Source organism: Nocardioides terrigena (assembly GCF_003047265.1).
Taxonomy (GTDB): domain Bacteria; phylum Actinomycetota; class Actinomycetes; order Propionibacteriales; family Nocardioidaceae; genus Nocardioides; species Nocardioides terrigena.
The window spans coordinates 56,429-112,102 of record NZ_PZYY01000008.1; the positions used below are offsets into that span (position 1 = coordinate 56,429).

The following is a 55,674-nucleotide window of genomic DNA, read 5'->3' on the forward strand; positions in this document are numbered from 1 at the left end:
GGTCCGAGGCGGAGCACGCGCACCTGGCCGCCCACCCGGAGCCCGAGATCGCCACCGCCGACCTGACGGCCTTTGCGCTGGAGGTGGCGTGCTGGGGCAGCCAGGACGTCGACGGCCTGGCGCTGCTCGACCAGCCACCGGCGCACGCACTGTCGGCGGCCACGGAGGTGCTGGTGGGGCTGGGGGCGTTGACCGAGGACGGGAGAGTCACCTCGCGGGGCCGGGTGATCGCCGGCGTGCCGGTCGATCCCAGGCTGGCGCGCGCCCTGATCGAGGGGGCTGGTCTCGTCGGGGCCAGGCGGGCCTCGGAGGTGGTCGCGATGCTGAGCGAGGACGTACGCGCTCCCGGCGGAGACCTGGTTGCTGCGCTCCGCTCACTGCGCGCTGACAGGCGTGCAGGATCGTGGCGCCACCAGGTCACCCGGCTGGAGGAGGTGGTGGCGAAGCAGCGCGCCGCCGGCGACCGGGGAGGGGCGTCGGGCGACGCCCGGGCACTCACCGATGACGTGGCGGTGGGTCTCGTGGTGGCCCTGGCGCACCCGGACCGGATCGCCCGCAAGCGAGCCGGTACGTCGAGCTACCTGATGGCGTCCGGGACAGGCGCGGCGCTCGACTCGCACGATCCGGGGCCGCTGGCCGGTCTGGAGTGGCTCGCGATCGGTGACGCGCAGCGACGGCCCGGGCAACGTGAGGCCCGGATCCGCGCGGCGGCCCCCCTCACCGAGGACCTCGCGCTGGAGGCAGCGGGATCGCTGTGGACCGAGGTGGACGAGGTCACCTGGACCCAGGGGCGGGTGCTGGCTCGGCGACGGACGTTGCTGGGCGCGATCGAGCTCACCTCGGCCCCGCTCGGCGACCCGCCCGCGCAGGCCGTGAGCGACGCGATCCGGGTGGCGGTCGCGAGCGAGGGGATCGCTCTCCTCGCCTGGACGGAGGCGGCGACGGCGCTGCGAGCCCGCCTCGACTTCCTGCACCGCGCGCTCGGTGACCCGTGGCCCGACGTGAGCGACGCTGCACTCACACAGGACCTCGACTCCTGGCTCGGACTGCGGCTGGCGCGGTTCCGCTCGGCGAAGGATCTTCGTCGGATCGACGTGACCGCCGCCCTGCGAGCGATGGTGCCGTGGCCGGAGGCGGGCAGGCTCGACGACCTGGCCCCCGAGCGCGTGGAGGTGCCCAGCGGGTCGAGCGTGCGGATCGACTACTCCCAGGACCAGCCGGTGCTCGCCGTGCGACTGCAGGAGGTCTTCGGCTGGACCGCAACACCCCTCCTGGCCGACGGCAGGGTCCCGCTCCTGCTGCACCTGCTCTCTCCCGCGCGACGCCCAGCGGCTGTCACCGCAGACCTGGAGTCCTTCTGGGACAACGGCTACCCGGGCGTGCGCGCTGACCTGCGCGGGCGCTATCCCAAGCACGCCTGGCCCGAGGATCCACGCAGCGCACCCGCCACCGCGCGGACGAACAGGGCTCGCCGCAGCTGAGTGGCGTGTCGACCGCCCGAGTGATTCTCCCGGCCGAGGGCCGGGCACTCGCGCGGACCGGACGGGGACCGGCGTACGTCGCTGCTGCGCCTGAGGTCAGTCGGGCGCTTTCACGTGGTAGTGCCTGAACAAGGCCTGAGCGGCGCAGGCGGGACGGTCGGCCCCGTCGATCTCGATGAGCAGATCCACGGTCAGCTGCTCGCCGCCTCCCAGGTCGACCACGTCCACGATGTCGACGCGCATCCGCACGGTGGACCCGACGAGGACCGCCGTGGGGAACCGGACCCGGTTGTATCCGTAGAACATCGCGTCCTCCCGATCGGCGAAGCCGACCAGGGATGCGAAGAGGTGCGGGATCAGGCTCAACGTCAGGTGGGCGTGAGCGATGGTCCCCCCGAAGGGCCCACGGGACGCCCGCTCGACGTCGTCGTGTGCCCAGTGCCAGTCGTCGGCCGCGCGGGCGAATGCGTCGACGCGGTCCTGCGTCACAGGGAGCCACGCGGACGGCCCCAGCGTGCGCCCCTTCAACGCGAGCACGTCTGTCGTCGTGAGGACGTGGACACGATCCGTCCGAGAGCTCACGCTGACCTCCTGTACTCGACCCAGGAACATCGTCTGTCCGGGACCCACGGTCATTCAAGGGTCAGGTGCAGCAAGTCCCGCGCTATTTGCGATCGTCCTGCGTGACCGCGCGGGCCGTGGCACGATCCCGGGATGAAGATGATCACGGGTGCCGTGATCGCGGCGGCGGCGATGCTCTTCTCGGGCTGCGGCGGTGGGGGCGAGACAGTGGACTCCGGCCAAGCGGTCGCCGACATGATCGGCTGCACCGGTTGGTCCGACACGTCGGAGGAGCGGTACGTCACCGAGGGCGGTGAGTGCGACCGCGATGGCTTGAAGCTCGGGGTCTACTACTTCGCCGCCGACGACGATCGGGACAAGTTCGTCGAGGCCGGCTCGGCGTCCGACGGCAACTACCTCATCGGGGAGGGCTGGGCGATCGACGGCCCGTCTGCCGTGCTCAGGGACCTCCAGGGCGAGCACGGCGGGGACTTGTCGGCCGACGGTTGAGGCGCGTCAGCCCGCCGCCTGCCGACCACCAGCGCGAGTGATGACTCAGCGAAGCCGCAGCGTCGACACCACTCCCGCGTGGTCCGAGGGCCAGATCGGGCGGGGCTGCTGCGGAGTCTGCTCCCTGAACGGGTCGTCGCCCACGAGGTGGGCCTCGACCGTGCCGACGGCCCCGTGGACGAGGACGAGGTCGATCCGCTGGTCGAGCGTCGACGTCGGGTTGGTAAGTGTCTGGTTCTGCCCGCTGCTGTAGCCGGGGTCCTGGGGGTTCACCGCCCAGGCGTCGCGGAACCGGTCGGTGAGGAGGGCGTAGGAGCTCGTGGTGCTGCCGTCGGCGGCCGAGTTGAAGTCGCCGAGGGCGATGTCGGCGCCCGGACCCTCGGCGGGTCCGTCGAGGAACTCCTGCGCCTGCGCCTCCTGCACCTCAGGGAAGCCGGACACCTCGAGGTGGGTGTTGGCGACGTGGAACCGCCGGCCCCGGTACTTGGCGTCGATCGTCACCCAACCGCGGCCGAAGGAGGCCGCGGGGCCACCGGGCAGCGGAATGCTCTGCTGGGCGTCGTAGGTGCCGGACTGCGGGTTGTCCCAGTGCAGCGCCGGGGTGTCGGCGTTGACGAGGATCACGTCCCGGTCCTGGAGCGTGACGACGCAGTCAGCGGGTGCCACGGCCACGCAGTCGAACTGCGGGCTGAAGAGCGGCGCCGGACCGATGTTCGCGTTCTGCGTGACCGCCGCGACCTCGTAGTCCAGGCCCCGGGCTGCGAGCGCGGCCATCAGGATCTCCAGGAAGTCATAGCTGGGTGGGTTCGCGGTCGAGTCCGCAGCGGTGGCCTGCGCGATCCACTTGGTGACCTCCTGCATCCCGATGACGTCCGGCTCCTCGTCCGCGATGATGTCGGCGACCGCTTCGGCCCGGGTCGGGAAGTCGGTGAAGACGGCGGTGCCGTAGATCGTCGCCACTGCAGCGACGAACGCGGCGGGCTGCTGGGGCGGCGGCAGCGAGGGGACCTCCAGCGCCGGATCGAGGCTCGACCCGAGGTAGAGGTTGTACGACATGAACGTGAGGTCGCGCTCCGGTGCTGCCTGGGCACCACCGCCCCACGGCGCCATCAGGGTGAGCCCCAGCAACGCGACGAGCAGACCCCGGATCGTTGTGCGTGCACGCATGGTGACCTCCCAGTCAGGCTTCACTCCGGACCTGTCACTGAAACACACCTGCGCCGGGCCCTGCTAGGGCCATCGGACCCCCCGGTTGACGTCAGTCGAATCCGGCTCGGGTCGATGAGCGAGTCCTCGAAGAACTCGATGGTCACTGTCCGTCGCCTGTGTGAGGGTGCAGGCATGGCCCATGACGAGGCACGGAACCGAGCGGCTGAGGTGAACGAACACTTCCGTCCCGTGGAGCTGTCGGCTGAGACCGTCACGCGACCAGCTGGGCCGCAGAGCCGCACGGTGCATTCGTTCCTGCGCCACCTTCGCGAGAAGGGTCTGGAGTGCGTTCCCGAACCGTTGTCGCTGGACGAGGAGACCGAGGTGCTCCGCTTCATCGACGGGGAGAGCGGCGGGGACGGATGGAAGAACCAGCACGACGAGCAGGGGCTCCGTTCAGCAGCGCACCTGCTGCGGCGCATCCACGACGCTTCGGCTGACTGGGATCCGCCCCAGGACGCCGTCTTCAACGCGCCTCCTGAGACCGAAGGCGGCGACATCTTCGCGCACGGCGACCCCGGACCGTGGAACTTCGTGTGGCGGGACGGACAGGCGATCGCCCTCATCGACTGGGACTTCCTGCGTCCTGCATCAAGGATCGCCGACGTGGCCTACGCCCTGCTGTGGTTCGCCCCGATGCGGGACGACGAGTCCTCTCTGGAGTGGCATCACTTCCCCGAGGTGCCCGACCGTCGTGCGCGCATCGACGCCTTCCTGGAGGCATACGGGATGCTGGCCGACCTCGACGTGGTCGAAGCTGTCATCCGCCGCCGTCACGCGACGATCGAGCACGTCCGTCTCCTCGCCGACCAGGGGCTGGAACCTCAGAAGACCTGGGTCGCTCAGGGCAGTCTGGAGGAAGAGGCGGCGGATATCAGGTGGATCGAGGAGAACAGACCGCTCTTCGCCCGTTGACAGACCTGCGCGGATCGGGGGCGTCTAGACCGACAGCCTCGTGACGGTCCTGGACACGTGATCGCCCGTCTTCTCGAGAAACACGATCTCCCCGAACTCGACGTGCGACCAGCCGTCCTCGTCCTCCGTCAGGGCCTCGGAGGCGAAGATGGCGGCCGATGCCTCGGTCTCGTCGCACGCCTCGAAGTCGTACGACGCGTCGTCGCCCGGGACGTGGCGACCCATCAGCATGTACATCGGCTCCAAGAGCATCGAGAGGGCGAAGTCGTCCGTGCCCGGACCGGACTCCCGCAGCTTCTTCCAGTCCCCGGCCGGGTTGGTCTCGCCCTGGTGCCCGAGGCCGACGTTGACCCCGATGATCCGGTTCGGCGACACCAGGGCCATCTTCATCTTGGTGAGGGCAGGGAGATCGAGGTCCTCCATCGCCTGCGAGATGAGTCCGACCATCTCCTCGATCGCGCGTTGCACGTCTTTGTCGCTGTCGCCCGCGAGCAGGGAGAGCAGCAGCACGTAGAGGAACTCCGTGTCGGTCGTGCCCCGCATCTGCTTCAGGTACCGGTCCTCGCAGTGCCTGAGCAGCTCCTTCTGCAGGAGCATCCAGTTCGGCAGGTCGCCGTTCTGGGCGATGATCCAGGGTGTCTCGTCGAAGGAGAAGGGGTGGCAGTTCTCGTCGACCATGACGACCTTCGAGTCGTAGCTCGCAGCCCGCACGTGGCCGAGCACCGTGCTCGCCTGGAGACTCGGAATCATCCGGGTCGCATTGTCGTCGTAGAAGGCGGCCGTGGGCCGGCGGTAGATGAAGGGATCCTCCGGCTTGAGCAGGTGCTCGCTCCAGGCACCGAATCCCCAGCCTGCGAGCTGCAGGTCCGGGTAGTGCTCAGGATCGAGCGCCTGGTTGACCAGGCTGTTCGAGGGCGTGAGCAGCAGGCTCTCGAGCGGGGCCTCTGGTCCGATGTAGGCGAGCACTCGGCACATACGATTCCTTCGCTGACGGGAGGACGTGCCGCGGTCGGCGTCCACGAGCGTCGCCACCCTACGGGGCCGAGCCGGGTCTGCTCGGGGAGAGGCCCGACCACGTGCCGAGGATCTGCGATCGCCCTGCGTGACCGCGCTGGCCGGGCACGACCTGCGCGCCGCGCTCGGGTCGCTCGTCTGCACCCCGTGCCCGCGCGCGTGCACCAAGAACGGCTCGACCCGACCGGCCGGACCTCAGGTCCTCGCAGCTCCTGACCCGCTCAGCGCCGAGACAGGTGTCCCTCCCCTTGCGGCCGTTCGCGAAGTCGCCGCGACCCTTGCCCAGGTCGAGGATGTCCCGCCCTGGTGTGGCGACGACGGAGTCGCGACCTCCGCGCATCACGGCCTCCAGGCTGCGTCCTCCCTGCATGAGCAGGTCCTCGCTCCGGTTGGTTCCGCGGAACTTCCAGCGTTCGTCCGCGCCGATGATCGCCATGACCTCGAGGGCGCGCACCCCACCGGCCCGCACCTTGGTCCGCAGAACTCCACTGCCCAGGTCCACAGTGATCGTCGAGCCCTTCCTGAAGCCCGCCTTGCGTACATCGAGAATGGCAAGGTCCCTGGAACCGCCTCCGTTCACCGACACCCCGCGGGACGAGGGGGCGAGCCTGAAGTAGATGTCGTCGCCGCCCCCACCGCCATCGACGTCGACGTCCTTCACGGCCGCGACCAGGATCTGGTCCGCTCCGCCCTCACCGCGCAGGACGGCCGGTCCAGTCGCCGGATGGACCTCGAGATGGTCCGTGTCCTCTCCGCCACGCGCCGTACCTCCAGCCTGCCCCAGGACGATCCAGTCGCCGCCGGACCCTCCGTCGATGTAGTCCGGGCCGTCGGATGCCGGGTCGATGTCGGTGTCCGGCAGGTCGGCGTAGAGGGAGTCGTTGCCGCCGGCGCCGTCGATCTGGTCGGCGCCGCCAAGACCCGTCAGCACGTCGACGTACGGCGATCCGAGCAGGACGTCCGCAGTACGCGTGCCCACGATGCCCAAGGCCTCGGTCACGACGATCTGGTCGGTGCCTGACGGCTCTGCCACGATGCCCAGTCCGCCGACCGGGGTGAGGTCGGCTCTGATCCCGCCCGGGACACCGGCGGCGAGGAGGTCCGCGTAGACCACGGTGTCGACGGGGACGGAGAAGTCGTCGCGCGTCAGTGGATCGAGGCCGGCGTCGACGTAGTCGTTGCCCGCTCCCGGCCAGATGACGTCGCCGGCGGCATCGCTGTCCAGCCCGCCCAGGATGCGGTCGTCACCCGCCAGACCCTCCAGACGGTCCGACCCCTCGTCGCCGCAGATGACGTCGTTGCCGAGCAACCCCGAGATCGTGTCGTCGCCGCCCAGGCCGACCATCACGTCGTCACCGTTGGTCCCACTGAGTGCGTCGTCTCCCGGCGTGCCGAGATGCGTCGCGGCCCTGCCCTCGCACGTCCCAGCGACGGCACTCGCCGAGACAGCGGGGAGCAGCGGCGCGACGAGCGCGAAGCCGGCGAGGATCAGGCGAGCTGTGCCTCGGCGTGTGTTCATGTCATCGACTCCTTCGATGTGTGGGCCGGCACCAACGGCGTCAGCCGCCGAGGAGGCGTGGGTGATGGGTAGGGCTGAAGTGCCTCTGCCCAGCCGGTCCTGATGGTTTCTCCCCGCATCCGATGCGATTCAGGATGGGCGCATCTCGAGCACCACACACGGGACGGGAGTCCCGAACGCCTCGGGAAAGATGGGAAGTCGTCAGCGCCAGTCATTCCACAAGGGGGCGTCGTCGACCGACCCAGGACGGTCACCCAGGGGTGCTGGACTCCTGCTCGAAGGACGCCTTGAGCGCGTCGACCGTGATGGTGCGCTCCTTGATGGCGAGCCGGCGCCAGATGGGCGTGCCCAGGCGCCACACCCCGTACGACACCAGCTTGCCGCGGTGGCGTACGAGCGTCTCGCCCTCGCCGGAGGGCTGCAGGCGATAGCTCGGCCACCCCTCGAACTTGAGCTTGCCCGACCTCGACTTCTCCCACCAGTGGAAGACGATCGTGTGCGGCGCCTCCAGCTCGACGATGTCCCCGGGCATGGTCCCTTGGCTCGTCTCGTCGACGAACGTCGTACCGACGGCGGGCGGCCCCGACGACGTCTGGCGGGTCTGCTTCAGCATGCTTCCCGTGCCGGCCATCCAGGCGTTGTGGCCGTCGATGTCGATGAGCCGAGCGAACACGTCCTCGACCGGCGCCCGGACCGTGCGCTCGATCTCGAACTCGATCGGCCTCATGCGACCAGCATCCTCGCCGACCTGCGGCACCTCAAGACCAGCCGACACCAGTTCCTGACCCGACCGACGTTGCTCACCCAGCAGGGCTGTCTCGATACCGTGCAATGCATGCCCATCAAACTCGAGAACGTCGGCATCGCCGTCCGCGACCTCGAAGCCACGATCGCCTTCTTCACCGACCTCGGGCTCACCGTCCTCGGCCGTGACACGGTCAGTGGGGACTGGACCGACACAGCCGTCGGTCTCGACGGCAACCGCGCCAACATCGCGATGCTCCAGACGCCGGACGGCCACGGTCGCCTCGAGCTCTTCGAGTACATCCACCCGGAGGCGATCGAGACGGATCCCACCCGTCCCAACGAGATCGGCATGCACCGCGTGGCGTTCTCGGTCGACGACATCGACGAAGCCCTCGAGATCGCCGCGAGGCACGATTGCCACCCGTTGCGGGGAGTAGCGACATACGGGGACCAGTACAGGCTCACCTATCTTCGCGGGCCGAGCGGCATCATCGTCATGCTTGCCCAAGAGCTGAACCAGAGCTGACCCGGTCGAGCCCCTCCGGGCCGTCAGCCTTCGGCGCTTCAGCCACACGCATACCGGCCGTGGAGCCTGTGCAGCTGCCACGGGTGTGGCCCGCTCGCGGGCGCCCCGGTGCGCTCCTGGACGAGCCGGTAGACCTCAGCCAAGGCCGGGTCGCGCCACCGCTCGTCCTCGCCCAGGTCGAGCACCTCGGGCATCGGTCCACCGCGTCGGTGTCGTCGCACTGCTGGGCGTGCGCGGCCTTCGAAGTGCTTGATGACGCCCAGGACCAGGTGTGCGTCGGCGAGGGGCGCTCCCGGCCACACCAGCTCCACCAGCTCCGGCTCAGCGCGGAGTTCCGCGAGCTCCGGGGCGAGGTCGGCGACCACGGATGGTGCCAGCTCGAGCGCCGCGGTCCACAGCTCGTCCTCGCCGTACCACCACAGGACCCGCGCCAAGGAGAGCGGGGACGTGATCACGTACTTGACCGCGGACGGGTACACCCAGCCATCTTTTCAGGCTCATCACTCCCGTGAGCTCACAGCGGCGACGCCCTGGGAGCTGCCCCGGCGACTGAACCCGGGCGGTGCCTCGCGGCGTTGAGCAGTCAGGAGTGTCTCTCGGCCAGCCTGAGCGAGGAGACGAGATGCAGGAGAGCGACGAGGAGCGGTTCACCGAGTTCGTTCGCGCTCACACGGCCTCGTTGTTCCGGACTGCCTACCTCATGACTGGCGACTACCAGCGAGCCGAGGACGTCCTCCAGGCTGCCTTCGTGCGTGTGTACCTGCACTGGTCGCGCGTAGACGCCATGGATCACCCCCTGGCGTATGCGCGCAAGGTGGTCGTGAACCAGTCGGCGTCGTGGTGGCGCAAGCGATCCTCGCGCGAGTCGCTGCTGACGTTGCGCGACGAACCAGCCTGGGACGGCCGGATGGACGAGGTCGCCGAGCACGAGCGCGTCTGGCGGGCGGTGCTGAGCCTGCCGCGGCGTCAGCGCGCGGTGACGGTGCTCAAGTACTACGAGGACATGGACCAGGCGCAGATCGCCGAGACGCTGGGCATGGCGCCGGGGACGGTCAAGAGCCACAATCACGCAGCCGTACGCCGCCTCGCCGAGCTGCTCGGCGAGCCGGAGGCAGCGCCCGTCCTGCCGACCAAGGAGGCGACGTCATGAGCCTGGACGAGCGACTGACCAGGGCGGCTCTCCAGGTCGCCGGGGGGCTCACCCCACCCGAGGTGGACCCCGTTGCCCTTCGCACACGAGCCCGCGACCACCGGCGTCGCAGGACGTCGCTGACGGCCGCGGCCACGCTGGTGGCTGTCGTCACGGTGGGCGCCGTGGTCGTGCGCGGCCTGGGCGCGGACGCCACGGACCCCGTGGACCCGGCGCCATCACCGGTCGAGACCATCACGTCGCTGCCTACACCCGAGGAGACCATGCCGTTCCCGAGGTCGATGACTCCTGAGGAAGTGGTGCACGACCCACGCGCCCTGCTGCGGACAGTCGCCGTGGCGCCGGGTGATCCGGACACGAGGATCTCGATGTGGGTGGTCTCGTGCACCAGGCCGTGCCCGGAACGTGGGCCGTTCGAGTTCACCGCCGCCGCTCTGACCACGAACGGCTACGAGACGACGACATACCTGCGTCCCTCGTTCGAGCTCGGGGTCGACCTGCAGGTGAGCACGCCCGAGGACGACGTCTTCCTCGTCTCCGACCAGAGCAACGGCGGTGAGTGGCTGGTCGACACGTCCGGGGACGCGCGCAGCGTGACGCGCGTCGACAGTCAGATGAGACCTTCTGACCCGCGGTTGTGGTTCCAGTGCCCCGGCCCCTGGCGCAGCACCTGGTGCGCCCTCGACCCGGACACCGCGACCGCCCATGCGTGGCCGAGGGCCTGGGACGGGTCCGCCGCCACGCCAGTCTCCGGGGACCGCCCCTGGGGCACGAATCCCGAGCCACGGGCAACGTCCGAGTCCGGCGTGCTCGAAGCCTGGTGGGACACCAGCGATGGCCGGCAGCTGCGGACGCTCACCGCCACCACCGAGGGCGACTACATCCTCGGTACCCCTCCCGGCGAGATGGCCCACTGGGCGCGGCCGACGGGCGGCACCAACGACATCGCCATCTTCACCTCCCGCAACGGCGGCCTGGACTGGGAGGACGACATCCGGACGGCGGAACCGGGGTTCAGCGGGTTCATGCAGATGAAGCGGTCGCCAGACGGGGCGTACCTCGCCTACAGCATCTGGCCGCGGCTGGTGGTGTGGCGGGCGGAGGCGGCCGGCGGGCAGTTCCGGAAGGTCTACGAGCAGCCCGCCGAAGACATCCCGGAGACGACCGGCTCAGGCCTGTGGACGCAAGACGACCTGGTCTATGCGAACGCGAACGCCACGGCCGCCGTGTCCGCCGACGACGGGCTGACCTGGACGACCGTCCGGACGTGGCGCTGAACGCAGCACGGCGTCGACAGACCGGGGCCGGCGACGTCAGGCCGTCGGCGGAGCACGTCGGGAGTCAGGTGCTCGAGAACCCCGACCTCCTCGACGTTGGGACTACCCAGGCAAGAGGCGGAGGCAGTGGCAAGCGTCGGGCCATCAACCCACCAGGGAGACCCGTTCTGGTCCTGGCAACGCCATTCCGGGGGCGAAGCCGGCATCGACAGCGTCCGAGCACCACCGTCGCGGCGGTGGATCAGGCGACCACCAGGACCGGTGCGGAGGCGGCTTCCCGGGCGGCCTCGAGCAACGGCTTGACGTCGTCGTGGCACTGCTCGCAGTAGGAGAAGGTCCGGAAGGAGCGTCGTACTGGCGAGCGGTGCTGGCGATGCTCCTGGCAGCACACGTCAGGTCCGTGGTCGCGATGGCAGACGAGCGCGCGCATGCGGCCGTTCCATCCCGCCCGCTGCATGGTCGCGCCGGGAGGAAACGGGTTGACCGTCTCGTTTCCGGACACGAAATCCATCTCTGCCTGTCGGACCCCCCGGTCGCAGGCCACCAACGCTTCAGCGTGAGCCCCCATGGTTCGACCTTAGGCAGCGACGGGGACAGGGAGCCCACGCGAGAGTCACGCTTACCCCAAAAACGGGACACGCTGCGACATGGTCGTCCAGACCACCCGGCCACCCGTACATGGGCAATGGCTGGGTGGGTACGTCAACGGGCCCTGGTCCTGCCTCATGTGGCCGCGAGGTGCCCGTCTCGCCGATGAGGCGCAGCAACCGGACCGCCTGCTCGTGCGGGGCCCCGGGTCGACGGCCACGTGACCAGTGCCGCGGACAGCAGGAGCGTGGCGCTCACCGCCTCCACCCACGGGGTGTAGTCGTGCGAGACGTAGCCGACGGCGGCGGAGCCGATGAAGAAGTCTGCGAGCGGATTGGCCAGCCCGAGCAGGAGCGCGGCGGCCACTCGCCACCGGGTGGTCCCCGGGGGCGCATCGTCCATGCGGACGGCGGCCGCAGCCAGGAGGACCGACGGCAACCCGAAGCACCAGAGGATGCCGGCGAGCGGCACCCACCCCTCGGCCCCCGACACGGGGCTGCCCGAAAGTCCCGCGCTCCACGTGGTCGCACCCATCAGTGCGATCGCCATCGCCGGCACACACGTCGCCAACGCGACGCCCGCGTGGCGCGGCGGCCACAGCCACGGCAGCGTTGCCACCGCCACCGCCAGGCAGACCAGCGCGATCCCGGCCAGCTGGGCGGCGTCGCCTACCGGGATCCACGGACCGGGGGGCACCAGGTAGCCGTAGTCGTCGTTCTGCACCCGCACGCAGGCCGGCTCCTCGAACCGGCCCAACCTGCACGCGGGCCACCACCGGTGGGCCGCAGCCATCAGGTACAGGACCCCGGACGTCGCGAGCAGACCGGAGACCATGACCCGCAGCAACAGCCTCATCACTCGCCCCTGTCCGTCGGCCGTCGCACGACGCTAGGGCGAGGCGGGCTGCGTACTCCTCCCGCTCGACCGACTACCCCAAAGTTCGGGAACGACGACCCAGTGGCGCGAGGTCTGGGAGCATGGCGCGCGCCGAGCTCGAGGTCCTCCCACACCGCTTCTCCCTCGTACTCGTCGAACTCCGGGCCGAGGACGTAGACGAGGCGCACCTTGCCGTGCTCGGCGACGACTCTCCTCCGTCAGCGGCGTCGAGCGCCATGGTCGTCGACCAGCGTGGGGAGCAGGTGCTCGAGGACCCCGACCTCCTCGACGTTGTGGACGACCCAGGCCCGTGCCATCCGCTCGGGGAACGCCCTGGTGCTCAGGTAGCGGTTCACGGGAGTCAGGAACGACGATCTCGCGCCCAGGTCCAGGACACTGACGTAGTGGGTCCCCTGCGCGCAGGCCGACCACGTGTGCTCCAGCTGGAACACGGGCGTGCCCGCCAGCCGACGTACCAGCCGGATGCCGGTGACGTCGAGCTTCTCCACGGTCTCGGTGGTGTCGACGTAGAACTCCGGCCGCCGGTCGAACGCCTCGACGATCCGGAAGCGGGCTCCCTCCCCGGCGCCCCCGCCAGGGGCGGCTCGGTCGAGCTCCCAGTGGATGTGATCCAGCGGGTGCCAGGCCAGGTAGCTCGAGATGTCGTGACCTGCGTACGTCATGTGGTCACCGATGTGCCGGAACCACCACAGCAGCATCTCCGGCGTGACGCCGGTAAGGGGCTGGTGGTCGATGGTGACCCGCATCCGGTGGTGCGGGAGGAGGTGGACCTCGCTGCGGGCGCTGTCGACTGCACGAAGCGGGTGGAGCAGCGGCCGAGGAGCTGGGAGCGGCAGACGTCGTGCCATCAACCCACCATGGAGACTCATCCCGGTCTTGGCAACGCTGTCCCGGGTGGGGGTCCTACGGCGTCCTCGACACCACCTCGGCGCTGACGAGGAGCAGGTCGTGGTCACTGAACCGCCATGGCCGCACCCGCGCGACCGGGTCCTCGAACGCGGGGCTTCCGTAGACGTGCTGGACCCCCGGCAACCGGTCGGACGTGGCGTCGGTGCGGCTCCAGGAGCCGAGGGGGGCACACGATCTGCGGCGGTTCAGGTCCCCGCCGAAGAGCACGAGCCGTGACGCCCGGCGCGTGAGGACCCGGCGCAGCTCCGCACACTGGGCGTCGTTGGCCGCGTCCGCGCGGCTCGAGTCCGGGTTCTCGAGGTGTGCGGTGCAGACGTCGACACCGTCGTCCGTGGACACGCACAGCCAGCGACGTTCCTCCAGCTCGGCCTGCGCCACGAAGGCCTTGCTCTCGGAGCGGACGATGGGTCTCCGCGTCAGCACGGCAAGCCCGAACAGGCCGCGGCCGCCCGGATCGACGCACGGGAGCGGCGCGCCGGCGTAGCGCACCGGCGCGAAGTGGACGTCGTAGTCCGTGCGCCGGGCGATCCGGATGGCGTCACGCCGGCAGGCCTCGTTCACGGTCACCACGTTCGGCCCAGCTGCCTGGATGCGCCGCGCCGCGTCGCCGAGGATGTCCGGGTAGCCCGTCGCGTCGAAGCAGCCGGCGAGGCCCGAGAGGCACAGGTTCATCTGCACGACCATGAAGCTCGACGAAGCGGCTGCCGACCGGGGTGAGTCCCCGTCGTCGGGGGCCACCGTCCGGCAGGACACCACGGCAACCAGCAGGACCGCAGCGACCACCACGCCTGCGGCGAACGGGCGACCGGCCGGGCGGATCATGAGGCACCGTGGCCGCGGAGACCCATGGCGGGTCGGCGTTGCGCGCGTCTAGTGTGCGGAGACATGGAAGAGCTCGTGCTCCGGGTCCGGTTGCTCAGCGGTGACACGCTGGATGTCGTCTACGAGGACGGCGCCGCGAGGAGCGAACGCGAGGTCATCGATCATGTCGTCGTCACGCTCTCGCAGGATTCCGGGGTGCTGCGGTGCAGGCACGGCGATCGGCTCCTGGTGTTGTACGCACGGGGTGTTGCCGCGGTGGAGGTCGCCCCCCGAGGAGCAGTTCTCTAGGTGTCTTCCCAGGCGCTGTGTCCGGACACCGAGCCGACCCTCACGAAGCGTGTCGGCGACGCACGACCAGGGCAACAACGACGACGAGGCCGACACCGGCCGCGACGCGCAGTGCCGGGCTGTCGAACGGACCGCCCGGAGCCAGGCCGACGAACGCCGCGATCGCCGTCCCGACCCCTTCGAGGGGCCGCGTCCCGCTGCTGACTTCTTCGACGTACACGCCGGGGCTCCGATAAGTCATGTGCGCGCTCCTTCCGCGGGCCATGTCCATGGAACCGCAGCGGGCCTCGTCTGTCGACCGTGATCCAGATCGTGATGCAGGGAGCTGCACCCTGCCGTCGGGACAGCCCCCGAGGTGGTTCATACTCTGGTCGTGTCAGGCTCGTCAGAGGCTGGCTTCGCGGACGTGGTGTAGTTGCAGCACGCTTCCCCTCCAGGGAATGGGTCGAGGTTCAAATCCTCGCGTCCGCTCCAAGTCTTCAGGTCCCGCTAGCTGCTGGGCGACGTACCGCGCACATGCAGGTCCCGCAGCTCGTCGGCGAACGCGGGGACCGGCCCGGCGACCGGCAGGCCCGGCGCGACGGCGTTGATGGGCAGGGGCGCCACCGGTCCCGGTGCGAGGCCACGGGCCTGCCTCCACTCCGTGAGCTGCGCGGTCGACCCGGCGTACACGATGCGCCCGAGGCCGACCCAGGCGTGGGCGGCGGCGCACATCGGACAGTGCTCGCCCGAGGTGTAGACCGTGCAGGCGGGGCGTACCTCCGGTGCGACGTGGGTCGCCGCCCAGCGTGCGAGCTCGAACTCCGGGTGGCGGGTCTGGTCGCCGTCCGCCGTGCGGTTGCGGTCCTCGCGCAGCACGACGCCATCTGGGTCGACCAGGACCGAGCCGAACGGCTCGTCGCCGGCGTCCAGCGCCTCGCGGGCGAGGCCGATGCAGCGGCGGAGGTGGGTGAGGTCCTCGGGGGACGGATCGGTGAGCTCCATCCGTCGACCCTAGGACTCGGCGCGGCCGACGCGCCGTACGAAGGCCGGCGAGACGGCTCAGTTGATGATCTCGCCGCGCTCCGCGAGGATCACCGCGAGCCGGTCCCGCCAGGCCTGCAGCGCCTCCGGGGTCAACCGGGTCCAGTCCGCCACCTCGCCGACGACCCGGAGCGGGTGGCTGCTCCGGTAGGACCGGGTCGGGTTGCCGGGGAACTTCTTGTCGGTCACGTTGGGGTCGTCCTCGAACGCCCCCGTCGGCTCCACGGCGTACACCCGGGGAGCACCTTCGCCCGCGGCGAGCTCCGCCGCGAGCCCGGCACCGTCAGGTGTCGCCGTGAAGTAGACGTGGTTCATCACGACCTCGGGCCGGTAGTTCGACCTGAACCCGGCCGTGAGGAGATCCCCGACCTGCAGGTCGGCCTTGGTGCCGTGGAAGAACGGCCCGGCGTCCAGCGCGTCACTCACCGCACCAGCGTAGGTGCTCTCCCACGGCACTCAGTGGCTCAGAGCCGGGTCAGAGCAGGCGGCCGCAGGTCGGCCACGGGGAGCGGCCGCGCGAGGCGTACAGCTTCTTGGCCCGGTAGGTCTGCTCGCCGGCCGACGCGTGGTGCGGCATGCCGGACCCGCCGACGCTGCGCCACGTCGCGACGTTGAACTGGTAGAGGCCGTAGTAGCCGGCCGCGTTGACCGCGCGCGGGTTGCCGCCGGACTCGCACCCGGCGAGGGCGCCCCAGTTGAGCCCGTCCGTGCCCGGCACGGACCAGGGCTGCCGGCCGACGAGCACCCGACGGGCCTGCGGCTTGCGGACGATCTTGCGGGCAACGACGCGGTACTTCGCGGGCTCGCCGTTGTGGAGCGTGCGCACCGCGACGATCCGTCGCATGCCGGCCTTGCCGGGGCGGACGACCTTGCGGCGGCCGGGGGCGAGCTTGGTGGTGGGGACCTCCACGACGCCGGCGCGGACCCGCGCGGTCTTGGTCTTGCGGGTCTTCTCGACGGCGACGATCCGCACGGTGTCGCCGTGCTGGACGCGCTTCTTGCTCCCGCTGACCTTGCGCCCGTCACGGACGACCTGGACCAGGTCGTTGCCGTCGACGGCGACACCCTGGCCCTCGACCACGGCGGTCGGCCAGGCACGGGGCGGGACGGCCACCTCGACGGCGGGCTGGGTGGCCACCTTCAGGCGGACGGCCACCTGGCCGTCGGCCCGGGTGGACTCCTGGGCGGCGGCTGCGCCGGGCAGGAGGGTGATGGCCAGGGCGGCCGCGGCGGTGCCGGCGGCGACGCCGCGGAGACGGGTGGGCAGGAAGGTTCTGGGAGTGGCAAGCACAGGCAGTGACCTCACGCAGTGGGGTGCGCCGGCGGCGGCGCTCGGACGCGACGCCGTCGGTCCGGGCGTCGAGGCCGCGGCGTGCAACACCTCACGAAGGGAGGCGCCTCTCGGGTGGAGGACACCGCCAGCGACCCCACCACGACAACACGTGACGGTGGGGTCGGTCGAATCGGGATGCGGTCGTGGCCGGCGTATTCACGCTGGTACGACGCATCGAATGTGAGCGGTTTCACGCTCACAGCAGCGTGCCTCTGGGGCCAAGAGCAGTCAGCGTCCTACTCCGAGCGCGCCTGGATCGCGGGTCCGTCCTCGCGTCGTGTAGTCATGGAACGGGCCGATCCACCGAGGGAGCATCGATGAGCCTGATCATGTCGCGCCGGGACCTGGATTTCCTGCTCTTCGAGTGGCTCGACACCGAGAGCCTCTTCGAGCGCACGAGGTACGCCGAGCACTCCCGCGACGTCGTCGAGGACCTGCTGGGGCTCGCCGAGCGGATCGCGACCGACCACTTCGCCCCGCACAACCGGGCGGCGGACCTGGCGGAGCCGCGCTTCGACGGCGAGCGCGTCGAGCTGGTCCCGGAGGTCGAGCCGGCGCTGCGGGCGTTCGCCGACGCGGGGTTCCTCGCAGCGCCGCTGGGCGAGGAGGCCGGCGGGCTGCAGCTGCCCTCGTCGGTCTTCGGCGCGTGCATGGCGTGGTTCCACGCGGCCAACGTGGGCACGGCGGGCTACGCGCTGCTCACCCTCGCCAACGCCAACCTCCTCACCGTGCACGCGACCCCCGAGCTGGTCGGCCGGTTCGTGGAGCCGATGACGACCGGCCGGTTCTTCGGCACGATGGCACTCTCGGAGCCCCACGCCGGCTCCAACCTGGCCGACATCACCACCCGGGCCGAGCCGCAGCCCGACGGCACCTACCGGCTCTTCGGACGCAAGATGTGGATCTCCGGCGGCGACCACGAGATGGGCGACAACATCGTGCACCTCGTCCTCGCCCGCACCCCCGACGCCCCGCTCGGCACCCGGGGGATCTCGCTGTTCCTGGTGCCGAAGCACCTCGTGGGGGAGGACGGCACGGTGGGTGAGCGCAACGACGTCGTGCTCGCCGGGATCAACCACAAGATGGGCTTCCGCGGCACGGTCAACACCGCCCCGATCTTCGGCGACGGTGCGTTCACGCCCGGCGGACGGCCGGGCGCCGTCGGCCACCTGGTCGGCACCGAGCACCGCGGCCTGCCCGCCATGTTCACGATGATGAACGAGGCCCGGATCGGCGTCGGCCTGGGCGCCACCGCGCTCGGCTACACCGGCTACCTCAAGTCGCTGGCCTACGCGCGCGAGCGGCTCCAGGGCAGGCCCCTGGGGGCGTCGCCGGAGTCGCCCCAGGTGCCGCTCGTCGAGCACCCGGACGTGCGCCGGATGCTGCTGGCCCAGAAGTCGTACGTCGAGGGCGCCCTCGCGCTCAACCTCTACTGCTCGCGGCTGGTCGACGACATCGCGTCCCTGGACGACGCGGACGTGACCGCCGAGGCGGAGAAGCTGCTCGGGGTCCTCACCCCGATCGCCAAGAGCTGGCCGTCGCAGTGGTGCCTGGCCGCCAACGACCTGGCCATCCAGGTGCTCGGCGGCGCCGGCTACACCCGCGACCACGACGTCGAGCAGCACTACCGCGACAACCGGCTCAACGCGATCCACGAGGGCACCCACGGCATCCAGGGGCTCGACCTCCTCGGTCGCAAGGTGCTGATGGACGCCGGTGCCGGGCTGGCCCTGCTCGTCGGCCGGATCCACGAGACCGCGCGTCGCGCCGCCGGCACCGGGGACGCCGACGGCGAGAGGTACGCCGCGCAGCTCACGGCGGCCGCCGACCGGCTGGTCGAGGTCACCGGCGCGATCGCGACCCGCGGTGACCAGCAGGCCATGCTCGCCGACGCGACGGCGTACCTCGAGGCGACCGGCCACCTGGTCGTCGCCTGGCTCTGGCTGGAGCAGTGGCTGGTCGCCGACGGCAAGGAGGGCGCCTTCTACGACGGCAAGCGCGCCGCGACGGCGTACTTCTTCGGCCGTGAGCTGCCGAAGGTCGCTCCGCTGCTCGACCTGCTCGCCGGGGGCGACCGCACCACGCTGGACCTCGACCCCAGCGTCCTGTGACCGGGCGCGGGTCGGGCCGAACGTAGGCTCGGTCGTGCCCGCCCTCCCTCATGCGTAGCCCGAGGAGTCTCGTGTCCCGCTCATCCACCCGCTTCCGGACGGTCCTGCCCACCTCCGGACGTGCCGCCCTCGGCGCGACCATCGCCGGCGGCGTCCTGTCCGGCCTGACGGCCGCCCCCGAGCGCGTGGGCCGGCTGTTCCGGCGGCGTTTCCCGACGGTGGCCGTCACCGGCATGACCGGGGTCGGCAAGACCGAGCTGGCCAACCGGCTCTCGCGGCGCACGTCCGGCGAGGGCGTGGGCGAGGTCGGCTCCGCCGTCATGGAGCGACGGACCCGCCGCTCGCGCCGATTGCAGGGCTTCCGGTTCCTGGTGGTGCCGGGGGACAACGCGGCGACGCGGCTCTCGGCGCTCGACGAGGTCTTCCACGACGAGCCGGTCGACGGGATCATCCACGTGGTCGCCAACGGCCACGCCACGCCCCGGCGCGTGGCCGGCACGTCCGGCCTGGCGACGGCCACCCGCGAGGAGCTGCTCGCCGCGGAGCTCGAGGACTGGGCGATCACGTCGCACCGGATCGCCTCGATGGCCGTGCGCCGCGACCGGCCGGTCTGGCTGGTCATCGCCGTCACCAAGACCGACCTGTACGCCGACGAGCTGGACGAGGTCATGGAGTACTACTCCCCGGGGAGCGGCTCGGCCTTCGGTGCCAAGATCGACGAGCTGCGGGCGCTCGCCGGCGGGGCGAAGCTGTCGGTCGACGTGCTGCCGGTGTCGAGCCACGGTGGCGACCGCACCTCGGCCGTCTCGGCCAAGCAGGCCAGCGCGATGGTGGACGCCCTGGCGGTCCGACTGGCCCAGCTCAGCGGCCACGTCTGACCTCGGCACCCGCCCGCACCGGGCCGTGCTCCGGTGAGTGGGGTCGGACCGTAGTGTCGAGCAGCGGCCGTCGTACGACGCTCGCCCGCTGCTGAGAGGACCACGCATGTCCGAGTCATCCACGTCGTCACCGGGCCGTGCCCTGGTGGTGGGAGCCACCGGGATCGTGGGGCAGTCCGTCGCCCGGCGACTCGTCGACGAGGGCTGGGAGACCTACGGCCTCTCCCGCAGCGGCACCACGCCGCACCCCGACGTACGTCCTGTCCGTGCCGACCTCGGCGACCCCGCGGGGCTGGCCGAGGCGCTCGCGGACGTGGCGCCGGACTTCGTGGCGATCACCGCGTGGACCCGGATGGAGACCGAGGCGGAGAACATCCGGGTCAACGGCGGAGCCGTCCGCGACCTGCTGGCCGCGCTGTCGCCGGCCGGCTCGCTCGAGCACGTGGCGCTGATGACCGGGCTCAAGCACTACCTCGGGCCGTTCGAGGCGTACGGCCAGGGCGAGATGCCCGACACGCCCTTCCGTGAGGACGAGGAGCGGCTGCCCTACCCCAACTTCTACTACGTGCAGGAGGACGAGCTCTTCGCCGCCGCCGAGCGCGACGGCTTCACCTGGAGCGTGCACCGCTCGCACACGGTGTTCGGGTTCGCCACGGGCAACGCGATGAACATGGTGGCCACGCTGTGCGCCTACGCCTCGCTGTGCCGCGCGAGGAACCTGCCCTTCGTGTTCCCCGGCTCGGAGCAGCAGTGGAACGGGCTGACGGACGTCACCGACGCCGACCTGCTCGCCGAGCAGATGCTGTGGGCGGCACGGACGCCGGCCGGGCAGGACCAGGCGTTCAACGCCGCCAACGGCGACGTCTTCCGGTGGCGCTGGCTGTGGCCCCAGGTCGCGGCGTGGTTCGACCTGGAGTGGGAGGGGTACGCCGACGAGCCGCGCCCCCTGGAGGTCTCGATGGCCGGCATGGAGCCGGTGTGGCGCGAGCTGGCGGCGACGTACGGCCTCGTCGAGCCGGACCTGTCGCGCGTCGCGTCCTGGTGGCACTCCGACGCCGACCTCGGGAGGGACATGGAGGTCGTCACGGACATGAACAAGAGCCGCGCCGCCGGGTTCTGGGCCACCCGCGACAGCAGGGCGACGTTCTTCGCGTACGCCGAGCAGTACCGCAACGCCCGGGTCATCCCCTGATCAGGGCCTGTCGTCGCCGGAGACGGGACTTCTGTCCCTGAAGCTCCATGGGCCGGCGGCCTACGCTCCGATCCATGGCCTACGAATACAAAGTGGTGGAGCTCCGCGAGAAGATGCTCGGCGGCAAGATGTCGGGCGACAAGCTCGAGACGATGCTCAACGGGCACGCCCGGCAGGGGTGGCGGCTGAAGGCGATCACCTCGACGGAGATCAAGGGCCGGGTCGGGCCGGGCGGTGTCGACGGTCTCATCGTGACCTTCGAGCGTTCGGTCTGAGCCTTCCAGGAGCTGACTGCGGTCGCTCGTCGGCGCCTGTCGGACGGCCTTCCGGGTCGTCTCGCCGGGCGTGCATGTCCACCCCTGCGTCTCGATGCACCGTGCGACGTCGTCCGGGCCTACGATGCGCGCTCGACCCCGAAAGGACCCCACGTGGCCACTGACTACGACGCATCGCGCAAGACCGAGGACGAACAGAAGGAAGAGAGCCGCGAGGCGCGACGCCTGACGTCGGGTGAGCAGGACAAGACCTCGGGCAAGATCGACGAGGACGAGACCGAGCTGGCCGAGTCCTACGAGCTCCCCGGCGCGGACCTCTCGCACGAAGAGCTCTCCATCGAGGTCACGCCGAGGCAGAACGACGAGTTCACCTGCACCTCCTGCTTCCTCGTCCAGCACGAGTCGCGTCGGGAGTCGCCGGGCAAGGACATCTGCCGCGACTGCGCCTGACGTCCCACGGGACATCCGGCCGCTACTCGGCCGGCGCCTCGGCGGCGTACTTGACGGAGTCGGCCTCGGTCCCGACGTACCTCTTGGTCAGTGACCTCGTCATCAGCCAGCCGATCGAGGAGAGCGGACCGGACACGGTGACGGTGAGGGTGAGTCGACTCCCGGTGGGGTGCGGCTCGACGACGTGCGACGCGGTCACGGTGACACCCGGCGAGCTCGACTCCCAGGTGTAGGACCGCCCGTCGGTCATCTCGGTGACCGTCCACACCGCGGTGGGCAGGCGGGGCTGCTGCAACCGGGTCCGGGACCCGACGACCAGCGGACCGTCGTCGAGCCGCTCCACGGCCTCGACCGTGGGGATCCGCTCGGGCCAGCGCTCGACGTCGACGACCACCGCCCAGACCGCCTCGGGCGGAGCCGCGATGGTGACGGTGTGCTCCAGGCCGGGCATGCGTCGATTCTACGAGCCCCCGGCGGCATCTACTCCGAGCTCGGGCCGAGGATGCAGAACTCGTTGTCCTCCGGGTCCGCCAGCACGACCCACGGCCGGTCGCCCTGGCCGATGTCCGCGCGTCGTGCACCGTGCGCGATCAGTCGAGCGACCTCGGCGTCCTGGTCGTCCTGGCTGTCCGGCCGGAAGTCGAGGTGCAGCCGGCTCTTGCCCTGCTTGGCCTCGTCGAGGCGCACGAAGTCCAGCCCCGGCGTGCGGTCGGCCTCCGGGCGGATCTCGAGCTCGTTGATCTCGTCCGTGTAGACGACGACCCAGCCCAGCGCCTCGGCCCACCAACGGCCCAACGCCACCGGGTCCTGCGCGTGGACGATGACCTGCTCCCACTTCAAGCTCATGCGGCAGAACCTAGAGGAGCCCGTGGTCCACGACCAGTGGATTCGCGGCGGCGCCTCACCGACGCAGCGGTCCCTCGGCCCGACGTAGTCGCTCGGCCAGGTGCAGGCCCGCGTCCCATCCCGGGGCGCGACCGGCGAGGGGCGGGCGGAGCGAGTCCATGTCGTGACCGGATCGCGCGAGCGCCCACGAGACGACGGAGTTGGAGTTCCACATCTCGCCGGCGTGCAGCTCGTCGCGACCCCAGGTGAGGGGCGGGACCTGCGCGAGCACGTCGAGCACGGCCGCGACCTGCGCCGGGTCGTCCGTCGTACGGACGGGGCTGGCGACGGCCTCGGCGATGTCGGGGATGCGGCCGCCGGGCCAGCAGCGCACCTCGTAGCGGAACGCGCGGAAGCGGCCGAGCCGCTCGGACGCGACCGGGCCCTCGCAGAGGACCCCGCGGTGGGGGTCGGAGACGTTCCAGACCGGTCCCATCTCGACCGCGTACGTGACGCCGTCGACGCCCACCATGAGGCCGGAGTGGTAGAGGTCCAGGGGTGGGCGGTGCTCGCGACGCGCGGTCAGGCGCTCGTAGAGGCGGCCGTTCAGGCGTACGACGTGGCCGCCCGCCCCGAGGGGCAGCCAGTACAGGTCGACCCAGGCCTCCATCGCCCCCACCTCCTCGCTCACCGCCCAGCCAACAGCCGCTCGCGAGTGCGGGTAAGGGCCGAACGTCACTCCGTGGCGAGCTCGTCGTCGACGTACACCGGTCGCGAGACGCGCAGCCCGGCCCAGGTGAAGGGGACGACCGTGGACATCAGCAACAGGATGGGGACCGTCCAGCTGTCGGTGGCGGCGTGCAGCAGCCCGACGGTCACGGGGCCCAGTGCCGCGAGCAGGTAGCCGACCGGCTGCACGAAGCCCGACAGCCGGGCCGTGATCCGCCGGTCGTGGGTGCGGGCGGTGAGCAGCGCGAGGGTCGTCGGGAACGCCAGGCCGGAGAAGCCGAGCAGCAGCGCCCACAGCCACGGCAGGGTGGCCGGGATGGTGACGAGTCCGAGGTAGCCGCCCAGCATCGCCACGGCGAAGCCGAGCATCCACGGCGCCAGGCTGGGGGAGCGGTCGATGACCGTCGGCATCAGCAGTGCGCCGGCGATGCCGCACGACGTGACGGTGGCCAGCATGGCGCCCGCGTAACCGGGGGAGAGGCCCGCGTCGCGGTAGATCTGGGGCAGCCAGCCGAACTGCACGTAGGCGTGCATCGACTGCACGGCGAACAGGGTCGTCAGGGCCACCGCCGTGCGCGAGCGGTAGATCCGCAGGGTCGGGTCGGGCGGCGAGGGTGCCTCGGACGGTCGCGAGGAACGCTCCCGGACGGCCAGCCACGCCCAGAGCGGCAGGGAGACCAGCGCCAGCACGCCCCACATCGCGAGCGCCGGGCCCCACCCGACCTGTGCGGCGGCCGGGGCGGTGAGGGCGGAGCCGAGGGTGCCGCCGACGATGAGCGTGGTGCCGTAGACGGTGGGCAGCAGGACGTTGTCCGACGGGGCGTGCGCCTTCATCCACGCCGGGACCATCACGTTGCCCACGGCCATGCCGGCCAGCGCGAGCGCCGACAGGACGAGGAACAGCCAGGGGATGTCCGTCAGGCCGCGCAGGACGAGGCAGATCCCGGCCAGGGCGAGGCCGGCGGCGATGCCCGTCGTGACCCCGATCCGGCGGGAGATCCCCACGGCCATCGCGCCGACCAGCCCGAAGCACAACCCGGGCAGGCCGGTGAGGACGCCCGCCGTGCCGGAGCCGATCCCGAGGCCGGCGGTGACCTCCTCGAGGACCGGGCCGATCGACGTGGCGCCGGGGCGCAGGTTGATCGCGATGAGGGCGGTGGCGAGGATCGCCACGGCGCCGGTCATGGGCTTGTGGGAGCGCTTCACCCCGTCTCCCGGAGACCTCGGAGCGAGCCTCCGGCTGGCCTCAACCACCGGTGATGATCAGCTGGACGGAGACCTCGCCGAGGCCGGGCGCGACGACGTGCCACGCCCCGCCGCCGCTGACGTCGAGGGGTGGGATGACGGATCCGGTGATGACCACGTCGCCAGCAGACAGGGACGCGCCGCACGATGCAAGTGTCGAGGCCGCCGACGCGAGGATCGACCCCAGCTCACCGGTCAGCTCGAATGGCGTCGAGGTCGACGCGACGACCTCCCCGTCGCAGGACACGGAGAAGGAGAGGTCGGCGGGCAACGACGGGGACAGCGGCCCGAGCAGCACGTGCCGGTGGAAGATGTTGCCGGCCAGGACCTCCTCGATGTCGGTGGGCGGCGGATCGAGGTCGGCGAGCTCGATCGCCACCGACCAGCCCGCCACCGCGGCCAGTGCCTCGGCGGGGGAGGCGTCGGCCGACACGTCACGGCCGAGGTGTACGGCCACCTCCGCCTCCAGCATCGGTGCCGTCCACCCCGAGACGTCGATCGTCGAGCCGGACGCCAGGAGCCGGTCGTCGGTGAGGAAGCCGACGAGCGGGCGGTCGGTGGCGAACCTGGCCAGCGCCGCGGGCGCCCCGAAGCCGAGCTTCCACCCCAGCGGGGCGACCTCCGGGGAGAGGGCCGCGGCCCGGGCGGCGAGCATCCGCGTCGTACCGGCCGCGATGCGCGGGTCGAGGCTCATGACGGGTCGTCGAACTCGTCGTCGGGCCCCGGCATCCCGTAGCCCGCCGCGGCCAGCGAACCGGCGCCGCTCCAGCCCCAGATGAGCAGCACGTCCTCGTCACCGGTGTTGACGAACCCGTGGTAGTTGCCGCGCGGGGTGAAGATGACGTCACCGGCCTGCGAGGGCTCGCGACCCTTGTTGGTGTGGATCTCGCCGCGGCCCGACATCACCACGAGGAACTCGTCGGCGTCGGTGTGGAAGTGGCGGTCGTGGCGGGCGCCGGGCGGCAGCACGGTCCGGCCGACGGTGAGGCCGTCGGAGCCGCCGCGCTCGGAGTTGATGAGGTACTGCACCTGCATGTCGATCCAGCCCTCCTCCTCCCGCAGGCCCTGCTCGAGGGGGACGTCGGCGACGGTGGTGCGGTACGGCGCGCGGGCCTCGTCGGGGGTCGTCATCGGACCTCCACCCCCGCAGCCCGGCGGTAGACGTCGGCGACGCTGACCAGGAAGTCGCGGTCGGCCAGGCCGCTGCTGCGTGCGGCACTGAGCATCTCGCTCGCGGCCGAGCACGTCGGCAGCATGACGCCCAGCTTGCGGCCGAGCTCCTGCGCCAGGACGAGGTCCTTCTGCTGCAGCTCGACGTCGGCGAAGACGTTGTCGTCGTCGACCAGCAGAGGTGCGCGGTAGCCGATCACCGGCGACGCGATCACGCTCTTGAGCGCGGCGTCGACCACGGCGGCCCGGTCGACGCCGGCCTTCTCGACCAGCGTCACCGCCTCGGCGAAGGCCGTCACCGACACCACCAGGGACAGGTTGATCGCCACCTTGGTGAGGATCGCGTGCCCGTTGGGACCGATGTAGGTGACCTTGGGGCCGATGGCGTGCAGCAGCTTCTCGACGTGGTCGTACGCCGAGCGCTCGCCGCCGACCATCACCGACATCTGGCCCGCGGCCAGGGTCGCCGGGGACCCGGAGACGGGGGTGTCGAGGTAGCGGGCGCCGGTGGCGGCGACCTCCTCGGACAGCGCCACGCTGCGCTCGGGAGCGATGGTGCTCAGGTCTGCCCACACCGTGCCGGCACCGAGCCCGGCCAGCAGGCCGTCGTCGCCGTGCGCCGCGCCCTCGACGGCTGCGGTGTTGGTGAGCATCGTGAAGACGACGTCGCACTGCTCGGCGACCTCGCGGGGCGTGTCCGCCCACCCCATGCCGGCGTCGAGCAGGTCCTGCGCCTTGCTCCTGGTCCGGTTCCAGCCGACCACGGGGTGGCCGGCGTCCATGATCCGGCGGGCGATCCCGGAGCCCATGGCCCCGAGCCCCACGAACCCCACGCGTTCGATGTCGTTGTACATGCCTCGCTCCTCTCGTGCCTGTCGTCGGTCGGTCACGCGTTGTGCCTGTCCAGGAAGTCGACGATCACCGCCAGGGCCTCGCGCTGCACGTCGTCGACCCGCGCCACCCCGTCCGCGTCGGACTCGGGGTAGATGTAGCCGTGCACCTCGTGCGACCACGACCGCCACTCGGCGTCCGCGCGCTTCTCGGCCAGCAGCTCGTAGGTCAGCCGGAAGATGCCCTGCAGCTCGTCCTGGTCGCGGCCGAGCACCAGCACCGGGATGTCCACGCCGTCGAGCCGTGCCGACACCTCGTCCGGGTCGGCGACCCGGGCGCGGGCCCGCTCGGTGCTGCGGATCTCCATGCTCTCGATGTCACGCAGGCCGCCGTCGCTGGTGACGGTGGGCACGTCGTCGAGCCGCAGGGTGAGCAGCTCGTGCGAGGCGGGCTCGGCCGCGACGCCCGCACGGAGCAGGCCCGGATACTGCGAGAGCAGCTTGAAGAGCATCTCGCCGGCGTGGCTGACGCCGACGTGGAAGAGCCGGTCGGCGTCGATCGCCGGGTGGGCCGCGACGTGCCGCAGGATCGCGACCTCGTCCTCGTACTCCAGCGGCGCGCGGCTCATCAGCCCCATGCCTTGCCGCACCGTCGTCCGCAGCGGCCCGCCCGTCTGGTAGCCGAGCTCGACCTCCGTGCGGTAGCGGACCCATGCGCACGCATAACCAGCGTCCAGCAGCACGTCGGTGACGTGGCGGAAGCGGTGGACCCGGTCCCGCAGCCATTCGATGCCGCCGCCACCGTTGCCGTAGGCGACGAGCACGAACGGGTGTGGTCCCGGCCCGTCGGGCAGCCGGAGTGCGTACGGCGCGTAGAGGCCGTCGAGGGTCTCCGCCACCAGGTAGTGCGCCGGCCGGTCCGAGCCGGCCAGCGGTTCGACCAGGACGGGGTTGCCGGGTGAGCCCCAGTCGGCGGCGCTCACGCTCACCGGGAGGAGCCGGAGGTGCCCGGTGCGCCGGCGGCCCAGTAGTCCTCCTTGGCCTTGGACGCGGCCAGCGCCTCGGCGTCCTCGAAGCCCGGTGCCATCGACGCCGCCGTGCCGGCCATGTACTGGTGGTGGTCGACGTCGAGCAACCGGATCCAGCTCTGCTGGCCGAAGGTCAGCGCGATGACGCACCCCAGCTCGACCAGCTCGTCCTCAGTGAAGTGGGCGTGCAGCCGGCTCCACAGCCCGTCGCGGTCGTCCTCGTTCCAGGCGATGGCCTGCGCGTAGGCGAGCGCGGCCTTCTGCCGGTCGTCGAACTTGTCGGACGACTCGAAGTTGAGGAGGTCGTCGTACTGACCCTCGACGAGGCCCTGCTGGCTGCCCTTGACCGAGCGCTGGTTGCCGCAGAACTCGCAGCTCACCGTGCGGGAGATGTAGACCCGGCACAGCTCCTTGATCGCGTGGTCGCACACGCCGTTGCGGAACATCTTCTCCCACGGCTCGGCGAAGGCCCAGAACGCTGCCGGCACGTGCGCGCGCACCGCGTTGGTCTCCGGGCGGGGCGTGCCCTCGCGGGCGCTGCGGTCCATCTCGGCCTGCATGCGGGGGTCCATGTCGTCGTAGGCGACGTAGGAGATGCGGGGCTGCTTCATGGTGGCTCCTCGGTTGGGGACGGTTGGGCGGAGTTCGGTCTGTTTCGAGGCTCGCTGCGCTCGCACCTCAACCACCGATGGCATCGATGGCTCGGACGACGGCGTCGTGGGTCAGGGGGAGGTCGCGGACGCGGACCCCGAGGGCGCGCTGGACCGCGTTGGCGATCGCGGCCGAGGTCGGCCCCTGGGCGGCCTCGCCGGCACCGGTCGAGGGGGCGTCGCTGTCGACGAGGTGGACGGTGACCTCGGGTGCCTCGGAGAAGCGCAGCACCGGGTAGGCCTCCCAGTCGGTGCCGAGCAGCCGACGCGCGTCGAAGCCCATCCGCTCCTTGAGCGTCCACGACGTCGCCTGGGTCGCGCCGCCCTCGAGCTGGTTGCGGGCGCCGTCGGGGTTGACCACCCGGCCGACGTCGGCGACGACGACGAGGCGGCGTACGACGACCGCGTCGGTCACCTCGACGTCGGCGACGATCGCGCAGTGGGCGCCCCGATCCTTGTAGCGGGCGTACGCGACGCCGCGACCGGTGTCCTCGGGCGGCTCGTCGTCCCAGCCGGCGAGCCGAGCGGCCTCCGCGACGACGTGCCGGGCCCGCGGGTCGGTGAGGTGGTCGAGCCGGAACGCCACCGGGTCGACGCCGGCGCTCTCGGCCAGCTCGTCCATGAACGACTCGATCGCGAAGACGTTGAGGTGCGCTCCCAGCGCGCGCATCGCGGAGGTGCGCAGCGGGGAGTCGGTCTTGCGGTGGCCGACCACGCGCCGGGGCCCCACGTCGTACGCCGGTACCGCGTTGCGGGTCGTCCCACCGCCCGCCGCCGGGGGCGGGTCGGTCGACGGAGGCAGGGGAAACGGCTCGGCGAGGTGGGCACCGGCGAGCAGGCCGGGGTGACCGGCATAGCCGGGCCGCGCGCTGTGCCCCGTGCTCCACACGTCGTGGGACCAGCCGGTGATCCGGCCACCGTCGAGCCGGGCCCGCAGGGTCGCCGTCATCGCCGGGGCCAGCGGTCCCCACGTCAGCTCGTCGGGACGGGTCCAGCGCAGCAGCACCGGCCGCCCGGGCACCGCCCGGGCCAGCAGGACGGCGTCGAAGGCCGCGTCGTCGGCGGCGTTGTGGCCGTAGCAGCCGGCGTTCTCGACGTGCTCCACCACGACGGTCACAGGGTCGAGGTCGAGGGTGGCGGCGATCGCGTCGCGCAGTCCGTGGATGCCCTGGCTGTGCGAGGAGACGTGCACGCCGCCGTCGGTCCACACCGCCAGGCCCGCACTGGGCGCGATGGAGGCGTGGGCCAGGAAGGGGCGCGAGTACGACGCCTCGACGACGCCCGGCCCGGGGCCCGGGGCGCCGTCCTCCTCGAGGACCGGCACCTCCTCGTGGGCGCCGGACCGCAGCCAGCGGGGCAGATCGTCGGGGTCGGGGAGCAGGTCGAGCTCGTCCCACTCGGCGTCCGCGCGGAGCTGCTCGAGCGCCCGGTCGACGTCGGCCTCGCGCTCGCCGACCACGCCGACGAAGGAGCCGTCGCGCACCAGCATCACCTTCGCCTCGATCCCTGAGGAGGCGAGTGACAAGCCGTCTCGAAGGGTCCATCCGTCGGGCACCGCGCGCAGCACCGCGCCCACCGACGGCGGGCGCAGCACCCGGCCGTGCAGGAGTCCCTCGGGTCGCAGGTCGGCCAGGAACCGGGGCCGGCCGAGGACCTTGTCGGGCAGGTCGAGCCGCGGCTCGCTGCGGCCGACGGCCACTGCCCCGCCCGGCGCGAGGGGAGCCACCGTCGTGAGGTCGAGAGCGGGGTCGAGGGCGGCGATGCGGGCGACGTACTCCTCGACCGGGGACGTCGGGCCGGCCAGCGCCCGCACGACGCCACCGACGTGGGCCAGCGCAGGTCCGGTCTGCAGCACCGACAGGCTGCCGGCGGTGAGGCCCTGGTCGGGCCCGAGCCCGGTGTGCGGCGCGACCATCCGGATCCGGTCGAGGGAGAGGGCCAGCGCGTCGGCGGCGAGCTGGGCCAGCGTGGTGGCGATGCCCTGGCCGAGCTCGGCCTTGCCCACCCGCACCTCGACGAGGGCACCGTCCCCACTGCCCGCCACCGACACCCAGCTGCCGAGCCGGGGGTTGGTGATGACGTGGGGAGCGAGGTCGGTCACGCGGTCGGCTCCCGGGCGGCGAGGACCGCGTCGACGATCCGCCGGTGTGCGCCGCAGCGGCACAGGTTGCCGTCGAGCGCCTCGGCCACCCGGGCCGCGTCGGCGGTCGGCTCCTCGTCGAGCAGGGCGGCCGCGCGGACGACGATCCCGGAGATGCAGAAGCCGCACTGGGCGGCCTGCCGGTCGAGGATGGCGCTCTGCACGGGGTGCGGCGTGCCGTCGGCGGAGAGTCCCTCGACGGTGGTGACCGAGCGGCCCTCCGCCTGCCAGACCGGGGTCTGGCAGGACGGCACCACGGCGCCGTCGAGGACCACGTTGCAGGCCCCGCACAATCCCTGGCCGCAGCCGAAGCGGGTGCCGACCAGTCCGAGGTCGTCGCGCAGCACGGTCAGCAGCGGGGTGTCCGGGTCCCCGCCGACCTCGACGCGCGTGCCGTTGACCTCGAAGCCGGTCACCCGAAGACCTCCGGGTGGTGCGAGAGCTCGATGCGGGTGCGCCGGATGTGACCGCCGAGGAAGCGCTCGCCGTCGTCGGCGTCCCGGCGGACCACGGCGTCGAGGATCAGCCGGTGCTCGGAGTTGACGACCCACATCCGGCTGCGCCCACCGAGCGCGACGAACGCGCGGCGGTAGTGCTGGGTGGAGTTCCAGAGCCGGGTCACGTTGGACATCAGGGGGTCGATGTGGCACCCGGAGTAGGTGAGCATGTGGAACTCGCGATCGAGGTCGAGGAACTTCTCCAGGTCCTCGTTGTCCTCGATCCGCTGCTGCACCTCCTCGAGCCGGGCGTGCTCGTCGGGCCCGAGCTGCGGCATGCTCTCCGCGAGGGCCAGCGGCTCGAGGCGCTCGCGCATCCGGTAGACGACGTCCACCTCGTGCGGGGACAACCGCGGCACCCGGGCCCCCTTGTGGGCCTCGTGCTCGGTGAGGCCCTCGGCCTCGAGCATCCGCAGCGCCTCGCGCACCGGCAGCCGGCTGGCGCCGAGCCGCTCGGCGACCTCCTCCTGCCGGATGCGGTCGCCGGGCCTGAGCTCGCCGCCCAGGATCGCCTCGCGGAGGTACGCCGCAACGCGGGTGCTGCCGATGTCGGAGGTGTGGCCCGTGGCACTGCTCGTCTCGCTCATGGACGTGGATTCTCCCGGTCCCAGCGCTTGCCGTCCGGGGCGGACACCAGCTCGAACTGCATCCCCCACGGGCTGCGGAAGTAGATCCACCGGTTGCCCTCGGCCGGGCCGCGGCTCGCGGTGGGTCCGTCGAGGACCTCCACCCCCGCCGTACGCAGGTGGTCGACGGCGGCGTCGAGGTCGTCGACGTACAGCGCGACGTGGTGGCCTCCCACGTCGCTGTTGCGTGGGGGCTGCGTCCGCTGGTCGGGGGCGGAGTAGTGGAAGACCTCGAGGAGGGTCTCGCCGGCGAGGCGGAACCAGCGATTCTCGACCATCACCGTGTCGGGGTGCACGGCGAGGTGCCGGGTCATCCAGTCGTCGCCGGCGTCGGGGTGGGAGAAGGGGCCGAGGGAGTAGAGGTACTCGCAACCGAGCACGTCGACGAGGAACCGGTGGGCCTCCTCGAGGTCGGGCACGGTGAAGCCCACGTGGTCGATCCGACGCAGGCCCGGCAGTGCCATCGACACCCCTTCTGGATCCGAAACGGGACAGAGTGCCAGCAAAGCACGCATAACCGTGTGGCGTCCATCACTCGTGACTCTAGATTTTGGATCCAATCGGTGTCAGAGTGGCGGCGTCACCGAGGAGGAGAGCCATGCCCCAGCACCGCCCGCTCACGCCCGCGGCCCCGTGGGTCGAGGTCGTCGCCACCGACGAGGACTGGGACGCCGCCGACCCGCAGCTGCTGCGCACGTTCTACGCCCAGCTGGTCTGGATCCGCGCGTTCGAGCAGTACGTCCTCGACCTCGCCGGCGCCGGGCTGATCCACGGGCCCGCCCACTCCAGCATCGGCCAGGAGGGCGGCGCCGTCGGCTCGGTCCTCGCCCTCACCAGCGAGGACTCGGTCAACGGGTCGCACCGCGGCCACCACCAGTTCCTCGCCAAGGCGCTCCACCACGTCGAGCCCAAGGGGATGGACCCGCTCGCACCCCCGTCCGACGACGTGCGCGACGTGCTGCTGCGCACCCTCGCCGAGATCGCCGGCCTCGACCGCGGCTGGAGCCACGGTCGCGGCGGCTCGATGCACCTGCAGTGGAAGGAGGCCGGCGCGATGGGCACCAACGCCATCGTCGGCGGCGGCGTCCCGCAGGCGGCCGGCTTCGCCTTCGCCCACCAGCGATCCGGCACGGACGCGGTCTCGGTCACCTACTTCGGCGACGGGGCCGTCAACATCGGCTCCACCCTCGAGACGATGAACCTCGCCGGCGCGTGGGCCCTCCCGGTCTGCTTCTTCATCGAGAACAACCGCTACGCCGTGTCCACCTCCGTCGAGGAGGCCACCGCCGAGCCCCGTCTCTCCGCCCGCGGCATGGGCTTCAACCTCGCGTCCTGGAAGGTCGACGGCCAGGACCCGCTCGCCGTCCACCTCGCCATGACCGAGGCCGTGGAGCACATGCGGGCAGGTCGTGGCTCGACCGTGGTCGAGGTCGACACCTACCGCTTCTTCCACCAGAACGGCGGGTTCGCCGGCAGCGCGTTCGGCTACCGCGACAAGGAGGAGGAGAAGGCGTGGCGGCTGCGTGACCCGCTGACCATCACCTCCGCCCACCTCGAGCGGCTCGGCCTCCTCGGGGACGGCGAGGCCGACCGGGCGCTCACGCAGGCAAAGGCCGTGATGGAGGAGATCGGCGACGTGCTGCTCGAGCCGGTCCCCGACGGCAAGCCCGGCCAGCGCCGGATCCGCGCCGCCGAGTGGCCCGACCCCGCGTGGGTCGACGTCGGTGTGCGCGGCGACCTCTCCGAGATGGACGACGCCCGGGTGGTGGCCGCCGAGGGGCACGCCGTGCCCGTGCACGACATGAAGCTGGTCGAGTCGATCGCCGCCGTCCTCGGCCGTCGGATGGAGACCGACCCCGGCGTGATCGTCATGGGCGAGGACGTCCACCGGCTCAACGGCGGCACCAACGGCGCCACCCGGGGCCTCAGCGAGCGCTTCCCCGACCGGGTGCTCGGCACGCCCATCAGCGAGAACGCCTTCACCGGCCTCGCCTGCGGCGTCGCGCTCGACGGCCGCTTCACGCCGGTCGTCGAGTTCATGTACGCCGACTTCATGTGGGTCGCCGCCGACCAGCTCTTCAACCAGGTTGCCCGCGCGAGGCACATGTACGGCGGGGACGGCGCCGTACCCCTCGTCCTGCGCAGCAAGGTCGCCATGGGCACCGGCTACGGCTCCCAGCACTCGATGGACCCCGCCGGCATCTTCGCCACCTCGGCGGGCTGGCGCATCGTCGCGCCGAGCACGCCCTACGACTACGTCGGCCTGATGAACGCGGCCCTGCGCTGCCAGGACCCCGTCGTCGTGCTCGAGCACGTCGACCTCTACAACGCCGTCGGGCCGGGACCGGTCGACGACCTCGACTTCTGCCTGCCCGTCGGCAAGGCCGCGATCCGTCGTGAGGGCAAGGACGCCACGATCCTCACCTACCTCGGGATGGTGCCGTTCGTGCTCGAGGCCGTCGAGGAGTTCGGCCAGGTCGACGCGGAGGTCATCGACCTGCGCTGGCTCGACCGGGCCAGCATCGACTGGGACACCATCGAGGCGTCGATCACCAAGACCAACCAGGTGCTGATCGCCGAGCAGGGCGCGGTCGGCACGTCGTACGGCGGGTGGCTGGCCGACGAGATCCACCGGCGGTTCTTCGACCTGCTCGACGCCCCCGTCCGCCGGGTCACCGGCGCCGAGGCCTCGCCCAGCATCAGCAAGGTGCTGGAGCGCGCGGCGATCGCCCAGAAGGACGAGGTCATCGCCGAGCTCACCGAGATCGCGAGGTACTGACGTGGCACGCGTGCTGCGGATGCCGGGCGTCTCGGCCAACGCGACCGAGGCGGTGCTGGCCGAGTGGCTGGTGGCCGAGTCGGCGGAGTTCGCCGCGACCGACGCACTGGCGACCGTCGAGACCGACAAGGCGCTGGTCGACGTGGAGGCCGAGGCCGCGGGCGTCGTGCTCAAGGCCCTGGTGGCCGCCGGGTCGCAGGTCGAGGTGGGCGCCCCGATCGCCGTGCTCGGGGCGGTGGGGGAGCGGGTCGACGACCTGGCGGCCCTGCTGCGTGAGCTCGGCGTCGCCGAGGAGTCCGCCCCCGTCATCGCCGAGCGGCGCGACGTCCCCGACCAACCGGTCGAGCGCACCGAGCCCGACGTCGACCCGGGCTCCGGCGCCCCGGTCGTCGAGCCGGCGCCCGAGTCACCCGCCGCCGCGTCTCCTGCGCCGGTGGCCGGGACCGGCCCTGCCCGTCCGTCGGGGCGGGTCTTCGCCAGCCCGCTGGCGCGCAAGATCGCCCGCGACGCCGGACTGGCCATCGAGGAGATCCCCGGCACCGGCCCCCGCCACCGGGTCCTGCGCCGCGACGTCGACGCCCTGCTCGCCTCGCGCCGGGCCGCGCCGCCCGCCCCTGCACCTGCTCCGACGTCGGCCGCACCCCGGCCGGCCCCGTCTGCTGCCTTCGAGGACGTGCCCCACACCCGTCTGCGGCGTGCCGTCGCGGAGCGGCTGGCCACCAGCAAGCGGGAGGCGCCGCACTTCTACGTCCGCACCACCGTCCGGGTGGAGCGGCTGCTCGCCCTGCGCGCCGAGCTCAACGACGCGCTCGACGGCGAGGTGAAGGTCTCGGTCAACGACCTCGTCGTCAAGGCCGTCGCCCTGGCCCACGAGCGGGTGCCCGACCTCAACGTCACCTGGACCGACGACGCCGTACGCCGCTGGCACGCGGCCGACATCGCCGTCGCCGTCGCCACCGACCGAGGCCTCGTGACCCCGGTGCTGCGCGACGTCGGCCACCGGTCGGTCTCCTCGGTGGCGAGCACCGTCCGCGAGCTCGCCGGCCGCGCCCGCGAGGGACGGCTCCGGCAGGAGGAGCTCGAGGGCGGCTCGATCACCGTCACCAACCTCGGGATGTACGGCGTCGAGGAGTTCGCCGCGATCATCAACCCGCCGCACGCCGCGATCCTCGCGGTGGGTGCGGTGCGCGAGGAGCCCGTCGTCCGGGACGGCTCCGTCGTCCCCGGCTCCGTGATGAGCCTGACCCTCTCGGTCGACCACCGGCCCGTCGACGGCGTCGTCGCCGCGCGCTGGCTGGCGGAGCTGACCGGGTTGCTGGAGCGCCCCGTGCGGCTGCTCGCCTGATCGACGGCGCCGCCCGGCGCCCGGGGTCCCAGGAGGACACCAGATGGAGAACAACCAGAAGGCAGGGCTCAACCGGCGCTCGGTGCTCGGGGGTGCCGCGGCCGCCGCGGGTGCGCTCGGGGCCACGGCGGTGGCGTCACCCGCGGTGGCGGGACGTGGTGGCGGTCGCGACCACGGGCCCGGTCCGCGGGAGTACGTCCTCACCGGTGGCTACGTGCTGTCGATGGACCCGGCCGTCGGCGACCTCGACGGCGGCGACGTGCACGTCAAGGACGGCCGGATCGTCGCGGTCGGGCGCGACCTCCGCGCGCGGGCGGCCCGCATCGACGTCCGCGGCACCATCGTGATGCCCGGCCTGGTCGACACGCACTGGCACCTGTGGACCACCCTGTTCCGGTCGATGTCGAGCTCGTCGCCGGCGACGGCGTACTTCGCGCTCAACGTCGCCAACGGCGTCCGCGCATTGCCCTCCGACCTCTACCAGGGCGCCCGGCTGGCGCTGGTCGACGCCCTCAACAGCGGCGTCACGACCGTCAACGACTGGTCGCACAACCTGCGCTCGCCCGACCACGCCGACGCCAACCTCCGGGCCCACCGCGAGATCGGGCTGCGGGGACGGTTCTCCTACGGCACCCCGCAGGGCTATCCCGGGACCTCGGTGATCGACCTCGACGACATCGCGCGGGTCAAGCGGGAGTGGTTCGACAGCGGCCGGCTGCCGCTGATGCACCTCGGCCTGGCCGGACGCCCTCCCGGACTGGTCGGTGAGGCGGTCTTCCGTCCGGAGTACGACGCCGCGCGCGCCCTCGGGCTGCCGGTGAGCTACCACGCCAACTCGACCCGCGCGCAGGGTGCGCTCGAGATGGTGCGCCAGCTGGGTGAGCAGGACATGCTCGGCCCGGACACCCAGCTGATCCACGCGCTCTACACCACCGAGGCGGAACGGGCGGCGATCCGCGACACCGGCGCGAGCGTCAGCATCTCGCCGATGTCGGAGCTGCTGATCGGCTACGGCATCTCCCCGGTCAAGGACATGGTCGACAGCAACGTGCTGCTCACGCTCTCGGTCGACACCCTGTCCCTCGTCGGGTCGGCCGACATGTGGGCGGTGATGCGGCTGACGACCGGGCTGCACCGCGGCGTCTCCGAGCAGGAGCTCTCGATCAACACCCGTCGGGTGCTCCAGATGGCCACCCTCGATGCGGCCACCAGCCTCGGGCTGGGCGACGTGACTGGCTCGCTGACCCCGGGCAAGCGCGCCGACGTCGTGATGGTCCGCCGTCACGACGTCGCCATGGCCCCGGTCATCGACGTGGCCAACAGCCTCACCCTGGCGGCCGGTGCGGAGAACGTCGACACCGTGATCGTCGACGGGCGCTTCCGCAAGCGCGGGGGCCGCCTGCTCGGCATCGACACCGAGCGGGTGGTGCGCGGCACCGAGCAGGCGATCGCGGCGCTGCTCGCCCGCTGAGACCCTCGTCCGCCCCGGGGACCCGTGAGCTCCGGGGCGGACGAGCTCGACCTGCGTGTCGGGAGCGAGGACCCTCAGGTGGGTCCCATCACCTCCAGCGGGTCCCTGCCGAGCGCGGTCAGCACGGTGCGGGCGGCGTTGCGCCCGGGCCGTCCCGAGACGGACCCGCCCGGGTGGGTGGTGGACCCGGTGAGGAAGAGACCCGCCAGGCCGGTGTCGTAGCGGGGCCAGCCCGGCAGCACGTGGCCGTCGATCAGGAACTCCCCGCCATGGCAGGAGCCGCCGAGGTTCTGCGGGTTGTGGGCCGCGACGTCCACGGGCGACTCGGTCCGCATCGAGAGGATGTCGACCTCGCCCAGGCCGCGGGTGCGCTGCCGCACCAGCTCGACCAGCGCCGCGCCGTACTCGTCCTTGGAGTCGGCCCAGCCCCGTCCGTCGGCGCGCTGCCACGGCGCGATGGTGAGGATCTTGAAGGTGCCTCCGCTGTCGGCCACCCGGCTGGGATCGACGACGGTCTGGTTGACCACCAGCAGCCACGGATCGTCCGCGTCGACCTCGCCCGCGGCGCACCGGTCGAGGTGGCGGGCCATGCCGTCGGCGGTGCCGAGACCTGCCGCGGCGCTGGCGATGCCTCCGTGGCCGAAGGCGAGATCGCCGCGCAGGGCCGCGTGGACGGCGAGCACGCTGAGGCCCGGGCGCCAGGTGTCCCGCGCTTCGAGCAGGTCGGGGGAGGGGGCGCCGTCGACGACCTGGTCGGCCACGCCAGCGAGGTGTCCGCCGGTCACCACCGCCCGGCCCGCGGCGACGGTCCGGTCGCCCACCCGGACGCCGGTGACCCGGTCGCCGTCGGTGACGTAGCCGGAGACGGTGGCCGAGCAGACCACCCTGCCGCCGTGCGCCGTGATGGCGCGCACCAGCGCGTCGGGGAGCGCCTGGCTGCCCCCGACCGGGGTCGTCCAGCCGTGGTCGAGGCGACCGACGGCCAGCGAGGAGGGGAGGAATCCGGTCCCGGGGCGGCGCGGGTCCTGGATCGTCGCCATCGCCAGCCACAGCACGAAGGAGCGGACCACCGGGTGCTCGAAGGTCTCGTGGACGACGTCCCAGGCGCTCCGCGACCGCAGGGCCAGATAGGCCTGGGTGGTGGGGCTCTCGGGCTGCGGGAGTGCGGAGCTCCACCGACCGTGGGCCGCGCCGAGGCCGCCCCGCCAGGCGCGCACCATCAGCTCGAAGGCCCGCGCGTCACCGGCGGACCACCGGGCGAGCTCGTCGGTGGTGGCGGCCAGGTCGGGACGCATCACCAGCACGTCGCCGTCGGGCTGCGGCATCACCACGGCCGGGTCGGTGGTGAGGTAGCGCAGCCCCTGCTCGGCGACCAGGCCCAGCTCGTCGTCACGCACGAGGGGGTTGTTCTGGATCAGCACGTGCGCGCTGCTGCAGGAGTCATGGGCGAAGCCGGGGAGGGTCAGCTCCTCGGTACGGGTGTTGCCTCCCACCGTCGGACCCGCCTCGAGCACGAGCACCTCGAGCCCGGCCCGGGCGAGGTAGGCCGCCGCGACCAGGGAGTTGTGCCCCGCGCCCACGACCACCACCTCCGCGTGCTCGGGCAGGTCGTCCGGGACCGGGGTGCTGTCCATGTGGTGCTCCTCTCCGGGGCCAGAGTGGCAGCGGCCACAACCGATTGCAACCACGAGAACGGCGCCGTGACCCCTGCGCGCCGGCCTCGTCGATGTCACCCGGCGTCCCCGAATGCGCCGACTTCGGCGCGTGCAAGGGCGCTTCTCGCGCTCTCGAGGTTGCAATTGGGCGGCATCCCTTGACACATGTGGCGCAGTTCACAACACTGGCGATGCCGCAATCGATTGCGGATTCACCGAGGAGGAAGCATGGTCCAGATTTCCCGAGGTCGTGGCCGAGGACTGATGGCCGCAGCAGTGACCGGTGTCCTGGTCACCAGCCTGGCCGCGTGCGGTGGCGACGACGGTGGCGGCGAGGGTGGCAGCGACGACCCGATCGTCATCGGCACCTCGTTGCCGCTGACCGGCGAGTTCTCCCAGCCCGGCCAGGCGGCCGAGCAGGGCTACAAGGTGTGGCAGGAGATGGTGAACGCCGAGGGTGGGCTGCTGGATCGCGAGATCGAGCTGGTCATCAAGGACGACGCCTCCAACCAGAACACCATCGTGACCGACTACAACGCACTGATCAGCCAGGACCAGGTGGACCTCCTCCTCGGGACCTTCTCCTCGCTGCTCAACCTGCCTGCGTCCGCCGTCGCCGAGCGCGAGCAGATGGTCTACGTGGAGCCCGCCGGTGGCTCTCCGGACATGTTCAACCGCGGCTTCGAGTACCTCTTCTTCGCCCAGCAGTCGACGGCCGACAAGCAGGGCAAGGTGTTCGCCGAGTGGGTGGCCGCGCTGCCCGAGGGCGAGATGCCCGAGACCGCGGCGTACCCGACCCTCGACGACCCGTTCGCCGCCCCCAACGTCGCGGGCATCCAGGCCATCCTCGAGGAGGCCGGCGTCGAGACGGTCTACGAGGAGACCTACGCCATCGACACCAAGAACTTCGACACGATCGTCAGCGCGATGAAGAACGCCGACCCGGAGCTCGTCGTCCACGGCGCGCAGTTCGAGGACGGCATCGGCATGACCCGCGCGATGCTCAAGGCGGACTTCACCCCGGAGATGTTCTTCCAGACCAACGCCCCGTCCTTCGGCAGCCAGTTCACCGAGGGCATCGGCGAGGAGAACACCGAGGGCATCTTCTACGCCGTCAGCCACTCGCCTGACGCGGACACCCCCGGCAACGCCGAGTTCGTGGCCAAGTACGAGGAGATGTACGGCGAGGGCGAGGTCCCCGAGGACGCCGCCGACGCCTTCGCGGCCGGTGAGGTGCTCCAGGCGGCCGTCGAGGCGGTCGGCAGCATCGAGGACCAGACGGCGCTCGCCGACTGGCTGCACGAGAACGAGGTGGAGACCATCCTCGGCCCGCTCTCGTGGGACGAGACGGGGGCGCCCCAGGGTGACTTCCTGATCGGCCAGTGGCGCGACGGTGCTCCGCAGATCGTGCTCCCCGAGGAAGCCGCGACCGCTGAGATCACCCGCAACTGGGAGCCGGGCGGCGCCGGCTGATGACCGTCTTCCTCCAGAGCCTCGTCCTCGGGCTGCTGCTGGGCGGTGTCTACGCCCTGGCAGCCAGCGGACTGACCCTGATCTTCGGGGTGATGAAGGTGATCAACATCGCCCACGGGGCCTTCCTGGTCCTGGCCTCGTTCATCACCTACACCCTGTGGGACGTGGTCGGCATCGACCCGCTGCTCGCGATCGTGATCACCACGCCGGTGATCTTCGCGATCGGCTGGGCGACCTACAAGATCGTCGTCTCGCCGATCAGGTCCGCCCCCATGGCCTCCACCGTGCTGCTGACCTTCGGGCTGGCGCTGGTGCTGGAGGGGGCGATGGGCGAGATCTGGGGGAACAACTCCACCGCGATCAGGCCGGCGTACGGCGACGAGTCGTTCACCATCGGCGGGATCTTCCTTCCCAAGGCCCAGGTGTACGGCGGCCTGATCGCGGTCGCGGTGCTGGTCGTGCTCTGGATCGTGCTCACCCGCACCTGGCTGGGCCGGGCCATCCGCGCGGCGGCGACCAACCCGTCCTCGGCCCAGCTGGTCGGGATCCGCACCGCGTCGGTGGCGGCCCTGGTGTTCGCGATCGGCATCGCCGCCGCGGGCGCCGGGGGCGCGATCACCGGCGTGCTCTACCCCTTCGTGCCGGGATCGCACTACCAGTGGATCGCCCGGCTGCTGGCGATCGTCGTGCTCGGCGGGCTGGGCAGCCTCAACGGGGCGGTGCTCGGCGCCATCCTCTTCGGCCTCGCCGAGACCTTCACCTCGACGTACGTCTCTCCCTCGTGGGCGACGGCGGTCCCCTACGCCATCGTCTTCGCCGTGCTGCTCATCCGTCCGCAGGGCCTGCTCGGGACCCGACTCCGAGAGGATGCCGTCGCCGCATGACCGCCAGTCCTGCCGCCCGCACCCCCGCCGCCGGCCGCCCGTGGACCCAGCCGATCTGGATCGGCCGGGCGATCGCCCTGGCCGCCGCGGTCGCGCTGCTCGTCTACCCGCTCGTGACCGACGACCGCTACTACCAGAACATGATCATCCTCTCGCTGGTCTTCGCGATCGGGGCCAGCGGGCTCAACATCATCTCCGGCTTCGCCGGCTACATCTCGCTGGGCCAGGGCGCCTTCATCGGCCTCGGCGGCTACACCATCGGCGTGCTCGCGGCCCGTAACCCCGACGTCCCCATCTGGTGGTGGGTGCCGGTCGCGGGCGTCGTGGCCGCGCTGATCGCCCTGGTGCTCGGGCTGGTGTCACTGCGCTCGTCGGGCCCGGCGTTCGTGATCATCACCGTCGCGTTCCTGTTCCTGGTGCAGGTGTTCGCGGTCAACTGGGTGTCGGTCACCAACGGCACCGCCGGGCTGACCATGCCGCTGCCCGACTGGGACCGCGACATCATCAACCTGCCCTTCTACTACGCCCTCGTCGTCGTGCTGGCGCTGCAGCTGCTGATGTCCTGGTGGATCCGCCGGACCAAGCTGGGCATGGGCCTCATCGCGATCCGCGAGGACGAGACCAAGGCCGCCACCATCGGCATCAACCTGCCGGTGGAGAAGATCATCGCCTTCATGGCCAGCGCCGTCTTCGTCGGCATGGCGGGCGCGATCTACGGCTACTACCTGACCTTCATCGACCCGCGCGGGATGTTCAGCATCCTCATCAGCGTCCAGCTGGTGCTCTCGATGCTGATCGGCGGCAAGGCCACCCTGTGGGGACCGGTCCTGGGCGCGTTCCTCATCGAGCCGCTCAACGAGATCGCCAACAACAGCTTCGGCGGCGGCAACGCCCGGCTCTTCCTCTTCGGTGGGCTGCTCGTCCTGGTCGTGATCTTCCTGCCGCGCGGCATCCTGCCCGCGATCGAGTCGACGCTGATGCGGCGGCGTACGCGCAACAAGGCCGGGCTTGTCGGCGCGCGCATCGGCACCGGCGGCAGCCTGGCCTCGCTCACCGACCGGGTCCAGGTCGTCGACCGGTCCGAGCTGCCCGACCGGCCCCTGCTGGAGGTCAAGGGCCTGGTGAAGCACTTCGGCGGCGTCAAGGCCGTCGACGGTGCCAGCCTCGTCGTCCCCGAGGGCTCCATCACCGGCCTGATCGGCCCCAACGGGTCGGGCAAGACGACGCTCTTCAACCTGATCGACGACACCATCCGCGCCGATGCCGGGGAGATCGTGCTGGCGGGGGAGCGGATCGACGGCATGCGGTCCTGGCAGCGGGCGCACCGCGGCCTGGGCCGGACCTTCCAGATCACCCGGCTCTTCCGCGAGATGACGGTGCTGGAGAACGTCGTCGCGGCCCAGTCCTCCTTCTCGATGCGCGGGCTCGGCAAGATCGCCGTCAGCGGCAGCGAGGCGCGTGCCGCGGAGGAGCTGCTGGAGTTCGTCGGGATGCGCGACTTCCGCGACCAGCGGGCGCAGGCGCTGTCCTACGGCCAGCAGAAGCTGGTCGAGCTCGCCCAGATCCTGATGCTCGACCCCAAGCTGATCCTGCTCGACGAGCCCGCCGGCGGCATCAACCCGGTCCTCATCGACCGGATGGGCGAGATGATCCGGGAGCTCAACTCCTACGGCAAGACCTTCCTCATCGTCGAGCACAACATGCCCTTCGTCCTCGGGCTCTGCGACCCGGTGCACGTGCTGGGGCGTGGCAAGACGATGGCCTCCGGGACCGCCGAGGAGATCAAGAACGACCCCGCCGTGATCGATGCCTACCTCGGCGAGGACTTCCACATCGAGGAGGCCCGCCGATGAGCGAGGCGAACGATCCGGCCACGACCGGCGCGCCGACCGGGGCGAGCGGGACCACCCCGCCGGACGCCACCGCCCGACCGATGCTGCAGATGCAGGGGATCGTGGCCGGCTACGGCGGCGGTGACGTCCTCCAGGGCGTCGACATCTCGGTCGCCAAGGGGTCGGTCGCGTGCATCGTCGGTCCCAACGGTGCCGGCAAGTCGACGGTCCTCCGGACGGTCAGCGGGCTGCTCACGCCGCGCCAGGGTGAGGTCCACCTGGACGGCAAGCCGATCCACGCCTGCTCCGCGGCCGAGATCCTCGAGCTGGGCATCTCGCAGGTCCCCCAGTCCAACGCGCTCTTCCCGACGATGTCGGTGCGGGAGAACGTCCTGCTCGGGGCCTACATCATCCGGCGCGACAAGGCCCTGGTGAAGCAGCGCTACGAGCAGGTCGCCTCGATGTTCCCGATCGTGGCCGACCGCTCCCACGACAACGCCGGCAACCTCTCCGGCGGCCAGCGCCGGATGGTGGAGTTCGCCCGGTCCCTGATGCTCGACCCGGTGCTCCTGCTCCTCGACGAGCCGTCGCTGGGGCTGGACCCCAAGTCGCTGCAGGTGCTCTACGACTCGGTGATGCTGCTCTCCGACAGCGGCAAGACGATCCTCCTCGTCGAGCAGAACGTGCGGTTCGGCATGCGGATGGCCACCGACGGCATCGTGATGGAGAGCGGCCGGGTCATCACCCAGCGGCCCGCCGCCGCGGTGCTCGGCGACCCCGAGCTCGCACAGATGTACTTCGGGGGCTCGGTCTCCGAGACCAAGAGCGAGGAACCGGTGGCGCCGCCGACCTGACCCTGCCGGTGCGCTGCGGGGATATACCCCGTTCGTGAAGGGTCTCGGTCGGCGACGACGGCCTACCCTCGAAAGGAGACCTCACGAAGGGACCTCCATGCCTGTGCCGGGGCGGCGTCGACGACTCTGGGCAGCGAGCGGCGTGGTTGCCAGCCTCTCGCTCGTCCCAATCCTGGCCGCCGTGGATTCACCAGTGTCGGCGGCCACGACCGAGCTCGTCACCAACACCAGCGTCGAGACGGCCCTGGCGCCGTGGAGCTCGGCGTACAACACGTCGTCCCGGGTGGAGCGCACCACGGGCGGCCATGACGGGACGTACTCCGTCCGCGCCAGCAACTCCCAGACCGTCGCGCGCGACGCCGGCTTCCGGGACAAGCCCAGCCACGTCACGAGCACCGTCGCCGGCCAGGTCTACGACCTGAGTGTGTGGGTGCGCTCGGAGGTCGCGGGCCGGACCATCAACCTCAAGGTCAAGGAGATCACCCCGAGCGGCAGCTCGCCCGGCACGGTCACCCAGCCGCTCCAGGCGCCGGACACCGGGTGGCACCGCCTGGCCCTCTCGTATGCCGCGCGGGGCGCCGGCAACAGCCTGTCCTTCATCGTCTACACGACGGCGGCGGCACCCGGTCAGGGCTTCTGGGCGGACCAGTTCTCCGTCTCGGTGACGACGCCGGACCCGACGCCGACGGAGACCCCGACCGTCACGGAGACCCCGACGGAGACGCCGACGCCGACGCCCACGGAGACCCCGACCGTCACGGAGACCCCGACGGAGACGCCGACGGTCACCGAGACCCCGACGGAGACGCCCCCGCCACCGCCGCCGCCGACGGAGACCGTCAGGGTCGCCTCCACGATCGAGACCGTGCCCACCGGGGTGGCCGGGGACACGGCCGACGACCCCGCGATCTGGGTCGACACGAGCGACCCGGCGGCGTCCCTCGTGGTCACCAACGAGAAGAACGTCCGACGTCTCACCGTCCTCGACCTGTCGGGACAGGTCGTCCAGAGGATCACCACGGCCGGCTTCGTCGGCAACGTGGACGTCCGTGGGGACGTCGTTGCCGCCGCGCAGTCGGGCATCCGGCTCTGGCGGGTGGCGCCCACCGCGGACGGCCCCCGGCTCGTGCCGGCGCAGGAGCAGAGCGGCAACGCCACGACCGGGGGCGAGGGCCTGTGCATGTACGACCCGGGCGCGCCCGGGGTCGGTGGCGGGCTGTACGTCGTCAACGTGCAGCGCTCGACGTTCCGCGTGCGGATGCACCCGCTGACCGACGCGGACGCCGACACCCTCCTGCAGGTCCAGCCCGCCGTGCGGCAGTTCTTCCTGGGCAGCGAGGGCGAGGGGTGCGTGGTCGACGACGCGACCGGTGCCCTCTACCTCTCCGAGGAGGACGTCGGCATCTGGAAGTACGACCTGACCGCCGCCGGCACCGTCCCGCCGCGGGTCAGGCTCGCCTCGCTCGACGCCAACCTCGCGGCCGACGTCGAGGGCCTGGCGCTCGTGGGCGGCGAGCTGATCGCCTCGGCCCAGAACGTCGTCGCGCCGCGCGACAACTGGTACAGCCGGTACGACGCCGGGACCGGCCAGCACCTCGGGCGCTTCCGGATCGTCGACGGTCCCGCCTCCGACGACTGCGACCAGACCGACGGCATCGCCGCCCACGACGGCTACCTCGGCCCGGTCTTCCCGCAGGGACTCTTCGTGTGCCAGGACGGCTTCAACGACGCGCCGGGCACGTCCGGCACGCAGAACTTCAAGCTCGCGCCGCTCCACCTGGTGGACGGCGTCCTCTGACGGTCCCCGCCCTCAGAAGCGGTCGCCGCGCCGCAACGTCCGGGGCCGGCCGTCCGGGTCGTGGATCCAGAGGTACGGCGCGAGTGCGAGCGCGCGTCGTACGGGCCCGATCGACGGCGGCTCGAGCCGCCGGAGCCGACCGGGCGGGCGCGGGCCCGACCGGCCCCCGGCGTGCCAGCCGTCCAGCGCGGCCGCCGCCTGCGCGTACGCCGCGAACATGGCCTCGGGGTCGGCGAGGTCCTCGACGTCCTCGCGCGTGCGCTCGAGGTGCTCGGCGGCCAGCGTGAGGCGCAGGTCGCGGGCGTACTCCCCGTCCGGGTCGACCACGACCGAGGACAGCTCCGAGTCGTGGGTCCAGGACCGCCGGTTGAAGTTGTCGGAGCCGATGGTCGCCCACGTGTCGTCCACGATGCAGGTCTTGGCGTGCACGTAGATCGGTGTGCCCGCCGAGTTCTCCAGTCCGTAGACGGCCACCCGGTCGGGCGCCGTGCGGTGCATGTCGAGCATCGCCCGGCGGCGGCCCACCAGCTGGGCGGTCCGGTTGAGGCCGGTCACGTCCGGGTGCATCGGCACGACCGCGACGACGTGCAGGTCGCGGTGCCGGCGCAACGCCTCGACGAAGACGTTGCCGACGTGGTCGCCCCACAGGTACTGGTCCTCGACGTAGATCAGCCGCCGGGCCTGCTCGACCGCCTTGGTGTAGCCGCGCGCCACGCTGCGCTCGCCGCCGCGGGCGAACGCGTAGTCGCGGCCCTGTCGCAGGTCGGGGTAGGTGCGCAGCAGCTGGACGGCGTGCCGGCCGGCCGGCGGCGGGGGTGGGAGCTGCTCGGGCAGCGGGTCGGGGCTGGTGTCCAGCCCGCGCAGGCGGTCGTGGGCGACCACGATCGGGCTGCGGCGCAGGGTGGTCGGGTCCTCCCAGCGCTCACGGAAGACCGTCTCGACGTCGTGCACCGCCGGCCCGCTGATCGCGGCCTGGATGTCGTGCCAGGGCGGAGTGGCGCCGTACTCGTCGGCCATGGAGTCCAGGGCCTGCGGGTCGCCGCGGTGCGCCGCGTCGTCGCGGCGCGAGTGGCACAGGTCGATGCCGCCGACGTAGGCGATGTCCCGGCTCGGGTCTTCGCGGTGCCGGATCACCACCAGCTTCTGGTGGTGGGAGCCGCCGGTGCGCACCCGCATGTCGAGGATCACCTCGGCCCCGCGCCGCTGCAGGGCCCGGCCGAGCTGGGCGTTCTCCCGGGCGGTGAAGCCGATCGAGCCGTTGTGCGAGCGCCACACGAGCCCGCGCACGTCGACCCCCCGCTCGTCGGCGCGGCCGAGCACCTCGGCGACCTCGCTGCCGGGCTCACCGGTCAACCGCTCGTCGGCGTCGCCCTGCCAGTCGGTGAAGAGCACCAGGTCGCCGGGACGCGTCGCCTCGAGCCGCTCGTGGAGCTCGGCGAAGTAGGTAGCTCCGTCGACCAGGGGCCGGACGCGGTTGCCCTCCGACCAGGCCCGGTCGCCCGGGTGCCGCGCGTCGAGGCGGGTGGACGGGTTGCCCCGCTCGGCCTGGGTGAGGAGCCAGTCCTCGGGTGCGCCCACCCTCGCACTGTAGGCGCTGGAGGTCCGTGGGCCGGGGAGCGTGGCACACCACACCGGCCGCAGGTCGTACGTCGCGTGCGCGCCCGCGCGGGTGCCCGGATCGGACGGCCCGCGGCCTTAGCCTTGCGGCCATGTCTGACGCGGGGGAGTGCCGGTGATCTGGCTGCTCCTCGCGCTGCTCGTCGCCTGGGTGGCCCTCGGTCCCTGGGTGCCCGTCGCGGTCGCCGTCGCGCTGTGCGTGCCCCGGGTCCGGTGGTGGGTGCTGGACCACGTCTGGGTGACCTGGCGCGGGACCGGCATCGCCGCTGCCGTGGTGGCCGTGCTCGCCGGGGTCGTGGTCCTGCTGCCGGACGGCTGGCTGCCGGTCCCGCAGTCACCGGGCGTGCTCGTCGCCCCGTCGTACGTCGGCCGGCCGGCGTCGGCGACCCCCGTGCCGGTGGGCACGATCCCGCAGAACCCGCACCTGGCCCGCAACGGTGCCGGCACCGCGCTCGGCGACGCGTGGAGCACCGGCACCAGCCCCTGGCTCGGCCCGGTCGGGCTCCAGCCCGAGGTCGACACCGCCTGGTACGGCCTCGAGCAGTGCGCCACCCTCGCCCTCGACAGCCGCGACCGGCTGGTCGGCCTGTGCGGGGACCGTGGTGGTCGCGCGCTGCACGTCATCGACCCCGACTCGATGCGGCCGCTCGCGACCAAGCGGCTCCCCGCCCCCGAGGACGGTGACGACGAGGTCTGCGGCGCCCACCCCTACCTCGACGCTGCCGACCGGATGGTGGTGGCGACCTCCGACCGCCGGGTGCTGGCGGTCTCCACGGCCGACGCCGACGGCGAGCCCGACCTCACCACGGCGCGCACCTGGGACCTCTCCCCGCACGTCCCCGACGACGACTGCCTGGTCGCCCTGCTGCCCGACTGGGCCGGCCGCATCTGGTGGTCCACCCAGGACGGGCTGGTCGGCACCGTCGCCCCCGACTCCGGCGAGGTGCGTGTCCTCGACCTCGGCGAGGAGGTCGCCGGCCCCTTCAGCACCGACGAGACCGGCGCGACGTACGTCGTCACCACCCACGCCCTCCACCGGCTGGTCCTCGACGGGTCCGGCACCCCGGGCATCGCCTGGCGCACGGAGTACGACCGCGGCACGGAGCGCAAGGCCGGCCAGTCCACCCGGGGCAGCGGCACCGCGCCGGTCGTCCTCGACGGCGGCGTCGTCGCGATCACCGACAACGCCGAGCCGCGCATGCACGTCCTGATGCTGGAGCGGTCGACGGGCGTGGAGATCTGCCGGGCGGCCGTCTTCGAGGACGACGCCAGCGCCAGCGGAACCGCGCTGGCCAGTGTGGGGAGCGGCGTGGTCGTCGCCAACACGCACGGCTACGCGAGCCCGGTGCGCACCCTCCTCGGCCGGGGCACCTCCGGGGGGATGGCCCGGGTCGACGTGCCGGCCGACCGCTCCGGGGGCGAGTGCCGGGTGCGGTGGACGAGCGAGGTGGTCGCCCCGTCGAGCGTCCCCCGGGTGTCCTTAGCGAACGGCCTGGTCTACGCCTACGCCAAGCGTCCGTCGTGGTGGGGCGTGAGCGCGTGGTACCTCACCGGGATCGACGTGCGCACCGGGCGGTCGTACTTCAGCGTGCGCACCGGCACCGGGGTGCTGATGGACAACGACCACGCGGCGCTCACCCTCGCGCCCGACGGCACGGCGTACGTCGCGACGCTGGCCGGGATGGTGCGGGTGCAGGACCGCCAGCCCAAGGACGCCTCGGACTGAGCTGCCCGGGGTCCGTCAGGCGCAGGGGTGCACGCCCGGCAGGCCCGGTCGCTCGATCCCGCGCCCGTCGAGGATCCGCTCCAGCAGCGTCGGGCGAGCAGGCATGAGGCCGTCGACGCAGGCGTCGATCATGGCGTTGTAGGTGGCCGCGTCGTCCGGCGCCGTGCCGCTGAACCACACGTGCACGGCGTAGCCGTCGCGGTGGGCCCGCGCGACGAACTCCGGGGTGAGGATCCGGATGCCGGAGTTCTCCACCGGCACCTGGAGGGCCACCGTGCCCTCGATCGGGCGGGTGCCGTAGAGGAAGTAGGCGGTGATCCCCTGCTGCCCGGGCGCGAGGCCGGTCTGCGGCGAGCGCCGGTGGAAGTCGGCGAGGGCGGCGTCGTTGAAGGACGTCACGATGACGTCGTCGCGACCGGCGTCGGCGAGCAGCGCCGCGAGGAACCGGCCGGTGCGCAGGTAGGAGGCGGTGTCGGAGTCGGCCGTGCCCTTGATCTCGATGTTGATCGGCACGCCGGGGAAGCGACGGAGGACCTGGGCCAGCGTGGGGACCGCGAAGTCGGTGCGCTTGTAGCCGTCCGGTGCCGGCTTGTCACCCGTGCGCACGCCGCGGAAGCGGTACTTCCGTTGGGCCGCTTCGTGGGTGGTGCCGCGGCGCGGGACGAACCAGTGCGCCGCGTCGAGCCGGCGCACCTGTCGCAGGGTCATCGCCTCGACCTTGCCGGTGCCGTCGGTCGTCTCGTCGACGCGGGCGTCGTGCAGCACGACGAGCTGCTTGTCGCGGGTGGACTGCACGTCGAGCTCGATCATGTCGGCACCGAGCGCCACCGCGCGCTTGAAGGCGTACATCGTGTTGGTGGGGGCCTCGCGCTCCCCGCCGGAGTGGGCCATGTTGAGCACCCGCTGCTGGAGCCACGGGTTGTCCTCGGCCTGGGACCGGGCCTGTGCCGGGGCGGCGACCAGCGTCGCGAGCAGGGTGACGAGCAGCGTGGGGAGGGCGATCGCGGCGCGGAGGTTCTTCACGCGGCCGACCCTAGGGGTCGGCACCGACGCCGGGAAGGCCTCACGGATAGGTGATGCCGGTGACCTCTTCGCTGATCTCCCACAGCCTGCGCTGGGCGTCCGCGTCGAGCGCGAGCCGGCGCGGGGTGACGACCTGCGGGGTGCCGGACATCTCGCCCAGGCCGCTCGGCCCGACGTACGTCGATCCCGGCAGGTCGGCGGTCGCGGCCATCAGCGTCGGCCACGCACCCATCGCCGCCGACTGCGACACGGCCTTGACGGCGGCGTCGAGGATCGACGCGGCACCCCCACGGCCGCGGCCGAACTGCCCGTTGGCCATCAGGTGCGTGCCGGCGAAGCCCGGGTGGGCGGCCAGCGCCTTGACGGGCAGGCTCGCCCGGCGGCAGCGGCGGTCGAGCTCGAAGGTGAACAACAGGTTGGCCAGCTTGGACTGGCTGTCGGCCTGCCAGCGGCGGTAGCGGCCCTCCTGATGACGAGGGTCGCCGAGCGGGGCCTGCCGGGCCGCCTTGTGCATGTTCGACGAGAGGGTGACCACGCGGCCGCCGGCGGCGGTGACCTGCGGCAGCAGCAGGCCGGTCAGCAGGAAGGGCCCGAAGTGGTTGGTCGCCATGTGGGACTCGAGACCCTCCGCGGTCCGGCGCAGCGGGACGGCCATGATTCCGGCGTTGTTGACGAGCACGTCGATCGGACCGAGCGCGGAGGCCCGGTCGCCTGCGCGCCGTACAGAGCCGAGGTCGGACAGGTCGACCACCAGCCGCTCGAGCCGGGCGCGAGGGACCTCGGCGGTGATCGCGGCGGCGGTGGCGGCCAGCTTGTCGTCGCTGCGGCCGGCCAGGACGACGCGGGCGCCGACGCGGGCGAGCTCGAGGGCCGTGTGGTGGCCGAGCCCGCCCAGCGTGGTGCCGGTGACCAGGGTGGTGCGGGCGGTCAGGTCGGGGATGTCGTGGAGGTCCCAGGCGTTGCTGGCGTGCGGCTGGGGGACGCCATCGGTCACGGCGTGACCGCGAGCCCGGCGAGGACCCGCCGGGCGAGGTCGGTGTCGCCGAAGACCTCGACGCGGCCGGGCTCGGGCTGGCGGCGACCGCCGGCCAGCAGGATGAAGGACTCGCGGTCGGTGCGCAGCCCCACGGTCGGCTCGGTGGGGACCTCGTCGAGCAGGCGCCCCCGGCCCTCGTCGGTCACGGTCGCGGCGACGGGCTGGTGCCCCTCGACCTCGACGACGACGGTGGTGCCCGGGTCGGCGCCGACCCGCTTGGCCAGCACGTAGCCGAGGCTCTCGCAGAGGTAGTCGGTGGAGTGCGCGGCGGCGTCGGCGCCGAGCCCGCCCGGCTGGCCGACGGCGCGGCGTACGTCCTGCTCGTGCATCCACAGGTCCAGCGGACGGTTGCGCAGCAGCGTCAGCGTCGTCCAGCCGATGGCGCCGAAGACACCGGGCGCCGGGGCGGCCGGGTCGGTCGGCGGGTCGGCCAGCAGTGCGGTGTGACGGGCGGTCGCGGCGGCCCGGATCTCGTTGATGAGGTCGTCGGGGGTGGCGTCCCGGCGGGCGACGACGCCCTGCTCGGTGAACTGGCCCATCATCCCGCGGGCGTGCGGGGCGTCGCCGATCTCCACGTCGACGTGCTCGCCCCCGGCCAGCAGCGACTCGAGGTGCGCGGTGTGCGCGGCGACCGCGTGCACGTCCCACCCGGGCAGGTCGGTCGGGGTGGTCCACTGCTCGGCGGGCACCTTCTCGAGGAGGGCGGTGAAGTCGTTGACGGCCTGCCACCAAAGGTCGACGTAGCCGGTCAGCGCGACGTCGCCGCTGCCGTCCGCGGGGGATGTGCTCATGGGGCGCACCCTAGTGGCACCGGTGTCACCGGCGCCGCGCGAGAATGGCCGGGTGCATGTCCGCGCCCCCGAGCTCACCGGCCGAGGCTGGCTCAACACCGCCTCGCCGCTGTCCATCCGCGACCTCCGAGGCCGCTTCGTCCTGCTCGACTTCTGGACGTTCTGCTGCATCAACTGCCTGCACGTCCTCGACGAGCTGCGCCCGGTGGAGGAGCAGTACGCCGAGGAGCTGGTCGTCGTCGGCGTGCACTCGCCGAAGTTCGTCCACGAGGCCGACCCGGACGCGCTGGTCGCCGCCGTCGAGCGCTACGCCGTGCACCACCCGGTGCTCGACGACCCCGAGCTGAGCACCTGGCAGGCCTACACCGCGCGGGCCTGGCCGACCCTGGTCCTGGTCGATCCCGAGGGCTACATCGTGGCGCAGTACGCCGGGGAGGGCCACGCCCACGCCATCGCCTCGCTGCTGGAGGAGCTGGTCCCGCAGCACCGCGAGCGCGGGACCCTGCAGCCGGGCGACTCGCCGTACGTCCCTCCCGTCGTGGAGCCGAGCGACCTGCGCTTCCCGGCCAAGGCCGTGCCGCTGCCGTCGTCCCTGGCCCCGGCCGGCTCCGTGCTCGTCGCCGACGCTGGTCACGACGAGGTGGTCCTCCTGGACCTGGCCGGCGGCGTCGTACGCCGCTTCGGCGGCTTCCGGGAGCCCAACGGCCTGTGCCTGCTGCCCTCGGAGATCGCCGAGCGGGTCGGGTACGACGTCGTGGTCGCCGACACCGTCGGCCACCGGATCGCCGGGCTCGTCCTGGCGACCGGGGAGGTGCGGACGCTCGCGGGCGACGGCACCCAGTGGATGCAGGGCGACGGCACCGACCGGCTCAGCAGCCCGTGGGACGTGGCCTGGTGGCAGGACCGGGTGTGGATCGCGATGGCCGGGATCCACCAGCTGTGGACCTACGACCCGGTGACCGGGGCGGTCGAGGTCGCCGCGGGCACCCTCAACGAGGGGTTGGTCGACGGGCCGGCCGCCACCGCGTGGTTCGCCCAGACGAGCGGGCTCGCGCCCGACGGCGACCGGATGTGGCTGGCCGACTCCGAGACCTCGTCGCTGCGCTGGATCGAGGCGCCGGCCTCCGACGGCGGTCCGGCCGTCGTCCACACGGCTGTCGGCACCGGGCTCTTCGACTTCGGCTTCCGAGACGGTCCCGCCGAGGAGGCGCTGCTTCAGCACCCCCTCGGGGTCGCCGTCCTGCCGGACGGGTCGGTCGCGGTGGCCGACACCTACAACGGCGCCGTACGCCGCTTTGCCGACGGCGAGCTCACCACGCTGGCCGTGGACCTCGCCGAGCCGAGCGGCCTGTACTGGTCCGAGGACGACGGGGGCGGCCTCGTGGTCGTCGAGTCCGCCGGGCACCGGCTGACCCGCGTGCCCCTCGACGCCGGCGTCGCGGCGGTCGACTTCAGCCACACCACCCAGCGCCCGGTCACCGACGTGGCCGCCCGGCTGGTCCTCGACATCTCCTTCACCCCGCCGCCGGGGCAGAAGGTCGACGACCGCTTCGGACCGCCGTCGCAGCTCCTGGTCACGGCGACCCCGCCTGCGCTGCTCCGGGAGGGCGAGGGACGCGGCACCGACCTGCGTCGCGAGCTCGTCCTCGACCCGGCCGTCGGCGACGGCGTGCTGCACGTCGCCGCCCGCGCCGCCTCCTGCGACGAGGGTGGCGGCGACGGCGCGGCCTGCCACATGCACCAGCAGGACTGGGGCGTGCCGGTGCGGATCTCCCCCGACGGAGCCGGGGTCCTCGACCTGCCCCTCGGGGGCGCTACGACCTGAGTCGCGGCTCCTGGTCGCGCCACGGAGGCCCTCGCGGCCACTACGACCTGCGGTCCTGGGTACCGCAGGTCCTATCGCGCGCGAGGAGGGGCCCGGCGGGGACGTGCGACCTGCGGTCGTGGGTACCGCAGGTCCTATCGCGCGCGAGGAGGGGCCCGGCGGGGACGTGCGACCTGCGGTCGTGGGTACCGCAGGTCCTATCGCGCGCGAGGAAGGTCCCGGTGGGGGACGTGCGACCTGCGGTTGTGGGTACCGCAGGTCGTATCGCGCGCGAGGACCCCTCCGGGGCCGCCGGTGCGCGGAATCCGGACGCGCCCGCAATACCCTCGGGGGAGAGGCGGCGCACCGGCGCCGTCGTACGAAGGAGTGGATCATGGGTATTGGTCTCGGCATCGTCCTGCTCGTCCTCGGTCTGATCCTGCTGACCGGAGCCGTGGACCTGGGGGGCGCGCTTGACGAGTACGTCGCCAGCGAGACCCTCGGCTGGATCCTGGTCGCCGCGGGCGTGCTGTCGCTCGTGCTCGCGCTCGTGATGAACCAGCAGCGCTCGCGCACCACGCACGTCGAGGAGCGCCGCGAGGTCTGACCCGAAGGCCCGACCTGCGAGGTCCGACCCGCGAGGTCCGACCTGATGCCCCTGGGTGTGTGGCGGTGGAACCCTCCGCGCGCGTAGCGTGCGAGCGTCCGCTCATCGCGGCCGGCGCACTCACCCAGGGGCACTCATGGACATCGTCATCATCGGCGGGGGCATCGCCGCCGCACACGCCGCCCGCGAGCTCCGCGAGCACGGCCACGAGGGCGGGATCGTGGTGCTCGCCGCCGAGCGGCACCTGCCCTACGAGCGGCCGCCGCTCTCCAAGGGGATCCTCCTCGGCGACGCGACGCCCGAGTCTGCCCACGTCATGGAGCAGCACTGGTACGACGACAACGACGTCGACCTCCGCACCGGCACCGAGGTCACCTCCATCGACCTCGACCGCCGCCAGGTCCACGCCGGCGCCGAGTCGGCACCGTACGACCGGTTGCTGATCGCGACCGGGGCCACGCCCCGCAGGCTCGACGACCTCGAGACCGCCGGCGTGCCCGTCACCTACCTCCGCACCCTCGACGACTCGCTGGCCCTCCGGGACGCCCTCACGGGCACGATCCTGGTCGTGGGCGCGGGCTGGATCGGCCTCGAGGTCGCCGCCGCGGCCAGCCTCGCCGGGGCGGACGTCACCGTCGTCGAGCCCGCGGAGCAGCCGCTGCTGGGGGTGCTCGGTCCCGAGCTCGGGGCGAAGTTCGCCGAGCTCCACCGCGCCCACGGGGTCGACCTGCGCCTCGGCACGAGCATCGACTCGGCGGCCGACGGGACGGTGCGGCTCTCCGACGGCCACGAGGTGACCCCGGACCTGGTGGTCGTGGGCATCGGCGCCGTCCCCGACGACCGGCTCGCCCGGGAGGCGGGGCTGAAGGTCGACAACGGCGTCCTGGTCGACTCGACGCTGCGTACCAGCGACCCCTACGTCTTCGCCGTGGGCGACGTCGCGAACCACGACCACCCGGTGCTCGGGCGCCGCATCCGCGTCGAGCACTGGGACACCGCCATGCACCAGGGCCAGGCCGCCGCGCGCGCGATGCTCGGCGAGGACGAGCCCTACGACCGGATGCCCTACTTCTTCACCGACCAGTACGACATGGGCATGGAGTACGTCGGCAGTGTCGGTCCCGACGGCGCCGACGAGGTGGTCGTGCGCGGCGACGACCTGGTCGCCGGCCTCACCGTGCTGTGGGCGAAGGACGGCACCGTCGTCGCCGGGATGCAGGCCAACGACTGGGACGCGACCGACACGATCCGGGCGCTCGTGGGCAAGCCGGTCCCCGAGAGGTTCGCCGACCCGGACGTCCCGCTCGCCGATCTCGGGTCCTAGCCACTCACAGCCACCCGCGTGACTGGGCGACCCTGGCCGCCTCGGCCCGGGTGCTGGCGCCGGTCTTGCCGATCGCCGCGGACAGGTGGTTGCGCACGGTGCCCTGCGACAGGTGAGCGGCCCGGGCGATCGCCGCCACCGGTGAGCCGTCGAGCGCCAGCCGCAGGATCTCGGCCTCGCGCACGGTGAGCGGCGAGGGCCCCGCCATCAGTGACTCGGCGGCCAGGCCGGGGTCGACGA

At 72.0% G+C, this 55,674-nt stretch carries 57 protein-coding genes and 1 tRNA gene (2 of these 58 only partly in view); 25 read left to right on the forward strand and 33 right to left on the reverse strand.

Translation table 11 applies throughout. The features are described 5' to 3' along the window. On the forward strand, positions 1-1,481 hold the 3' portion of the coding sequence (gene hrpB, locus DAE25_RS17785; protein WP_234411127.1) for an ATP-dependent helicase HrpB. Its footprint begins 1,084 nt before the window's first position; only the last 1,481 of its 2,565 coding nucleotides appear in the window; its start codon lies off the left edge, out of view; the stop codon is at positions 1,479-1,481. A gap of 96 nt (positions 1,482-1,577) precedes the next feature. On the opposite strand, the gene DAE25_RS17790 is transcribed toward hrpB, so the two are convergent. Further along, positions 1,578-2,063 (reverse strand): MaoC family dehydratase, encoded by a 486-nt coding sequence (locus tag DAE25_RS17790; protein ID WP_199907660.1) that lies wholly within the window; start codon positions 2,061-2,063, stop codon positions 1,578-1,580. A 132-nt stretch (positions 2,064-2,195) separates the two neighbouring features. On the opposite strand from DAE25_RS17790, the gene DAE25_RS17795 reads away from it, so the two are divergent. Continuing rightward, entirely contained in the window at positions 2,196-2,552 is a 357-nt protein-coding gene (locus DAE25_RS17795) for a hypothetical protein (protein WP_107767491.1), read from the forward strand. 45 nt (positions 2,553-2,597) lie between these two features. Here the strand turns inward: DAE25_RS17795 and DAE25_RS17800 are convergent, their stop codons facing one another. Beyond that, positions 2,598-3,719: an endonuclease/exonuclease/phosphatase family protein gene (locus DAE25_RS17800; protein ID WP_159083827.1), complete on the reverse strand. Its 1,122-nt coding sequence runs from the start codon at positions 3,717-3,719 to the stop codon at positions 2,598-2,600. Positions 3,720-3,893: 174 nt separating this feature from the next. Here DAE25_RS17800 and DAE25_RS17805 point away from each other — a divergent pair, with 174 nt between their 5' ends. Next, the gene (locus DAE25_RS17805) at positions 3,894-4,676 is read left to right on the forward strand and encodes a phosphotransferase enzyme family protein (RefSeq protein ID WP_159083828.1); all 783 of its coding nucleotides are present in this window, start codon (positions 3,894-3,896) and stop codon (positions 4,674-4,676) included. Between the two features lie 24 nt (positions 4,677-4,700). On the opposite strand, the gene DAE25_RS17810 is transcribed toward DAE25_RS17805, so the two are convergent. The 3 genes from DAE25_RS17810 to DAE25_RS17820 all read right to left on the reverse strand — a co-directional run bounded on the left by DAE25_RS17810 (position 4,701) and on the right by DAE25_RS17820 (position 7,936). Next, positions 4,701-5,642 (reverse strand): class II glutamine amidotransferase, encoded by a 942-nt coding sequence (locus DAE25_RS17810; protein WP_199907661.1) that lies wholly within the window; start codon positions 5,640-5,642, stop codon positions 4,701-4,703. Positions 5,643-5,709: 67 nt separating this feature from the next. Further along, a complete protein-coding gene (locus DAE25_RS17815; protein WP_107767495.1) occupies positions 5,710-7,209 on the reverse strand; it encodes a calcium-binding protein in 1,500 nt (499 codons plus the stop codon). Positions 7,210-7,459: 250 nt separating this feature from the next. Then, complete coding sequence (locus DAE25_RS17820) at positions 7,460-7,936, reverse strand: SRPBCC family protein (protein WP_107767496.1); 477 nt, start codon at positions 7,934-7,936, stop codon at positions 7,460-7,462. 108 nt (positions 7,937-8,044) lie between these two features. On the opposite strand from DAE25_RS17820, the gene DAE25_RS17825 reads away from it, so the two are divergent. Continuing rightward, complete coding sequence (locus DAE25_RS17825) at positions 8,045-8,482, forward strand: VOC family protein (RefSeq protein WP_107767497.1); 438 nt, start codon at positions 8,045-8,047, stop codon at positions 8,480-8,482. Positions 8,483-8,520: 38 nt separating this feature from the next. Here the strand turns inward: DAE25_RS17825 and DAE25_RS17830 are convergent, their stop codons facing one another. Further along, positions 8,521-8,961: a hypothetical protein gene (locus tag DAE25_RS17830; protein ID WP_107767498.1), complete on the reverse strand. Its 441-nt coding sequence runs from the start codon at positions 8,959-8,961 to the stop codon at positions 8,521-8,523. 143 nt (positions 8,962-9,104) lie between these two features. Here DAE25_RS17830 and DAE25_RS17835 point away from each other — a divergent pair, with 143 nt between their 5' ends. Both DAE25_RS17835 and DAE25_RS17840 read left to right on the forward strand, forming a co-directional pair. Continuing rightward, positions 9,105-9,632, forward strand: coding sequence for a SigE family RNA polymerase sigma factor (locus DAE25_RS17835; RefSeq protein ID WP_107767499.1), 528 nt, complete (start codon positions 9,105-9,107; stop codon positions 9,630-9,632). Continuing rightward, a complete protein-coding gene (locus DAE25_RS17840; RefSeq protein ID WP_107767500.1) occupies positions 9,629-10,909 on the forward strand; it encodes a hypothetical protein in 1,281 nt (426 codons plus the stop codon). The genes DAE25_RS17835 and DAE25_RS17840 overlap by 4 nt, the downstream gene beginning before the upstream one ends. 241 nt (positions 10,910-11,150) lie before the next feature. Here the strand turns inward: DAE25_RS17840 and DAE25_RS17845 are convergent, their stop codons facing one another. The 4 genes from DAE25_RS17845 to DAE25_RS17860 form a co-directional block, all read right to left on the reverse strand. Next, on the reverse strand, positions 11,151-11,411 hold the full coding sequence (locus DAE25_RS17845; RefSeq protein ID WP_159083829.1) for a hypothetical protein: 261 nt from the start codon (positions 11,409-11,411) through the stop codon (positions 11,151-11,153). A gap of 221 nt (positions 11,412-11,632) precedes the next feature. After that, positions 11,633-12,352: a hypothetical protein gene (locus DAE25_RS17850; protein ID WP_159083830.1), complete on the reverse strand. Its 720-nt coding sequence runs from the start codon at positions 12,350-12,352 to the stop codon at positions 11,633-11,635. A gap of 239 nt (positions 12,353-12,591) precedes the next feature. Next, a complete protein-coding gene (locus DAE25_RS17855; protein ID WP_107767503.1) occupies positions 12,592-13,242 on the reverse strand; it encodes a hypothetical protein in 651 nt (216 codons plus the stop codon). 55 nt (positions 13,243-13,297) lie between these two features. Continuing rightward, a complete protein-coding gene (locus DAE25_RS17860; RefSeq protein WP_107767504.1) occupies positions 13,298-14,125 on the reverse strand; it encodes an endonuclease/exonuclease/phosphatase family protein in 828 nt (275 codons plus the stop codon). A 63-nt stretch (positions 14,126-14,188) separates the two neighbouring features. Between DAE25_RS17860 and DAE25_RS17865 the strand changes: the two genes are divergently transcribed. Beyond that, entirely contained in the window at positions 14,189-14,413 is a 225-nt protein-coding gene (locus DAE25_RS17865) for a hypothetical protein (protein WP_107767505.1), read from the forward strand. 40 nt (positions 14,414-14,453) lie between these two features. Here the strand turns inward: DAE25_RS17865 and DAE25_RS17870 are convergent, their stop codons facing one another. After that, positions 14,454-14,654, reverse strand: coding sequence for a hypothetical protein (locus tag DAE25_RS17870; RefSeq protein WP_159083831.1), 201 nt, complete (start codon positions 14,652-14,654; stop codon positions 14,454-14,456). A 159-nt stretch (positions 14,655-14,813) separates the two neighbouring features. Here DAE25_RS17870 and DAE25_RS17875 point away from each other — a divergent pair. Then, a tRNA-Gly gene (locus tag DAE25_RS17875) sits at positions 14,814-14,887 on the forward strand. A 15-nt stretch (positions 14,888-14,902) separates the two neighbouring features. On the opposite strand, the gene DAE25_RS17880 is transcribed toward DAE25_RS17875, so the two are convergent. Genes DAE25_RS17880 through DAE25_RS24000 form a run of 3 tightly spaced genes read right to left on the reverse strand, consistent with a single transcriptional unit; the run spans position 14,903 to position 16,727 of the window. Beyond that, positions 14,903-15,397: a nucleoside deaminase gene (locus tag DAE25_RS17880; RefSeq protein ID WP_107767507.1), complete on the reverse strand. Its 495-nt coding sequence runs from the start codon at positions 15,395-15,397 to the stop codon at positions 14,903-14,905. A 57-nt stretch (positions 15,398-15,454) separates the two neighbouring features. Next, positions 15,455-15,862 (reverse strand): NAD(+)--rifampin ADP-ribosyltransferase, encoded by a 408-nt coding sequence (gene arr / locus DAE25_RS17885; protein ID WP_107767571.1) that lies wholly within the window; start codon positions 15,860-15,862, stop codon positions 15,455-15,457. Between the two features lie 49 nt (positions 15,863-15,911). After that, the gene (locus tag DAE25_RS24000) at positions 15,912-16,727 is read right to left on the reverse strand and encodes a resuscitation-promoting factor (RefSeq protein ID WP_234411128.1); all 816 of its coding nucleotides are present in this window, start codon (positions 16,725-16,727) and stop codon (positions 15,912-15,914) included. A 359-nt stretch (positions 16,728-17,086) separates the two neighbouring features. On the opposite strand from DAE25_RS24000, the gene DAE25_RS17895 reads away from it, so the two are divergent. The 5 genes from DAE25_RS17895 (at position 17,087) to DAE25_RS17915 (ending at position 21,675) form a co-directional block, all read left to right on the forward strand. Continuing rightward, positions 17,087-18,880 carry an acyl-CoA dehydrogenase gene (locus DAE25_RS17895; protein WP_107767508.1) on the forward strand — a complete coding sequence of 598 codons (1,794 nt, stop codon included), beginning with the start codon at positions 17,087-17,089 and terminating at the stop codon, positions 18,878-18,880. A gap of 71 nt (positions 18,881-18,951) precedes the next feature. Then, on the forward strand, positions 18,952-19,758 hold the full coding sequence (locus DAE25_RS17900; protein WP_107767509.1) for a GTPase domain-containing protein: 807 nt from the start codon (positions 18,952-18,954) through the stop codon (positions 19,756-19,758). Positions 19,759-19,864: 106 nt separating this feature from the next. Next, complete coding sequence (locus DAE25_RS17905; protein WP_107767510.1) at positions 19,865-20,950, forward strand: SDR family oxidoreductase; 1,086 nt, start codon at positions 19,865-19,867, stop codon at positions 20,948-20,950. Positions 20,951-21,024: 74 nt separating this feature from the next. After that, the gene (locus DAE25_RS17910) at positions 21,025-21,225 is read left to right on the forward strand and encodes a DUF4177 domain-containing protein (protein ID WP_107767511.1); all 201 of its coding nucleotides are present in this window, start codon (positions 21,025-21,027) and stop codon (positions 21,223-21,225) included. A 153-nt stretch (positions 21,226-21,378) separates the two neighbouring features. Beyond that, complete coding sequence (locus tag DAE25_RS17915; RefSeq protein WP_107767512.1) at positions 21,379-21,675, forward strand: DUF4193 domain-containing protein; 297 nt, start codon at positions 21,379-21,381, stop codon at positions 21,673-21,675. 22 nt (positions 21,676-21,697) lie between these two features. On the opposite strand, the gene DAE25_RS17920 is transcribed toward DAE25_RS17915, so the two are convergent. The 13 genes from DAE25_RS17920 to DAE25_RS17980 all read right to left on the reverse strand — a co-directional run bounded on the left by DAE25_RS17920 (position 21,698) and on the right by DAE25_RS17980 (position 31,879). Next, on the reverse strand, positions 21,698-22,126 hold the full coding sequence (locus DAE25_RS17920) for an SRPBCC family protein (protein WP_107767513.1): 429 nt from the start codon (positions 22,124-22,126) through the stop codon (positions 21,698-21,700). Between the two features lie 29 nt (positions 22,127-22,155). Continuing rightward, complete coding sequence (locus tag DAE25_RS17925) at positions 22,156-22,521, reverse strand: VOC family protein (protein ID WP_107767514.1); 366 nt, start codon at positions 22,519-22,521, stop codon at positions 22,156-22,158. A 55-nt stretch (positions 22,522-22,576) separates the two neighbouring features. Continuing rightward, positions 22,577-23,191 (reverse strand): hypothetical protein, encoded by a 615-nt coding sequence (locus DAE25_RS17930; RefSeq protein WP_107767515.1) that lies wholly within the window; start codon positions 23,189-23,191, stop codon positions 22,577-22,579. 44 nt (positions 23,192-23,235) lie between these two features. Further along, complete coding sequence (locus DAE25_RS17935; protein WP_199907662.1) at positions 23,236-24,435, reverse strand: MFS transporter; 1,200 nt, start codon at positions 24,433-24,435, stop codon at positions 23,236-23,238. A 40-nt stretch (positions 24,436-24,475) separates the two neighbouring features. Continuing rightward, positions 24,476-25,168, reverse strand: coding sequence for a fumarylacetoacetate hydrolase family protein (locus DAE25_RS17940; protein WP_107767516.1), 693 nt, complete (start codon positions 25,166-25,168; stop codon positions 24,476-24,478). After that, positions 25,165-25,605, reverse strand: a complete 441-nt coding sequence (locus DAE25_RS17945) for a cupin domain-containing protein (protein WP_056886460.1) — start codon at positions 25,603-25,605, stop codon at positions 25,165-25,167. The genes DAE25_RS17940 and DAE25_RS17945 overlap by 4 nt, the downstream gene beginning before the upstream one ends. Continuing rightward, positions 25,602-26,498 carry an NAD(P)-dependent oxidoreductase gene (locus DAE25_RS17950; protein ID WP_107767517.1) on the reverse strand — a complete coding sequence of 299 codons (897 nt, stop codon included), beginning with the start codon at positions 26,496-26,498 and terminating at the stop codon, positions 25,602-25,604. Before DAE25_RS17950 ends, DAE25_RS17945 begins: the two co-directional genes overlap by 4 nt. A 32-nt stretch (positions 26,499-26,530) precedes the next feature. After that, entirely contained in the window at positions 26,531-27,463 is a 933-nt protein-coding gene (locus DAE25_RS17955; RefSeq protein ID WP_159083832.1) for an alpha/beta hydrolase family protein, read from the reverse strand. Further along, the gene (locus DAE25_RS17960; protein WP_107767519.1) at positions 27,460-28,113 is read right to left on the reverse strand and encodes a carboxymuconolactone decarboxylase family protein; all 654 of its coding nucleotides are present in this window, start codon (positions 28,111-28,113) and stop codon (positions 27,460-27,462) included. The genes DAE25_RS17955 and DAE25_RS17960 overlap by 4 nt, the downstream gene beginning before the upstream one ends. A 67-nt stretch (positions 28,114-28,180) precedes the next feature. Next, positions 28,181-30,253 (reverse strand): xanthine dehydrogenase family protein molybdopterin-binding subunit, encoded by a 2,073-nt coding sequence (locus tag DAE25_RS17965; protein ID WP_107767520.1) that lies wholly within the window; start codon positions 30,251-30,253, stop codon positions 28,181-28,183. Continuing rightward, positions 30,250-30,708 (reverse strand): (2Fe-2S)-binding protein, encoded by a 459-nt coding sequence (locus DAE25_RS17970; RefSeq protein WP_107767521.1) that lies wholly within the window; start codon positions 30,706-30,708, stop codon positions 30,250-30,252. Before DAE25_RS17970 ends, DAE25_RS17965 begins: the two co-directional genes overlap by 4 nt. Then, the gene (locus DAE25_RS17975) at positions 30,705-31,376 is read right to left on the reverse strand and encodes a GntR family transcriptional regulator (RefSeq protein WP_107767522.1); all 672 of its coding nucleotides are present in this window, start codon (positions 31,374-31,376) and stop codon (positions 30,705-30,707) included. Before DAE25_RS17975 ends, DAE25_RS17970 begins: the two co-directional genes overlap by 4 nt. Further along, the gene (locus tag DAE25_RS17980) at positions 31,373-31,879 is read right to left on the reverse strand and encodes a VOC family protein (RefSeq protein WP_107767523.1); all 507 of its coding nucleotides are present in this window, start codon (positions 31,877-31,879) and stop codon (positions 31,373-31,375) included. Before DAE25_RS17980 ends, DAE25_RS17975 begins: the two co-directional genes overlap by 4 nt. A 134-nt stretch (positions 31,880-32,013) precedes the next feature. Here DAE25_RS17980 and DAE25_RS17985 point away from each other — a divergent pair, with 134 nt between their 5' ends. Genes DAE25_RS17985 through DAE25_RS17995 form a run of 3 tightly spaced genes read left to right on the forward strand, consistent with a single transcriptional unit; the run spans position 32,014 to position 37,010 of the window. Next, positions 32,014-34,194 carry an alpha-ketoacid dehydrogenase subunit alpha/beta gene (locus tag DAE25_RS17985; RefSeq protein ID WP_107767524.1) on the forward strand — a complete coding sequence of 727 codons (2,181 nt, stop codon included), beginning with the start codon at positions 32,014-32,016 and terminating at the stop codon, positions 34,192-34,194. Between the two features lies 1 nt (position 34,195). Next, positions 34,196-35,539, forward strand: coding sequence for a dihydrolipoamide acetyltransferase family protein (locus tag DAE25_RS17990; protein WP_107767525.1), 1,344 nt, complete (start codon positions 34,196-34,198; stop codon positions 35,537-35,539). Between the two features lie 43 nt (positions 35,540-35,582). Next, positions 35,583-37,010, forward strand: a complete 1,428-nt coding sequence (locus DAE25_RS17995) for an amidohydrolase family protein (protein WP_107767526.1) — start codon at positions 35,583-35,585, stop codon at positions 37,008-37,010. Between the two features lie 74 nt (positions 37,011-37,084). Here the strand turns inward: DAE25_RS17995 and DAE25_RS18000 are convergent, their stop codons facing one another. Further along, positions 37,085-38,644 carry a phytoene desaturase family protein gene (locus DAE25_RS18000; RefSeq protein ID WP_107767527.1) on the reverse strand — a complete coding sequence of 520 codons (1,560 nt, stop codon included), beginning with the start codon at positions 38,642-38,644 and terminating at the stop codon, positions 37,085-37,087. Positions 38,645-38,929: 285 nt separating this feature from the next. Here DAE25_RS18000 and DAE25_RS18005 point away from each other — a divergent pair, with 285 nt between their 5' ends. The 5 genes from DAE25_RS18005 (at position 38,930) to DAE25_RS18025 (ending at position 45,506) form a co-directional block, all read left to right on the forward strand. Further along, a complete protein-coding gene (locus DAE25_RS18005) occupies positions 38,930-40,138 on the forward strand; it encodes an amino acid ABC transporter substrate-binding protein (protein ID WP_199907663.1) in 1,209 nt (402 codons plus the stop codon). Beyond that, the gene (locus DAE25_RS18010; protein WP_056886472.1) at positions 40,138-41,022 is read left to right on the forward strand and encodes a branched-chain amino acid ABC transporter permease; all 885 of its coding nucleotides are present in this window, start codon (positions 40,138-40,140) and stop codon (positions 41,020-41,022) included. The genes DAE25_RS18005 and DAE25_RS18010 overlap by 1 nt, the downstream gene beginning before the upstream one ends. Beyond that, positions 41,019-42,875 (forward strand): branched-chain amino acid ABC transporter ATP-binding protein/permease, encoded by a 1,857-nt coding sequence (locus tag DAE25_RS18015; protein WP_107767529.1) that lies wholly within the window; start codon positions 41,019-41,021, stop codon positions 42,873-42,875. The genes DAE25_RS18010 and DAE25_RS18015 overlap by 4 nt, the downstream gene beginning before the upstream one ends. Continuing rightward, positions 42,872-43,708: an ABC transporter ATP-binding protein gene (locus tag DAE25_RS18020; RefSeq protein WP_199907664.1), complete on the forward strand. Its 837-nt coding sequence runs from the start codon at positions 42,872-42,874 to the stop codon at positions 43,706-43,708. The genes DAE25_RS18015 and DAE25_RS18020 overlap by 4 nt, the downstream gene beginning before the upstream one ends. Before the next feature lie 181 nt (positions 43,709-43,889). After that, entirely contained in the window at positions 43,890-45,506 is a 1,617-nt protein-coding gene (locus DAE25_RS18025; protein WP_159083833.1) for a phytase, read from the forward strand. A gap of 12 nt (positions 45,507-45,518) precedes the next feature. Here DAE25_RS18025 and DAE25_RS18030 read toward each other — a convergent pair whose 3' ends face one another. Then, a complete protein-coding gene (locus DAE25_RS18030) occupies positions 45,519-47,084 on the reverse strand; it encodes a phospholipase D-like domain-containing protein (RefSeq protein WP_107767531.1) in 1,566 nt (521 codons plus the stop codon). 154 nt (positions 47,085-47,238) lie between these two features. On the opposite strand from DAE25_RS18030, the gene DAE25_RS18035 reads away from it, so the two are divergent. Then, on the forward strand, positions 47,239-48,849 hold the full coding sequence (locus DAE25_RS18035; protein ID WP_107767532.1) for a hypothetical protein: 1,611 nt from the start codon (positions 47,239-47,241) through the stop codon (positions 48,847-48,849). A gap of 15 nt (positions 48,850-48,864) precedes the next feature. On the opposite strand, the gene DAE25_RS18040 is transcribed toward DAE25_RS18035, so the two are convergent. Genes DAE25_RS18040 through DAE25_RS18050 form a run of 3 tightly spaced genes read right to left on the reverse strand, consistent with a single transcriptional unit; the run spans position 48,865 to position 51,699 of the window. Beyond that, complete coding sequence (locus tag DAE25_RS18040) at positions 48,865-49,872, reverse strand: glycerophosphodiester phosphodiesterase (protein WP_199907665.1); 1,008 nt, start codon at positions 49,870-49,872, stop codon at positions 48,865-48,867. 40 nt (positions 49,873-49,912) lie between these two features. Then, positions 49,913-50,866 (reverse strand): SDR family NAD(P)-dependent oxidoreductase, encoded by a 954-nt coding sequence (locus tag DAE25_RS18045; protein WP_107767533.1) that lies wholly within the window; start codon positions 50,864-50,866, stop codon positions 49,913-49,915. Next, positions 50,863-51,699: a maleylpyruvate isomerase family mycothiol-dependent enzyme gene (locus DAE25_RS18050; RefSeq protein WP_107767534.1), complete on the reverse strand. Its 837-nt coding sequence runs from the start codon at positions 51,697-51,699 to the stop codon at positions 50,863-50,865. Before DAE25_RS18050 ends, DAE25_RS18045 begins: the two co-directional genes overlap by 4 nt. A 52-nt stretch (positions 51,700-51,751) precedes the next feature. On the opposite strand from DAE25_RS18050, the gene DAE25_RS18055 reads away from it, so the two are divergent. From DAE25_RS18055 to DAE25_RS18065, 3 genes are all read left to right on the forward strand, one after another. Beyond that, positions 51,752-53,524 carry an NHL domain-containing thioredoxin family protein gene (locus tag DAE25_RS18055; protein ID WP_199907666.1) on the forward strand — a complete coding sequence of 591 codons (1,773 nt, stop codon included), beginning with the start codon at positions 51,752-51,754 and terminating at the stop codon, positions 53,522-53,524. Between the two features lie 373 nt (positions 53,525-53,897). Next, positions 53,898-54,110, forward strand: a complete 213-nt coding sequence (locus DAE25_RS18060) for a DUF6458 family protein (RefSeq protein ID WP_056886480.1) — start codon at positions 53,898-53,900, stop codon at positions 54,108-54,110. Between the two features lie 136 nt (positions 54,111-54,246). Continuing rightward, on the forward strand, positions 54,247-55,434 hold the full coding sequence (locus DAE25_RS18065; protein ID WP_107767536.1) for an NAD(P)/FAD-dependent oxidoreductase: 1,188 nt from the start codon (positions 54,247-54,249) through the stop codon (positions 55,432-55,434). 4 nt (positions 55,435-55,438) lie between these two features. Here DAE25_RS18065 and DAE25_RS18070 read toward each other — a convergent pair whose 3' ends face one another. After that, positions 55,439-55,674, reverse strand: the 3' portion of a protein-coding gene (locus tag DAE25_RS18070) for a response regulator transcription factor (protein WP_107767537.1). 370 nt of this gene lie beyond the right edge of the window; the window shows 236 of its 606 coding nt (coding positions 371-606); the start codon falls outside the window, past its right edge — the gene reads right to left on this strand; the stop codon is at positions 55,439-55,441.

Bases quoted from the DNA above. Each gene is read 5' to 3' on its own strand.
- DAE25_RS17795 (WP_107767491.1), top strand. From the start codon at position 2,196: ATGAAGATGATCACGGGTGCCGTGATCGCGGCGGCGGCGATGCTCTTC.
- DAE25_RS17800 (WP_159083827.1), bottom strand. From the start codon at position 3,719: ATGCGTGCACGCACAACGATCCGGGGTCTGCTCGTCGCGTTGCTGGGG.
- DAE25_RS17805 (WP_159083828.1), top strand. From the start codon at position 3,894: ATGGCCCATGACGAGGCACGGAACCGAGCGGCTGAGGTGAACGAACAC.
- DAE25_RS17815 (WP_107767495.1), bottom strand. From the start codon at position 7,209: ATGAACACACGCCGAGGCACAGCTCGCCTGATCCTCGCCGGCTTCGCG.
- DAE25_RS17820 (WP_107767496.1), bottom strand. From the start codon at position 7,936: ATGAGGCCGATCGAGTTCGAGATCGAGCGCACGGTCCGGGCGCCGGTC.
- DAE25_RS17825 (WP_107767497.1), top strand. From the start codon at position 8,045: ATGCCCATCAAACTCGAGAACGTCGGCATCGCCGTCCGCGACCTCGAA.
- DAE25_RS17835 (WP_107767499.1), top strand. From the start codon at position 9,105: ATGCAGGAGAGCGACGAGGAGCGGTTCACCGAGTTCGTTCGCGCTCAC.
- DAE25_RS17840 (WP_107767500.1), top strand. From the start codon at position 9,629: ATGAGCCTGGACGAGCGACTGACCAGGGCGGCTCTCCAGGTCGCCGGG.
- DAE25_RS17850 (WP_159083830.1), bottom strand. From the start codon at position 12,352: ATGAGGCTGTTGCTGCGGGTCATGGTCTCCGGTCTGCTCGCGACGTCC.
- DAE25_RS17855 (WP_107767503.1), bottom strand. From the start codon at position 13,242: ATGGCACGACGTCTGCCGCTCCCAGCTCCTCGGCCGCTGCTCCACCCG.
- DAE25_RS17860 (WP_107767504.1), bottom strand. From the start codon at position 14,125: ATGATCCGCCCGGCCGGTCGCCCGTTCGCCGCAGGCGTGGTGGTCGCT.
- DAE25_RS17865 (WP_107767505.1), top strand. From the start codon at position 14,189: ATGGAAGAGCTCGTGCTCCGGGTCCGGTTGCTCAGCGGTGACACGCTG.
- DAE25_RS17870 (WP_159083831.1), bottom strand. From the start codon at position 14,654: ATGACTTATCGGAGCCCCGGCGTGTACGTCGAAGAAGTCAGCAGCGGG.
- DAE25_RS17880 (WP_107767507.1), bottom strand. From the start codon at position 15,397: ATGGAGCTCACCGATCCGTCCCCCGAGGACCTCACCCACCTCCGCCGC.
- DAE25_RS17895 (WP_107767508.1), top strand. From the start codon at position 17,087: ATGAGCCTGATCATGTCGCGCCGGGACCTGGATTTCCTGCTCTTCGAG.
- DAE25_RS17905 (WP_107767510.1), top strand. From the start codon at position 19,865: ATGTCCGAGTCATCCACGTCGTCACCGGGCCGTGCCCTGGTGGTGGGA.
- DAE25_RS17910 (WP_107767511.1), top strand. From the start codon at position 21,025: ATGGCCTACGAATACAAAGTGGTGGAGCTCCGCGAGAAGATGCTCGGC.
- DAE25_RS17920 (WP_107767513.1), bottom strand. From the start codon at position 22,126: ATGCCCGGCCTGGAGCACACCGTCACCATCGCGGCTCCGCCCGAGGCG.
- DAE25_RS17925 (WP_107767514.1), bottom strand. From the start codon at position 22,521: ATGAGCTTGAAGTGGGAGCAGGTCATCGTCCACGCGCAGGACCCGGTG.
- DAE25_RS17940 (WP_107767516.1), bottom strand. From the start codon at position 25,168: ATGAGCCTCGACCCGCGCATCGCGGCCGGTACGACGCGGATGCTCGCC.
- DAE25_RS17945 (WP_056886460.1), bottom strand. From the start codon at position 25,605: ATGACGACCCCCGACGAGGCCCGCGCGCCGTACCGCACCACCGTCGCC.
- DAE25_RS17950 (WP_107767517.1), bottom strand. From the start codon at position 26,498: ATGTACAACGACATCGAACGCGTGGGGTTCGTGGGGCTCGGGGCCATG.
- DAE25_RS17960 (WP_107767519.1), bottom strand. From the start codon at position 28,113: ATGAAGCAGCCCCGCATCTCCTACGTCGCCTACGACGACATGGACCCC.
- DAE25_RS17975 (WP_107767522.1), bottom strand. From the start codon at position 31,376: ATGAGCGAGACGAGCAGTGCCACGGGCCACACCTCCGACATCGGCAGC.
- DAE25_RS17980 (WP_107767523.1), bottom strand. From the start codon at position 31,879: ATGGCACTGCCGGGCCTGCGTCGGATCGACCACGTGGGCTTCACCGTG.
- DAE25_RS17985 (WP_107767524.1), top strand. From the start codon at position 32,014: ATGCCCCAGCACCGCCCGCTCACGCCCGCGGCCCCGTGGGTCGAGGTC.
- DAE25_RS17995 (WP_107767526.1), top strand. From the start codon at position 35,583: ATGGAGAACAACCAGAAGGCAGGGCTCAACCGGCGCTCGGTGCTCGGG.
- DAE25_RS18000 (WP_107767527.1), bottom strand. From the start codon at position 38,644: ATGGACAGCACCCCGGTCCCGGACGACCTGCCCGAGCACGCGGAGGTG.
- DAE25_RS18005 (WP_199907663.1), top strand. From the start codon at position 38,930: ATGGCCGCAGCAGTGACCGGTGTCCTGGTCACCAGCCTGGCCGCGTGC.
- DAE25_RS18010 (WP_056886472.1), top strand. From the start codon at position 40,138: ATGACCGTCTTCCTCCAGAGCCTCGTCCTCGGGCTGCTGCTGGGCGGT.
- DAE25_RS18015 (WP_107767529.1), top strand. From the start codon at position 41,019: ATGACCGCCAGTCCTGCCGCCCGCACCCCCGCCGCCGGCCGCCCGTGG.
- DAE25_RS18020 (WP_199907664.1), top strand. From the start codon at position 42,872: ATGAGCGAGGCGAACGATCCGGCCACGACCGGCGCGCCGACCGGGGCG.
- DAE25_RS18050 (WP_107767534.1), bottom strand. From the start codon at position 51,699: ATGAGCACATCCCCCGCGGACGGCAGCGGCGACGTCGCGCTGACCGGC.
- DAE25_RS18060 (WP_056886480.1), top strand. From the start codon at position 53,898: ATGGGTATTGGTCTCGGCATCGTCCTGCTCGTCCTCGGTCTGATCCTG.
- DAE25_RS18065 (WP_107767536.1), top strand. From the start codon at position 54,247: ATGGACATCGTCATCATCGGCGGGGGCATCGCCGCCGCACACGCCGCC.